A 56,241-nucleotide genomic window follows, 5' to 3' on the forward strand; every position below is an offset into this window, starting at 1 on the left:
CGCATACAGCGGCGCCGCGCGAGTCGCGCGTTGCGTTGGCGATACGGCAGCAGATTGAAGCCGCCCAGCCACGATACAGCGCCGCGCTGATCGGCACTCGCGGCGACACCAGACGAAAACGACAGAACGGCCCTCATTCCAGCACCCCGCGCAACGCGAGCCCAAACGCGACCGCGCCAGCCGGCTCGTGCAGCAAGGCGTCGTCGAGCGGCCGCGCGTGGCTGCCGAGCAGCGCGCATTCGAACGGCAGCGCCGAGCAGCCGAGCACGTCACCAATATCGGCGAGCGAAAAGCCGACGCCGTCGAGCAGATCGATTTCGCCGCCAATCAGCGCGCAGTCGAACTCCGGCCCGTGCGTGAGATCGCGCAACGCGTCGGCGAGATCGGCATGCTCGGGCGCCGGGTAGCGCATCTCGCCGACGCTCGCGCCATCGACGACGCTCCAGCCGTACACGCCGTCCGTACCGACCCACACCGCCGCGTACGGCTCGTTCGGGTCGAGCTCGCGACTGGCCGCGTGGCGCAGCGCGCGCAATGCCGCGTGCGGTTCGCCATCGATCGCGGACAGCGAAATCCCGGCGGTCGCGGCGCATTCGATTCGCGCTTCGAGATGCTGACGCGCGGTCGCGGCGATCTTCACCGAGCGCACCGGCGACGGCGTCTCGTCGACGTACCAGTCGACCGCGAGCGCATGACGCTCGAGGCCGGCGATGCGCTCCGCCTCTCCCATCACCGCGGGCGCAAGTCCGGCGAGCGCAACGCCGCCGTCCTCCGCCTCGCAGTCGCTCTGAGCGGCGAGCCGCGCGAGCGGCACTGTCGTCGTCAGCGTGGCCGACGAAGGCACGGCCATCGCGCAGCGCAGCGCGTGCGTCGCGCACACGCGCGGCAAACCGGCGAACGCATCGCGCAACGCCCGCGCGACGGCCTGCCGATCGACGATCTCGGCGCCCGCCATGGTGCCGGCCGCGAGCGGCACCGTGCTCATATGTTCGAGATGCAGCGCGCCCCGGGCGCGTTGACTTACCACGACGAGACGCACGTTTTGCGAACCGACATCGATGCCGGCGGCGAAACGCTGCCGGCCCTCCCGCACCGCCTGAAGCCACGAATTTTTATTGGCCATACCGCCCTCCCTCTGACTCACGCGACGAACCATTCGAACGCGAGTAACGAGGGATCATTGTCGGCAGACACACGTCCTAACGACATTCAGCCGAATGGCTAACGCGGATGCGAAGCCGCCCCGAGCGACATCCAAAGCGACTACAGTTGGGACTACAGCGAAGTCATTCCCGCGCCGCCTGGCGTGTGCCGATTGCACGTTATCCGTAAGCTTGTCGAAAGCAGAAAAACCCTGGCGGCTATAATCGCGGGACTGTTTTTCCGGTACTCCTATGCAAGCCACGTCTCCTACGTCCCCACCGCCCGCGCCGAAAAAGCGCAAACGTCCGTTATGGCTGAAGCTGATCCTCGGCTTTGTCGGGTTAATCGTGGCGGGCATCGTATGCGTGGCGCTGGTGCTCGGCTATGCGCTCGTCGTCGCGACGCCGAACCTGCCGTCACTCGATGCATTGACCGACTATCAGCCCAAAGTGCCGCTGCGAATCTATACGGCCGACCACGTGCTGATCGGCGAATTCGGCGAGGAGCGGCGCGACATCGTGCACATCCAGGACGTGCCCGACAGCCTGAAGAAAGCGATCCTCGCGATCGAGGACGCGCGCTTCTATGAGCACGGTGGCGTCGACCTCACCGGCATCGCGCGAGCCGGCTTCGTCGCGCTGACCAACGGTCATGCGACGCAAGGCGCGAGCACGATCACGATGCAGGTCGCGCGCAACTTCTTTCTGTCCAGCGAGAAGACGTACACGCGCAAGATCTACGAGATGCTGCTCGCGTACAAGATCGAGTCGAAGCTGAGCAAGGATCAGATTCTCGAGGTGTACATGAATCAGATCTATCTCGGTCAGCGCGCGTACGGTTTCGCGAGTGCCGCGCGCGTGTACTTCGGCAAGGATCTGAAGGACCTGACGCTCGCCGAATCGGCGATGCTCGCCGGTCTGCCGAAGGCGCCCTCCGCGTATAACCCGGTCGTCAATCCGAAGCGTGCGAAGGTGCGCCAGGAGTACATCCTCCAGCGCATGTACGAATTGCACTACATCACTCAGGAACAGTACGACGAGGCGAGCCGGCAACGGCTCGTCGTGAAGGGCATGGGCAAGGAGTACAGCGTGCACGCGGAATACGTCGCGGAAATGGTGCGGCAGATGATGTACGCGCAGTATCGCGAGGAAGCCTACACGCGCGGCCTGAACGTCGTGACCACGATCGACTCGGCCGATCAGGACGTCGCCTACCACGCGGTGCGCAAAGGCTTGATGGACTACGAGCGCCGTCACGGCTATCGCGGCCCGGAGGCGTTCATCGATCTGCCGGCCGACGCCGACGAGCGCGAGCAGGCCATCGACGACGCGCTGCTCGAACATCCCGACAATGGCGAAATCATCGCGGCCGTCGTCATGGCGGCGAGCCCGAAGCAGGTCCAGGCGGCGTTCATCGACGGCAATGTCGCGACCATTCAGGGCGACGGCCTGCGCTATGCGCAGTTCGCGCTCGGCCCGCGCGCGCAACCGACTCAGCGCATCCGGCCCGGCGCGATCGTGCGGCTCGTAAAGAACGACGAGGGCGACTGGTCGATCACGCAATTGCCCCAGGTGGAAGGCGCGTTCATCTCGGTGGTGCCGCAGGACGGTGCGATCCGCTCGCTGGTCGGCGGCTTCGACTTCAACAAGAACAAGTTCAATCACGTGACGCAGGCGTGGCGTCAGCCGGGCTCCAGCTTCAAGCCGTTCATCTATTCGGCGTCGCTCGAAAAGGGCCTCGGGCCCGCCACGATCATCAACGACGCGCCGCTCTTCTTCAGCGCCGCCGAAACCGGCGGCCAGGCGTGGGAGCCGAAAAACTACGGCGGCGGCTTCGACGGTCCGATGACGATGCGCACCGCGCTGCAGAAATCGAAGAACCTCGTGTCGATCCGCATCCTGAACCAGATCGGCCCGAAGTACGCGCAGCAATACATCACGCGCTTTGGCTTCGACGCGGACCGCCATCCCGCCTATCTGCCGATGGCGCTCGGCGCGGGCCTCGTGACGCCGCTGCAGATGGCGGGCGCGTTCTCGGTGTTCGCCAACGGCGGCTACCGGATCAATCCGTATCTGATCGCGGAGGTCACCGATCAGCGCGGCATCGTCGTCGCGCACGCGCAGCCGCTCGTCGCCGGGCAAAGCGCGCCGTTCGCGATCCAACCGCGCAACGCCTACGTGATGAACAGCCTGCTGCAAAGCGTCGCGCAGCGCGGCACCGGGGCGAAGAGCAACGTGCTCAAGCGCACCGATCTCGCCGGCAAGACCGGCACGACCAACGATTCCCGCGACGCGTGGTTCGCCGGCTATCAGCACACGCTCACCGCGATCGCGTGGATCGGCTACGACAATCCGCGCAGCCTCGGCGACAAGGAAACCGGCGGCGGACTCGCGTTGCCGGTGTGGATCGAGTACATGGGACGCGCGCTGAAGGGCGTGCCCGAGTACAAGATGGCACGTCCCGACGACGTCAGTGAAATCGGCTCGGAGCTTTATTTCGACGAGTTCACGCCGGGCCACGGTTTCATCGCGACGGTCGGCGTCAGTCAGGCGACGCTCGATGCGGAGGCGAGCGCGGCAGCCGCCGCGCCGGAACAGGTCGGCGAACAGGAAAAGCAGGACATCATGAATCTGTTCCGCGGGCACTGAGGCTGCGTCGATGTCCCGCTAGAAAAGAAAAACCGCCGCGTTCGATACGCGGCGGTTCTGTTTTGAGCGTGCTTCGCGCTTATTGCGCGGCGAAATGCACCGGCTCGCCAGCCTGCTGCGTCGCATACTGCGACAGCGCCGCGAAAAACTCCGCGCCGCTGCGCATGTCGCGCCATTCACCGTCGACGAAACGGAAGTGGAAACCGCCGGCCTTCGCCGCGATCCAGATCTCGCTCATCGGCGGCTGAAGGTTGACGATGATCTTCGTGCGGTTCTCGAATTCGAGCGTCAAAACGTTGCCGCTGCGCTCGAGCTCGATGTCGGCGTCGATGTCGTCGAGCGCGCTCTCGATGGCGGCCAGCACGGCTTCCGCACGGGTCAGGTAATCACTATCGGACATGCTAAACTCCATCGATTATTCATTCAGGGACAGTCATGCGAGTCGTAACTCGGATGCGCGCGGCAGCGCCCGGCCGCGCGATTGTAGCGGTTTTAGTCATTCTCGCAGGTTGTGCGCTTACCGGCTGCGGCCAACGCGGCTCACTCTATCTGCCGACCGTACCGCCGATGCCTGCCCCGCCGGCTCACCGCACGCAAACGCCATCGACCGATCGAACGCAACCGGCTAGCGGCAGCGCGGCCGACACGGGTTCGATCCCGGACACCTCGGGCACGCCGCTCACGCTCGCCCCCGAAGACCAGCTCGCGGCGCCGCCCGCTTCGGCGGCATCGGCTCCCGCAGTGCCGCTGCCCGCCTCTGCCGTCCCTTCCGTTCAATAAGACTTTCGCATGACTCGATCCGCATTTGACTACGTCGACGGCGTATTGCACGCCGAAGGCGTGTCCGCCGTTTCCCTCGCCGAGCAGTTCGGCACGCCGCTCTACGTCTATTCACGCGCCGCGCTCACCGCTGCGTGGAACGCCTATGCGGGCGCCTGCGCGGGGCGTCGCGCGAGCGTGCACGTTGCCGTCAAGGCCAACAGCAATCTCGCGGTGCTGAACGTGTTCGCGCGCCTCGGCGCGGGCTTCGACATCGTGTCGGGCGGCGAGCTCGCGCGCGTGCTCGCGGCTGGCGGCAAGGCGGAAAACACCGTGTTTTCGGGCGTTGGCAAGCAGGCAAGCGAAATGCGCGACGCGCTCGCGGCGGGCGTCAAATGCTTCAACGTCGAATCCATTCCCGAACTCGACCGCCTCAACGCGGTGGCGGGCAAGATGGGCAAGAAAGCGCCGGTGTCGCTGCGCGTGAATCCCGATGTCGATGCGAAAACGCATCCGTACATTTCCACCGGACTCAAGACCAACAAGTTCGGCGTCGCGTTCGAAGATGCGCGTGCCACCTACCAGGCGGCCGCGGCGATGTCGAATCTCGAGGTGATCGGCATCGACTGCCATATTGGCTCGCAGATCACCGAAGTCGCGCCCTATCTCGACGCGATCGACAAGGTGCTGGAACTCGTCGAGCAGATCGAGCAGGACGGCGTGTCGATTCGCCATATCGACGTCGGCGGCGGTCTCGGCATCACCTATGACGACGAAACGCCGCCGGAAATCGGCGAATTCGTGCGCACGGTGCTCGATCGCATCGAAGCGCGCGGCCACGGTCACCGCGAAGTCTATTTCGAGCCGGGCCGCTCGCTGGTCGGCAATGCGGGCGTGCTGCTCACACGTCTCGAGTTTCTGAAGCCGGGCGAGGACAAGAACTTCGCGATCGTCGACGCGGCGATGACCGATCTCGCGCGCCCCGCGATGTACGACGCGTATCACGCCATCGAGCCGGTCGTGAAGCGCGACGTCCCCGCGCATGTGTACGACGTGGTCGGCCCGGTCTGCGAAAGCGGCGACTGGCTCGGCCGCGAGCGGCTGCTCGCGGTCGAACCCGGCGATCTGCTCGCGATCCGCTCGGCCGGCGCGTACGGCTTCGTGATGAGTTCGAACTACAACACCCGGGCGCGCGCCGCCGAGGTGATGGTGGATGGTACACAGGCGCATGTGGTTCGCGCGCGCGAAGAGGTCAAGCAGCTGTTTGCGGATGAAACGATACTACCGGCGTAAACGTCAGTACCTGCGGCAGAGCGCGAAGGTCGAGCGCAGCAACGAAAATGGCGATGCCACGGTGGCATCGCCATTTTTATTTGAAACAGCGTGACGCCAATAAACTCGCCATCATCGTCGGCGCGTTCCCATCCGCCGCTCACGTATCCACACCACCAGCCGCCATCCCAGCAACGCGATCATCAGCGCGCCGTAGATCTTCGGTAGCAGCAGATCGTGCTTGCCCGCCTTCATCCACCAGAAATGCAGGATCGCGAGCGCGCCGATCGCATAGATCGCGCGATGCAGCGTCTGCCAGCGACGTCCGAGCTTGCGCACCATCGCGCGCGGCGACGTGACCGCAAGCGCGATCAGCAGCACGAACGCGGTGAAGCCCACCGTGATGAACGGCCGCTTGCCGATGTCCTTCAGAATCTCCGCAACATCGAACCACTTGTCGAACCACAGGTACGTGGTGAAATGCAGCGTCGCGTAGAAGAACGTGTAGAGCCCGAGCATGCGGCGGAAACGCACGAACGCGGCGACGCCGGTCAGACGGCGTAGCGGCGTCACCGCGAGTGTGATGCACAGGAACACGAGCGTCCACAGGCCGGTCGAGCGTGTGATGAATTCAATCGGATTCGCGCCGAGCCGGTCGGTCAGGCCGAACAGCACGAGGCGCGCGAGAGGATAGAGCGCCGCGATGAAGACTGCGACTTTGGTGGGCACGACCCAGCGCGCGCCGCCGGTGGAACGCGGCTTCGCCGCCGACGCCAACGACGTCCGCCGCGTCGCAGGCTCGGTGCGGGTGACAGTTTGCGTATCGGAAACCATCGCGCTCGCCCTAGAAGTTCTTCTTCAGGTCCATGCCCTGATAGAGCGACGCGACCTGATCGCCGTAACCGTTGAGCATCAGCGTCTTGCGTTTCGGCGTGAAAAAACCGTCTTCGCCGATGCGCCGTTCAGTGGCTTGACTCCAGCGCGGATGATCGACATTCGGATTCACGTTCGAATAAAACCCATATTCGTTCGACGCGTACGTGTTCCAGCTCGTCGGCGGCTGCTTCTCGACGAAGCGGATTTTCACGAGCGACTTCGCGCTCTTGAAGCCGTACTTCCACGGCACCACGACGCGCACCGGCGCGCCGTTCTGATTCGGCAGCACCTGGCCGTAGAGGCCCATCGTCAGTAGCGTCAGCGGATGCATCGCCTCGTCCATCCGCAGGCCTTCGGAGTACGGCCAATCGAGTATGGGTGCCGACAACCCTGACATCTGCGACGGATCGGCGAGCGTGATGAACTGCACGTACTTTGCATTGCCGGTCGGCTCGACGCGTTTGATCAGCTCCGACAGCGAGACGCCGATCCACGGCACCACGATCGACCAACCTTCGACGCAGCGATGCCGGTACACACGCTCCTCGAGCGGCGCGAGCTTCAGCAGATCGTCGATGTCGTACACCTTCGGATTCTTGATCTCGCCCTCGACGCTCACCTTCCACGGATGCGGCCGCAACGTGCCCGCGTGCTGCGAGGGGTCGGATTTATCGGTGCCGAACTCGTAGAAATTGTTGTAGGTTGTGATGTCCTTGTACGGCGTGATCTTGTCGAGCGCGACGAACCTGGTGTTGGTTTTCGCCGCGAGCTTCTGCGCCTTCGGATCGGGCGACGAGTAGGTCGCGAGCGCCTCGCCGCTCACGCCGATCAGGCCGCCGAGCGCCATCGCGCCCGCCGCCTGCAGGATGCGTCGCCGGTTTTCGAACACGTGCCGCGGCGCGATTTCGCTGCGCGCGATGTCATCGCCGGTCAGTTGAATTCTGTCGCTTCGCTTGATCCACATCGTGCTGCTCCTTGCCGGCCCGCCGCGTCGCGCGCGTTGCGGAGCCTTATTGATGATCGCCCCTTTGGGAGCGTCTGTCATCCACGGGTAGTTGCTCAGGTGCTCGACTGGCGAACACCGGGGCGCAACGAATATTCCATCGGCCATAAAAAAACCGCCGGTGCGAAAGCACGCGGCGGTTCTTAGTCGGTTCAGCGCGGCGGATCTTACAGCTTGCCGTAGCTATGCAAGCCCGACAGGAACATGTTCACGCCGAGGAACGCGAAGCTCGTGACCAGCAGCCCGGTCAGCGCCCACCACGCGGCGATCGCGCCGCGCAGGCCCTTGATCATACGCATGTGCAGCCAGGCCGCGTAGTTCAGCCACACGATCAGCGCCCACGTCTCCTTCGGGTCCCAGCTCCAGTAGCCGCCCCAGGCTTCGGCGGCCCACAGCGCGCCGAGAATCGTCGCGATCGTGAAGAACGCGAAGCCGACCGCGATCGACTTGTACATCACGTCGTCGAGCACGTCGAGCGCCGGCAGACGATCCGCGAGCACGCCGCGTTCCTTCGCCAGATATGCGACGCCGACCATCGCCGACAGCGCGAAGCTGCCATAGCCGATGAAGTTCGCCGGCACGTGAATCTTCATCCACCAGCTTTGCAGCGCCGGCACGAGCGGCTGGATCTGCTGCGCGTCGCGCGCGACCGAGTACCACATCAGGAAGCCGACGGCTGCGCTGATCACGAGCAACACGAACGCGCCGAGCGCGCGCGTGTTGTAGTGCTGCTCGTAGTACAGATAGAACAGCGCGGTGATCAGGCTGAACAGCACGAACACTTCATAGAGGTTCGAAATCGGAATATGGCCGACGTCCGCGCCGATCAGATACGACTCGTACCAGCGCACCATCATGCCGACGAAGCCCATCAGCACCGCCGCCCACGTCATCTTCGAGCCGATCGCGGCGCCGGTCGGCGAGCGCGACAGCAGCGCGATCCAGTAGAACCCGGTCGCGAATACGAAGAGCGCGCTCATCCACAGGATCGCGGACTGGCTCGACAGGAAATACTTGAGGAAGAAAGCGTTGTCGGCGCGGCTCAGATCGCCGTGGTAGATCTGGATTGCGAGCAGCGACAGCGCGGCGATTCCCACCATCAGCGGACGCACCGGCTTCCAGCGCCAGCCGAGCACGACGAAAACCGGCACCGAGCACATCAGCACCAGTTTGTCGTAGTAGTTCATGAACGGGTAATAGCGCGACAGCGCGAACCCGGCGCCCCCGACGAGCGCGAGCGCGAACAGCCAGTCGACGATACCCAGGCGTTTCAGGAACGGCCGTTCGTCGAAGTTCGGGAGTTCGGGCGTGCTGCTCGCAAACGCCTTGTCGGCGCGTGAAGCAGAAGAAGAGGAGGAGGAGGAAACCTGAGTCAAGTCCATGATCTTACCGGGTCGAATCCTGTGAGCTTGCCGACGCAGCGGCGGCCTGACCGGCCGGGCTGGCATCGGCTCCTTCGATGAGTTTCGCGCCCAGTGCGGCGCTCACGGCGGCCCGCGTCTGGACGAACTCTTTCTCGAAGTCTAGCGTCTTACGCGCGCTCGACATCGCCATTACGACGCTCGTGCCGTGGTCCGTGTCCTTGAGCCAGAACCACAGACGCCGTTCGCGAACGTAGAACATCGAGAAGATGCCCAATACGAGAAGCAGGCTGCCAAGATACACGACTTTTTTGCCCGGCGCGCGCGTCAACTGAAATACCGAAGCTTGCACCTGCTTGAATGAGTCAAGCTGCAAATAGACCGGCGATCCATACAGAAAGCTGTCGGAAATCGCATTAAGCGAACTCTGGATGAAGCGGCTCGTGTCCGCATCGGCCGGCGCGGCGGGCTCGCCGAGCCGCTGGCGCGACAGTTGCCACAAGTCCCACGTCACACCTTCGAGCATGCGAAGCAGCAGGCCCGCCGCCTTTTCCTGCTCGCCCTTCGGTACCGAGCGGTCGATAAACCCAGCGACCGCCTGGAAGCCGCCGAGCGTTTCGCCATTCGGCATCTTCATGCTGCTGTCGGCGCCCGCAAAAAGGGTCAGCACCCGCAAGGCGCTTTCCTCCAGATGTTGCTGCAACTCCGCATTTGAACCCGGCACCGAACGCTGCGCGAATTGATGAGCGGCGATGGCCCGTTGGTTCGGGTCTTCCAGCGTGGCGCGCAGACTCATCCATTCCTTGAGCGTGCCGCCGCTGTCGGCGGGAATGCGCAGGTAGCGGAACGGGTCGTCGGGATTCAAGCGCATGCCGGCGAGGAACATTTTCTCGCCGTTCACGTCGACGGGTAGCATGTAATTGTTGTACTCGCGCGCCTGGCCATCCTTGCCGCGAATCTTGTACTGCACCGACGGGCCGACGTTGTGCAGATCGAGCGGCTTCGACGTTTTCGCGCCGGAGCCGAGGCGCTCGTCGAACGCTTCCTTCAGCGAGCGCTGCGCGACAACCCCGCGCGCATCGTTCTGCCCGTTGCCGTTCGAGATGTTTTCGACGTTGATCGCGCGGAAGTCGGTGAACTCGACGGTCTGGCCATCGGCCAGCGGCGTGGCCGAGCTCAACGGCGCGCTGCCGCCGATCGTGCCGCCAAACGGCGCGGGCTTTGCACTCGGGCCGGACATCGGGAAGGCAGTCATCTGCATCTGCGAGCCGCCGTCCTGGAAGCTCGATTGATAAATCGACACGCCGTCGTATTCGAACGGCTTGTTGACCTCGACGCGCGCCGGCACGCGCGCGCCGGTCTTGTGATCGATCACGACGATGTCGCTCGCGAACAGCTTCGGCATGCCGGTCGAGTAGTAATCGACGATGAACTTGTTGAGCTCGATCGAAAACGGCAGGTCCTGGATCAGGGAACCATTGGGCTGATTCAGGATCGCGGTCGACACGTGCTGCCCTTCGGGTACCCACGCGTAGCCGCGGAACGTCGGGTTCGATTGCGACAGCCGATGCTCGGGCGAAATCTCGTTGATCACCGTGTTCGAGTTGATCGGCGACTTGTCGAACAGCCACATTTGCAGCTTGATCGGCAGATTGCTGTCGAGCAGGCCGCCGAGGCAGATCACGACGATCGCGAGGTGCGCGGAGATGTAGCCGAACTTCGTCAGCGCGCCACGCTTCGCGGCGATCAACGTCGCGCCGTCCGACTCGCGCGTGACGAACTTGTAGCCGAGCTTCGCCGACAACCTTGCGAGCACCGCCGCCGACTGCGCGCGCGTGCCGTGCACCGCGAACTCACCCTTGTGATGGAACGCGCGCAGGCTTCCTTCTCGAACCTTGTCCTTCCAGCTCTTCGCGTCGGCGACCATCTTCGGCGCATTTCGGATCACGCAGAGCGACACAGACACCATCAGGAAACCGAGAATCAGCATGAACCACCACGAGCTGTACACCGTGTAGAGGCTCAGCGCGCGGAAGATGTCCGCCCAGAACGGACCGAACTGGTTGACGTAGTTGGGATACGGATCGTCCTGCGTGAGGACGGTACCGATGATGCTGGCGATCGACAGAATGACGAGCAGCGCAATGGCGAAACGCATCGAGCTCAGGAGCTCGATGGTGCTACGCATGACGCGATTGCCCGACTTCGACTGCAGACCCGACGTGGTGACGCTCATTCAAACTCCGACTGAACAGCAAAAAAGGGTGAAGGGCTGTCGTAGCGACGACACCCTCACCCTTTTCTTGTTTTTCACCGGCCTCGCCGGGCCGGTTGGATTTGCGCGGACGAAGCGCTTAATGCAGGCCCGCGATGTAGTCGGCAACCGCTTTGATTTCGTTGTCCGACAGGCGCGATGCTATCGCATGCATCGCGTCGTTGTTATTACGAGCGCCCGGACCTTGCGTGAACGCGGTCAATTGCGTCACCGAGTACTCGGCCCACTGCCCCGACAGGCGTGGATACTGGATCGGAATACCCTGCCCCGTGGGCCCGTGACAGGCCGCGCAGGCCGGCACGCCGCGGTCGGCAATCCCACCGCGATAGATCTGCTGGCCCACCGCGACAGTGTTCTTGTTGTGCGCATAGCCTGGCTTGGGCGTCTGCGTCGAGAAGTAAGCCGCGACGTTGATCATGTCCTGATCGGAAAGCGCGGCGGCCATGCCCGCCATGATGGCATTGTTGCGCGCGGCCTGTTTGGCGCCCGGCTGCGCCTTGAAATCTCTGAGCTGCTTGACGAGATACTCAGGATGCTGGCCCGCCAGTTTCGGGTATGCGCCGCCGGCACTGTTGCCGTCTGCGCCGTGGCATGACGCGCATACCTGTACAGCGATTGCCTGCCCCCGATTGATGTCCGGCTTTGCCGGATCTGCTGCTCGTGCCTGAATTGCCAAACCTGAAAGACCTGCCGTTACATGAAGCACCATCAGAGTCTTGCACAGTCGATTCATTCGCACACCCTGTCTCGTCTTGTGGGATTTTAGATGTTCTGCAAAGTACGACGGCGACGACCGAGTGACCGCCAGGAGCCGCCAAGGCACGTGGGGCGGCCTCCTAAGGTTTTCAGTAAACCATCGTATTGTACAATAACTCGCTAATCGCTTAGACGCCAGTCGGGCTTGACCCCGTTCCCGCTGCGGGCTCCGCAGCTTCTCCAATCTGGCTTCCACCATGCCCTTCCTGCTCCACGAATCCCGCTTCTATACCACCGTCAATCATCTGCGCGACCTGCCGGCCACCGCGCAGCCCGAGATCGCTTTCGCGGGACGCTCGAACGCGGGCAAATCGACCGCGATCAACGTGCTCTGCAATCAGAAGCGACTTGCATTCGCAAGTAAGACGCCTGGCCGCACGCAGCACATCAATTATTTTTCGGTTGGCAAGGCGGATGAGCCGACCGCCTATCTGGTCGACCTGCCGGGCTACGGTTATGCGGAAGTGCCGGGTGCGGCGAAGGCGCACTGGGAAGCGCTGCTGTCCACGTATCTGCAATCGCGCTCGCAACTGCGCGGCATGATCCTCATGATGGATTCGCGCCGCCCTCTGACGGATCTCGATCGGCGCATGATCGAGTGGTTCGCGCCGACCGGCAAGCCGATCCACACGCTGCTCACCAAATGCGACAAATTGACGCGTCAGGAAAGCACGAACGCGTTGCGCACCGCGCAGAAGGGACTGGCCGAATATCGGGCTGCGGGCTATCGCGGCGAACTCACCGCGCAACTGTTTTCGGCGCTCAAGCGAACGGGGCTCGATGAAGCGCATGAGCTGATCGAGAGCTGGCTGATCCCGGAGGCAGCGGGCGAAACTGGCGAAACGCCGGCCGCGGGCTGAACGCATATCAATGCAGGAATCCCGCGGCACGCGTGATATGCCTGTAAAACCCGCGTCAGAGCGCGTTTGCGGCCGCGCATAAAAAAACCCGCCGCTTGAACGGCGGGTCAAACAGCCTAATCGAAAAACGACAGGCACCCGCTCAGGGAGGAGAAGCGGGGAGGTCAGCGCTAGGCGCCTTGCTCGATCGGTATGATATACCATTGTCTCGAAAAGTTTCCGGGAGCGGAGCCAGGTGCTATTTGTCCACTCCACCTATCCACGATCTTCGATTCGATATGAGCTTCTACCCTCACTACCGTCCGCGCCGCATGCGCCGTGACGACTTCTCGCGTCGCATGATGCGCGAAAACATCCTCACGACCAACGATCTGATTTACCCCGTGTTCATCGTCGAGGGAACCAACGTGCGGCAAGCCGTGCCGTCGATGCCGGGCGTCGAGCGTGTGTCGGTCGATCTGCTGATGGGCGTCGCCGGGCAGTGCGTCGAACTGGGCGTGCCGGTGTTGTCTCTGTTTCCCGCGATCGAGCCCTCGCTGAAAACACCCGAAGGCCGTGAAGCGGCCAACCCGGCGGGCCTGATCCCGCGCGCGGTGCGTGAGTTGAAGAAGAATTTTCCGGGGCTCGGCGTGCTCACCGACGTGGCGCTCGATCCGTATACGAGCCATGGTCAGGACGGCGTGCTCGACGAAACCGGCTACGTGATCAACGACGAAACCGTCGAGATCCTCGTCGAGCAGGCTCGTGCGCAGGCGGAAGCCGGCGTCGACATCGTCGCGCCGTCGGACATGATGGACGGACGCATTGGTGCGATCCGCGAAATGCTCGAGAGCGAGGACCACATCCACACGCGCATCATGGCGTACGCGGCGAAGTACGCTTCAGCGTTCTACGGCCCGTTCCGCGATGCCGTCGGTTCCGCGACGAACCTCGGCAAGAGCAACAAGATGACCTACCAGATGGACCCGGCAAATTCCAACGAGGCGCTGCGCGAAGTGCAGGCCGACATCAACGAAGGCGCGGACATGGTGATGGTCAAGCCGGGCATGCCGTATCTGGACATCGTGCGTCGCGTGAAGGACGAGTTCCAGTTCCCCACCTACGTGTACCAGGTAAGCGGCGAATACGCCATGCTGAAAGCCGCCGCGCAGAATGGCTGGCTCGATCACGACAAGGTGATGATGGAATCGCTGCTCGCGTTCAAGCGTGCAGGCGCGGACGGCGTGCTGACGTACTTCGCGCTGGATGCCGCGAAGATCCTGCGTTCGCAGAAGTAAGCCAGGCGCGTTTTAGCGCGCGGCTGTCGAGAAAAAAACGGAGGCGAACCTTAGGGTTTCGCCTCCGTTTTTTTGTGCTGCCGTTTGCGAAGCGGCGGCCTTGCAACGCCCTGCGGCCTTTGATTACACCCCCGACGCACTCGCCCGATCCAGTGTACGCAGGAATTTATCCGCCGATTCGTAGCCGACCACGCGCAGCACTTCCTTGCCACCCTTATCGAAAATAATAATCCCCGGCGGCCCGAACAGATTGAAGCGCTTGAGCAGCGCCTGGTCGTCGGTATTGTTCGCAGTGACGTCGGCGCGCAGCAGATTCATCTGCTTCAGCTTCGCCTGAACGCGCGGGTCGCTGAAGGTGAATTTCTCCATCTCCTTGCAGCTCACGCACCAGTCCGCGTAAAAATCGAGCATGGCTGGCTGCGCCGCCGTTTTGACGGCCTGGTCGAGCTGATCCGATGAACGTACCGGCGCGAACGTCAAATCGCTTTGCGGCGCCGATGCGGCCGCGCTGGAGCGATCCTTCGCGATGCTCGCCTGATTGCCGACGCGAGCCGCGAGCACCGCCAGCGGTCGCAGCGGATCCAACGATCCCGCCGCGAGGCCAACTAGAAGCGCGGCTGCCCAAACCGCCATCACGACGCCGACCGCACGCCCAAGCCGGTGCCATATCGAGGCGCCCGCAACCGACTTGGAAAACAGGCCGAGCGCAACCGCGGCGATCAGCAGCCAGAGGGCGCTCAACAGCATCGACGCCGCCCTGCCGAGCACCGGCCAAACGATCCACAGCGCCGCGGCCAGCAGAACGACGCCAAAGAACACTTTTACACTGTCCATCCACTTGCCCGCGCGCGGCAGCAGTGTACCCGCGCCGAGGCCAATGATCAGCAGCGGCAGCCCGAGCCCGATGCCCATCGAGAACAGTGCCGCGCCACCGAGCACGGCGTTGCCGGTATGCGCGATGAACGCGAGCACCGCAAAAAGCGGCGCGGTCATGCAAGCGCCGACCACCAGCGCCGATAGCGCGCCCATGACGGCGACCGCGGTAAATTTGCCACCCGAGCGTCCCGCTGACGCGCTCGACATGCGATCGCGCCAGCGCGGCGGCAGTTCGAGATCCACACCGGCGATCAGCAGCAGCGCGAAAATCGTCAGAAGGCCGCCAAACGCGCCGAGCACCCACGGGTTCTGCAGCCATGCGCCGAGACTCTGCCCGACGAGTGCCGCCACAACACCCAGCACGGTGTACACGAGCGCCATCCCGACTACATACGCGAGCGACAGCGCGAAGCCACGCCTGCGCGTGACGCGCGCTCCCTCACCGATGATGATCGCCGACAGAATCGGAATCATCGGATACGAGCACGGCAACAAGCTCAGAATGGCGCCGGCAACGAAATAAAGCCCGACGATCGCAAAAAAACCGCCACGCTGCAGCAGCGACTGCGCGTAATCGGCGCTGGTGGCGCGTTGGTACCAAGGTTCGTCATCAGTGGCGGCGGATTGTTGCGCGGTTGGGGTCGCCGCCCCGCTGCCAGCCAGCTGCAGCGCCTCGCTGCTCACGTGGTACACGCGCTCCATCGGGGGGTAGCAGATGCCCGCGTCGGCGCAGCCCTGCGACGTCACCGCAAGATCGAACGGTCCGGCAGCCTGCTTGACCGGAATACGAATCGTCAGCTCGTTGCGATACGTCTCGACATTCTTGTTGAACGTCTGATCGAACTTCACATGACCGCCTGGCAGTTCAGGCTCGCCAAGCGTCGCCGTGCCGTTGCGGGGCGCGAACGCGAAGCGCTCGCGGTACATGTAGTAGCCGTCCGCAATCTTGTAGGTGACGACGACTTGGCCGGGGGCCTCGGTCGCGCTGAACCGGAACGCGACGGACGGGTCGAGGAAGTCGTCCGCGGCGCGTGCGAGCGTGGCGACTTGCGCGAGGAACACGCAGCCGAGCAGAAAGAATGCGGTGCGCAGCGCAGCGCGCGCGCGCCGGTTGAGACCGTTAAACATGAATAGGGCGTTGGGTTTCAGCAGTGATCCACTGGCCGTAGGCGGCGGAGGCCGTCGCTTGCCATGAGAGGATTTCCGGCGTGCCGTAGGGATGGTGAGCCTGAATGTATTGCTCCAGTTCGAGCGCGCGAGCGGCGCTGGTCTTGAACAGCAGCTGGATTTCCTGCACGGTTTCGATCGCGCCCTGCCAGTGATAGCTCGACTGCACGCTGCCTAGCTGGGTGACGCACGCACAAAGGTGAGCGGCGAGCGCGTCGGCTGCGAGCTTTTGAGCGACGGCCGCATCCGGCATCGTTGTCAGCACCAAGGTCACATTCACACTCACACCAAGCTCCGACGGCGCAGGATTTCGATGCCGATATCGTATCACCTAGCCCTGTCGCCCTGCAGGGCGCCACGCGGTGCGGCCGCGACATTTGGTCACTGCGAAGCGGCTTTCGCTATCAATGAGAAATCCGCCGCGGAAAACAAAAAAGCCAGGCGATGCGCCTGGCTTTTTGTCGAAGCAGAAAGCTTACTCAGCTTCTTGCACTTCCGTTTCTTCAACTTCCGGACGGTCGAGCAGTTCGACCAGTGCCATCGGCGCATTGTCACCAACGCGGAAGCCGAACTTCAGCACGCGCAGGTAGCCGCCCGGACGGTTTGCGTAGCGCGGGCCGAGCACGTCGAACAGCTTCGTGACCGAGTCACGATCGCGTAGGCGATTGAACGCCAGACGACGGTTTGCGAGCGACGGCTTCTTGCCGAGCGTGATCAGCGGCTCGACGACTTTACGAAGTTCCTTGGCCTTCGGCAGCGTGGTCTTGATGACTTCGTGCTCGATCAGCGAGTTGGACATGTTACGGAGCATTGCCAAACGGTGGCTGCTCGTGCGGTTCAGTTTCCGCAGACCATGACGGTGACGCATGTTAATTCCTTCAGTTCAAAGTTTTGGTCCAGCTCTTCTATCGCACTCGTTCTGCAGCATCGACAACAAACAGTGAGCGCACGGGCCGGTAGTGACAAAAGACAAGACGCGGATTTTAAAGGAAAATCCGCGTCTTTGCCAGTACAGTACAGCGGTGCAATTCGCGGGTCACACCCGACCGAGTTGTCCGCTTACTTGTCGAGACCAGCCGGCGGCCAGTTTTCGAGCTTCATGCCGAGCGTCAGACCACGCGATGCCAGAACTTCCTTGATCTCGTTCAGCGACTTGCGACCCAGATTGGGAGTCTTGAGCAGTTCGTTCTCGGTACGCTGGATCAGGTCGCCGATGTAGTAGATGTTCTCGGCCTTCAGGCAGTTCGCGGAACGAACCGTCAGTTCGAGATCGTCGACCGGACGCAGCAGGATCGGATCGATCTGCGGTGCGCGCGACGGCGCTTCCGCCGCTGCTTCGGTACCTTCCAGCGCTGCGAACACCGACAACTGATCGACCAGAATGCGCGCCGATTGTCGGATCGCTTCTTCCGGCGAAATCACACCGTTGGTCTCGATGTTCATCACGAGCTTGTCGAGGTCGGTGCGCTGCTCGACCCGAGCGCTTTCGACCGCGTAGCTCACGCGACGAACCGGCGAAAACGAGGCGTCCAGTACGATCCGGCCGATGACCTTGGCCGACTCTTCACCGTAACGACGCACATTGCCCGGCACATAGCCGCGGCCCTTTTCGACCTTGATCTGCACGTCGAGCTTGCCGCCCTTCGACAGATGCGCGATCACATGATCGGGATTGATGACTTCGCAATCGTGTGCGAGTTCGATATCGCCGGCCGTGACCACGCCTTCTCCTTCCTTCCGCAGCGTAACCGTCACTTCGTCACGATTATGCAGCTTGAAGACGACGCCCTTCAGGTTCAACAACAGGTTGACCACATCCTCTTGCACACCGTCGAGCGTCGAATACTCGTGCACGACGCCTGCAATCGTCACCTCGGTCGGGGCGTAGCCCACCATCGACGACAGCAGCACGCGCCGAAGCGCGTTACCCAAGGTGTGGCCATAACCGCGTTCAAACGGCTCCATGACCACTTTCGCGTGGCTTTCGCCAAGCGATTCAACTGCAATAATCTTGGGCTTCAACAAACTGGTTTGCATAGGTTTTCCTTTTCAATACCCTCGGCTCGTTACACCGATAAGGCTGACCGGTAACAACCTGAAAATAAACAGCCGAGACGCCCCCTTGCGCAACGCAATCAGGGCGCCCCGGCCGTCAATCCGATTACCGCGAATACAATTCGACGATCAGGCTTTCGTTGATGTCGCCAGCGATGTCGCTGCGTTCCGGCTTCTGCTTGAAGGTACCTTCGAACTTCTTCCCGTCGACCGCGACCCAGCTCGGCATGCCGCCTTGCTCAGCGAGCGACAGCGCCTCAATGATGCGAGCCTGCTTGCGCTTCTGTTCGCGCACGGCGACGATGTCCCCAGCCTTCACTTGCATCGACGGGATGTTCGTCACGACGCCGTTCACCGTGATTGCCTTGTGGCCAACGAGCTGACGTGCTTCAGCGCGCGTCGAGCCAAAGCCCATGCGATACACGACGTTGTCCAGACGCGATTCGAGCAGTTGCAGCAGGTTCTCACCCGTGTTGCCCTTCAGGCGGTCTGCTTCAGCGAAGTAGCGACGGAACTGGCGCTCGAGGACTCCGTAGATACGCTTTACTTTTTGCTTCTCGCGCAGCTGAGTGCCATAGTCGGACGTACGTGCGCCCGAGGTACGGCCGTGCTGGCCGGGCTTGCTGTCAAGCTTGCACTTGTCAGCGAGCGAACGGCGCGCGCTCTTCAGGAAGAGGTCAGTGCCTTCACGGCGGGACAGCTTGGCCTTGGGGCCGATATAACGTGCCACGTTGATTCCTTCTGTGATTTATCACGCGAATGCTTCCACTCGCGCTAGTCCGAACCCTTTGAGTCGAACGGTGGACTTAGTCAATTCAATAACGCGCGCAGCCCGCCACCGCGCAAGGCGGCAACAGGCGCTCGCAATGCCAGCGTCTTAGATACGACGACGCTTCGGCGGACGGCAGCCGTTGTGCGGGACCGGCGTCACGTCGGAGATCGCGGTGATCTTGATGCCAAGACCATGCAGCGCGCGCACCGCCGATTCACGGCCAGGACCGGGGCCCTTGATCCGCACTTCGAGGTTCTTCACGCCGTATTCCATCGCCACGCGGCCAGCTGATTCAGCTGCGACCTGAGCTGCAAACGGGGTCGACTTACGCGAACCTTTGAAGCCCTGACCGCCCGACGTTGCCCAAGCAAGCGCGTTGCCTTGACGGTCGGTGATCGTGATGATGGTGTTGTTGAACGACGCGTGAACGTGAACCACGCCCTCGGCGACGTTCTTCTTGACCTTCTTGCGAACGCGTTGCGCCGCGGAGTTGTTCGAAGCCTTAGCCATTACGTTTTCCTGTAACTGTCAGTTCCGCTTACTTCTTCAGCGATTGCGCTGCACGACGCGGACCCTTGCGCGTACGGGCATTCGTACGCGTACGCTGGCCGCGCAGGGGAAGACCCTTACGATGCCGCACGCCACGATAGCAGCCGAGATCCATCAGGCGCTTGATGTTCATCGTCGTTTCACGGCGCAGATCGCCTTCAACGATGAACTTGCCGACTTCTTCACGCAGCTTTTCGAGGTCTGCGTCAGTCAGGTCTTTGACCTTCTTCGAAAATGCCACACCAGCAGCGACGCAAATGTCGCGCGAGCGCGTGCGACCGATACCGTAAATTGCCGTCAGGCCGATTTCAGTATGCTGGTGATTCGGGATATTAACCCCTGCGATACGAGCCATTGTTTTTCCTCAAACAAAAAGCGCAAGCAAAAGCGCGGCGTTCAGCCTTGACGCTGTTTGTGGCGCGGATCAGAGCTGCAAATCACGCGCACAACGCCTTTGCGCTTGATGATCTTGCAATTGCGGCAAATGCGCTTAACCGATGCCATCACTTTCATGATATTACCCTTTTTTCAAATCACTTCGCCCGGAACACGATCCGCGCACGCGACAGATCGTAAGGCGTCAATTCAACCGTCACCTTGTCGCCCGGCAAGATCCGGATGTAGTGCATCCGCATTTTGCCGGATATGTGTCCCAACACGACATGGCCGTTTTCCAGCTTCACCCTGAAGGTAGCGTTAGGCAGGTTCTCGATTACTTCGCCCTGCATCTGGATAACATCGTCTTTGGCCATAAGTCCTTTCAACGCATCGGGACGCCGCCGCCTTTGAAATTAGCCTTCTTCAGCAGCGATTCATACTGTTGCGACATAACGTACGACTGCACCTGCGCCATGAAATCCATTGTGACGACGACAATGATCAGCAGCGACGTTCCACCAAAATAAAACGGCACGTTCCAGCGCAGCACCAGAAATTCGGGCAGCAGGCAAACGAACACGATGTAGATCGCACCGGCCAGCGTCAGACGCGTTAGGATGCGGTCGATATATCGCGCCGTCTGATCGCCCGGGCGGATGCCAGGGACGAAAGCGCCGCTCTTTTTCAGGTTGTCGGCCGTTTCCCTGCTGTTAAACACCAGTGCGGTGTAGAAGAAGCAGAAGAAGACGATCGCCAACGCGTACAGCAACACGTACACGGGTTGACCGGGCTTCAGGGCTTCGGCCACGTTGTGCAACGTGTCTGCGAACCAGCTGGTACGCGAACCCGAACTGAACCAGTTCAGGATAGTTGCCGGGAAGAGAATGATCGACGATGCGAAGATCGGCGGAATCACGCCCGACATATTCAGCTTCAGCGGCAAATGCGAAGACTGGCCGCCGTAAATCTTGTTGCCCACCTGCCGCTTCGCATAATTCACAAGTATCTTGCGCTGGCCGCGTTCGATGAACACCACCAGATAGGTCACAGCAGCAATCAGCGCGACGACGATGATGGCCGAGATGATGCTCATCGAGCCGGTTCGCACCAGTTCAAAGAGACCACCGATTGCGTTCGGGAAACCCGCCGCAATACCGCCGAATATGATGATCGAGATACCGTTGCCAAGCCCGCGCTCCGTGATCTGCTCACCCAGCCACATCAGGAACATCGTGCCCGTCACCAGCGTCACGACCGTCGTCAAGCGGAAAACCATCCCCGGATCGATCACGAGGCCCGGCTGATTTTCCAGCGCGACAGCAATACCGAACGCCTGGAACGTCGCCAGCACAACCGTGAAGACCCGCGTGTACTGCGTAATCTTTCGCTGACCTGCCTGCCCTTCCTTTTTCAGCGCTTCGAGCTGCGGCGAAACAATCGCCAGCAACTGCATGATGATCGACGCCGAAATGTACGGCATGATCCCCAGCGCGAAAATTGTGAACCGCGAAAGTGCGCCACCCGAGAACATGTTAAACATGCCAAGGATGCCGCCCGACTGGCTTTGGAACAGTTTCGCCAGTTGGTCCGGGTCGATACCCGGCACCGGAATATGCGCGCCGATACGGTAGACGACTAGCGCCAGCAGCAGGAACACTGCTCGCCGGCGCAGATCGCCAAACTTCGCCGCGCCGCGACCGGGTTTTGCGAGACTCGGGCTGTTAGCCAAGTACCTTCTCCGATGCAAGTGCTAGTGACGGCAATTAACTTGCGCGTTACTCGGCAAAAGAGCCACCGGCTGCCTCGATAGCAGCGCGTGCGCTCTTCGTCGCACCCAGACCCTTCACAACGACCTTGCGCTTGAGCTCGCCCGTTGCGATGATCTTGGCGCTACGGATCAGCTCGCCGACCAGGCCGGCTTGCTTGAGAGCCAGCAGATCGATTTCGTCGACTGGCAGCTTCTCCAGATCCGAGAGACGTACCTCACCGACGAACTCCTTCGTCAGCGAGGTGAAGCCACGCTTCGGCAGGCGACGTTGCAGCGGCATTTGACCGCCTTCGAAGCCAACCTTGTGAAAGCCGCCCGAACGCGACTTCTGACCCTTGTGACCACGGCCAGCGGTCTTGCCGAGGCCGGAGCCGATGCCGCGACCAACGCGGCGCTTTGCGTGCTTCGCACCTTCGGCCGGCTTCAGGTTATTCAATTCCATTATCAACTCCTTGAGTCCTGGTCAGCCGCTTAGCTGATGACCTTAACGAGGTACGAAACCTTGTTGATCATGCCGCGCACAGCCGGCGTATCCTGCAACTCGCTAACCGAGTTGAGTCGGCGCAGGCCCAACCCACGCACCGTTGCACGGTGCGATTCACGGGTGCCGATCAAGCTCTTGACGAGCTGGACCTTGACAGTTTTATCAGACATGGTGTCCACCTTTAGCCCAGAATTTCTTCGACGGACTTGCCACGCTTCGCAGCGATGTCGGCCGGCGTGGACTGCTTGCGCAGACCATCAAGCGTCGCACGAACGAGGTTGTACGGGTTCGTCGACCCGTGGCTCTTGGCCACAACGTTCTGCACACCCATCACGTCGAACACGGCGCGCATCGGTCCGCCCGCGATCACGCCGGTACCGTCCTTCGCCGGAGCGAGGAGGACCGTCGATGCGCCGTGCTTACCGTGCACTTCGTGTTGCAAGGTACCGTTCTTCAACGGCACCTTGAACATGTTGCGGCGAGCCTGTTCCATCGCCTTCTGGACAGCGACCGGCACTTCCTTCGCCTTGCCCTTGCCCATACCGACGCGGCCATCACCGTCGCCAACTACGGTCAGTGCAGCGAAGCCGAGAATACGGCCACCCTTCACGACCTTGGTCACGCGGTTAACCGCGATCATTTTTTCACGAAGGCCGTCGTCGCGTTCGTCAGCCTGAACTTTAGCTTGCATCTTTGCCATGACGAATTCTTCCCTTAGAACTTGAGTCCGGCTTCGCGCGCCGCGTCAGCCAGCGCTTTCACGCGGCCGTGGTAACGGAAACCCGAACGGTCGAAGGCGACGGATTCGATGCCGGCAGCCTTAGCCTTTTCTGCAATGCGCTTGCCGATCAGGGTTGCAGCAGCAACGTTGCCGCCCTGTCCCGATTGATCGGCCAGTTGCGCACGCACTTCGGCTTCGAGCGTCGACGCGCTAGCGAGCACCTTGGTGCCGCACGGCGAGAACACTTGCGCATAGATGTGCGTGTTCGTGCGATGCACGGCGAGACGCGCGACCTGCAGATCAGCGATCTTGATACGCGTCTGACGAGCGCGGCGCAGGCGAGATTGAGTCTTATCCATGATTGCGCACCCTTACTTCTTCTTCGTTTCTTTGAGGATCACAACCTCATCGGCGTAACGCACGCCCTTGCCCTTGTAGGGCTCCGGCGGACGGTAGCCGCGCACTTCTGCAGCGACTTGACCGACTTGTTGCTTGTTGATCCCCTTGATCACGATTTCGGTTTGCGACGGGGTTTCTGCCTTGACGCCAGCCGGCATCTGGTGCACCACCGGGTGCGAGAAACCCAGCGACAGGTTCAGCTTGTCGCCTTGCGCTTGTGCGCGATAACCGACGCCAACCAGCGTCAGCTTGCGCTCGAAACCCTTCGTCACGCCGTGTACCATGTTCGCAACCAGCGCGCGCATCGTGCCCGACATCGCATTCGCCTCGCGGCTCTCATCGACCGGCTCGAACTTCAGCGTGCCGCTGTCGTTCACTACCTTCACGAGGCTGTTGGCAGCCTGCGAAATCGTACCCAGCGGACCCTTGACAGTAATGCTGTCGGCGCTCAGGGCCACTTCCGCGCCTTGCAGCGCGATTGGGCTCTTACCTACTCGAGACATGTTTCTCTCCTTTCGGCCTTAAGCGACATAGCAGATGACTTCGCCGCCAACGCCCGTTGCACGTGCCTTGCGGTCCGTCATCACGCCCTTCGGCGTCGACACGATTGCCACGCCCAGGCCATTCATGACCACGGGGATGTCGTTACGGCCGCGGTACACACGCAGACCAGGCTTCGAGACGCGTTCAATGCGCTCGATGACCGGACGGCCAGCGTAATACTTCAACACGATGTTCAATTCCGACTTCGCACCTTCGGACTTCACTGCGAAATCGTCGATATAACCTTCGTCCTTCAGGACCTGCGCAATCGCAACCTTGACTTTCGACGAGGGCATAGTCACCGAAACCTTCTCGACCATCTGCGCATTGCGGATGCGAGTCAGCATATCGGCGATAGGATCACTCATGCTCATTTATGTTTCTCCTATTACCAGCTCGCCTTGGTCAGGCCAGGGATCTCGCCGCGGAACGCGATTTCGCGAATCTTGTTACGCGCCAGCCCGAATTTACGGAACGTGCCGCGCGGACGACCAGTAATTGCGCAACGGTTGCGCTTACGGGTGGGGTTAGAGTTTCGCGGCAGTTGCTGCAGTTCCAGGCGTGCTGCGTAATGCTCTTCTTCCGACTTGCTCGTATCGCCAATGATTGCCTTCAATGCTGCACGCTTCGGAGCGTACTTGGCGGCGAGGCGAGCACGCTTCTTTTCACGTTCGATCAGTGCCAGTTTAGCCACGGTAACCTCAGTTTCTGAACGGGAACTTGAAGCTGGCGAGCAGAGCCTTTGCTTCGTCGTCAGTCTTCGCAGTCGTCGTGATGCTGATGTTCAGCCCACGCAGTGCGTCGATCTTGTCGTAGTCGATTTCGGGGAAAATGATCTGCTCTTTCACACCGATGTTGTAGTTGCCGCGACCATCGAACGCCTTGCCCGACACGCCACGGAAGTCGCGCACACGGGGGAGCGCAACCGTCACGAAACGGTCCAGGAATTCGTACATTGCCTGGCCACGCAGCGTGACCATTGAACCGATCGGATAACCCTGACGGATCTTGAAGCCAGCGATTGCCTTGCGCGCCTTCGTGATCACGGGCTTCTGGCCCGCGATCTTCGTCAGATCGCCAACGGCGTTTTCGATGATCTTCTTGTCAGCGACGGCTTCGCCAAGGCCCATGTTCAGGGTGATCTTGGTGATGCGCGGCACTTCCATCACGGACTTGTAACCGAACTTCTCGATGAGGCCGGGTACAACCTTCTCTTTGTAAAACTCTTGCAAACGAGCCATTTTTTTACTCCGCAGCGTCAGGCGCTCAGTACGGCACCGGTCGTCTTCAGGAAACGGACCTTCTTGTCCCCTTCGACCTTGATGCCTACACGCGATGGCTTGCCATTCGCGTCCACCAATGCGACGTTCGAAATTTGCAGCGGCATCGTCTTGGCTTCCACGCCGCCCGTCGTACCCTTCATCGGGTTCGGCTTGACGTGCTTCTTGACGAGGTTGATGCCCTCGACAGTCACGGTCTCGCCGTGAACGGCCAGCACTACGCCACGCTTGCCCTTATCTTTGCCGGTGATGACGATAACTTCGTCACCCTTGCGAATCTTGTTCATCGCGACTCCTTACAGCACTTCAGGCGCCAGCGAAACGATCTTCATGAATCGTTCGCTACGCAACTCGCGCGTGACAGGCCCAAAAATACGGGTACCGATCGGTTCGAGCTTGGTGTTGAGCAACACAGCCGCGTTGCCGTCGAACTTGATCAGCGAGCCGTCCTGACGGCGCACGCCCTTGGCGGTGCGAACCACCACGGCGTTGTAGATTTCGCCTTTCTTCACGCGCCCGCGCGGCGTTGCCTCTTTGACAGTCACCTTGATGATGTCGCCAATGCTGGCATAACGACGCTTCGAGCCGCCGAGCACCTTGATGCACATGACTTCACGTGCACCCGTGTTGTCGGCCACTTCAAGCCGAGTTTCGGTCTGGATCATGGTTTATCTTTCCCAACTTAATCCGGTCACACCACCATGGCGCTTCCCGGTCAGTCTTGGTCCCGTCAGCCGATCGGCTGCTTGGGTTAGAACAGCAGCGACGGCAAACGAAACCCGCCATCGCAATCCGGTGAATCCTTCGGTCTGGGCTGGCGCCCGAACCGCTTCCCCCACCAACTTCGCCCGCGACGGGGCTCCCAAAGAGGGAAGACCGAAATTATATCAAATAATTTCGGTCTTGCAAGCGAAACTTACTGCGATTTCAACTACTTCTACGGCTTTGCGACATTAGATGACACGAGCAGCCTCGACCAAGCGAGCCACAACCCAAGCCTTCGTCTTCGAAATCGGACGAGTTTCCTGGATTTCAACGAGGTCGCCCTCGTTGTACGTGTTCGCGTCGTCATGCGCGTGGTACTTCTTCGACCGCACGACGTACTTGCCGTAGATCGGGTGCTTCACGCGGTGCTCGACCAGCACGGTAACCGTCTTGTCCATCTTGTTGCTGACGACCTTGCCGACCAGCGTCCGCTTAAGCGAGGTTTTTACGCTATCGTTCATTTCTGGTTCGCCTTCTCAGTCAGGACGGTCCGCACACGTGCGATGTCGCGACGGACCTTCTTCAGCTGGCTCGTGTTCGTGAGCTGCTGGGTCGCGAGTTGCATGCGCAGGCCGAATTGCGCCTTCAACAGGTCCGACAGCTCCTTGTTGAGCGCGGCCTGATCTTTCTGGTGAAGTTCGGAAGCCTTCATCATTTGCTCCTTAGGCGCCGAGCTGACGCACGATAAACGTCGTCTTCAGCGGCAGCTTCGCTGCAGCCAGACGGAACGCTTCGCGCGCCAGTTCTTCGGTTACGCCGTCCATTTCGTACAGCATCTTGCCCGGTTGAATCTCAGCGACGTAGTACTCTGGGTTACCCTTACCGTTACCCATACGCACTTCCGCTGGCTTGGTCGAGATCGGCTTGTCCGGGAATATCCGGATCCAGATGCGGCCACCGCGCTTGATGTGACGCGTCATTGCACGACGCGCCGCTTCAATCTGGCGCGCGGTCAGACGGCCACGACCGACAGCCTTCAGGCCGAACTCACCGAACGACACCGCGTTGCCGCGGGTAGCAACGCCGGTGTTACGACCTTTCTGCTCTTTGCGATACTTTCTGCGTTTCGGTTGCAGCATCGTTATTCTCCAGTCTTCCCGTCGCCGCCGGCACCGCCAGCACGACGGGGAGCGCCACGGCGTGCACCTGCCGGGCCACCACCTTCACCATCACGACGCGGACGGCGATCGCCACCCGGACGTGCGTTGCGGCGCGGACGCTTTTCTTCGGCGACTTCTTCGACCACCGGCGCATCGTTGCGGCCGAGCGTGTCGCCCTTGTAGACCCACACCTTCACGCCGATGATGCCGTACGTCGTCTTTGCTTCCGACGTTGCGTAGTCGATATCCGCACGCAGCGTATGAAGCGGCACCCGACCTTCGCGATACCATTCCGTACGGGCGATTTCGATACCGTTCAGACGGCCAGCGCTCATGATCTTGATGCCTTGAGCACCCAGACGCATCGCGTTCTGCATCGCACGCTTCATCGCGCGGCGGAACATGATCCGGCGCTCGAGCTGTTGCGTGATCGAATCAGCGATCAGTTGCGCGTCCGTTTCCGGCTTGCGGATTTCTTCGATGTTGACGTGAACCGGAACGCCCATGCGCTTTTGCAGCTCGGACTTCAGCAGTTCGATGTCTTCACCCTTCTTGCCGATCACGACACCCGGACGCGAGCTGAAAATCGTGATACGCGCGTTCTTTGCAGGACGCTCGATCACAACGCGGCCGACGGACGCGTTCTTCAGCTTCTTCTTCAGGTATTCACGAACACCGATGTCTTCCTGCAACATCGCCGCGAAATTGTTGTTGTTCGCGTACCAACGCGAAGCCCAGTTGCGGCTGACGGCCAAACGGAAGCCAGTCGGATGAATTTTCTGTCCCATCGTATGACCCCTTAATTCCCGACCGTCACAGTGATGTGACAGGATTGCTTCTCGATGCGGTTACCGCGGCCTTTAGCGCGCGCGGTGAAACGCTTCAGCGATGCTGCCTTGTCGACGTAGATGCTCTTGATCTTGAGCTCGTCGATATCGGCGCCTTCGTTGTGCTCCGCATTCGCGATCGCCGACAGCACGACCTTTTTCACGATCCCCGCAGCCTTCTTCGGCGAGAACGTCAGAACGTTCAGCGCCTTGTCGACCGGCAAACCGCGGATCTGGTCAGCCACAAGGCGCGTTTTCTGCGCCGAGATGCGGGCACCGCGATGAATTGCTTTCACTTCCATCTTGATTGCCCCTTATTTCTTGGCCTTCTTGTCGGCCGCGTGTCCCTTGAACGTACGGGTCAGTGCGAACTCGCCAAGCTTGTGGCCGACCATGTTTTCCGTGACATACACCGGAACGTGTTGACGGCCGTTGTGAACGGCGATCGTCAGGCCGATGAAGTCCGGCAGGATCGTCGAGCGACGCGACCAGGTCTTGATCGGTTTCTTGTCACGCGATGCTGCAGCCGCCTCAACCTTCTTCAGCAAATGGGCGTCGCAGAACGGACCTTTCTTAATAGAACGTGCCATTGCCTACTCCTTAACGCTTGTGACGGCGCTGGACGATCATGCTCGTCGTGCGCTTGTTGCTGCGGGTGCGATAGCCCTTCGTCGGCGTGCCCCACGGGCTCACCGGATCGCGGCCTGCCGCAGTCTTGCCCTCGCCACCACCGTGCGGGTGGTCGACCGGGTTCATTGCAACGCCACGCACCGTCGGGCGGATACCGCGCCAGCGGTTCGCACCAGCCTTACCGATTTGACGGAGGCTATGCTCTTCGTTGCCTACTTCACCGATCGTTGCGCGGCATTCAACGTGAACGCGGCGGATTTCGCCCGAACGCAGACGAACCTGCGCGTAGATGCCTTCGCGAGCCAGCAGCATCGCCGACGTACCCGCCGAACGCGCCATTTGCGCGCCCTTGCCCGGCAGCATTTCGATGCAGTGAATCGTCGTACCGACCGGGATGTTGCGGATCGGCAGCGTGTTACCTGCGCGGATCGGCGCCTCCGAACCCGACATCAGCTGTTGACCGACGGCAATACCCTTCGGAGCGATGATGTAGCGGCGCTCGCCGTCTGCGTACAGAACCAGCGCGATGTTCGCGCTACGGTTCGGGTCGTACTCGAGACGCTCGACCTTTGCGGGAATACCATCCTTCGTGCGACGGAAGTCGACGACACGATAGTGATGCTTGTGACCACCACCCTTGTGACGCGTGGTGATGTGACCGTTGTTGTTACGGCCGGCGGTCGACGACTGCGTGTCGAGCAGCGCTGCGAACGGCTTGCCCTTGTGCAGTTCCTTGTTGACCACCTTGACCATCGCGCGGCGACCCGGCGAAGTCGGCTTAACTTTCACGATTGCCATGATTACTTGGCCTCCGCTTCAAAGTTGATTTCCTGGCCCGGCTTCAGGCAGACGTACGCCTTCTTCACGTCCTTGCGCTTGCCCATGAAGCGACCAAAGCGCTTGGCTTTGCCCTTCGCGACCAGCACGTTGACGGAGTCGACTTCCACCTTGAACAGCAGTTCGACTGCAGCTTTCACTTCCTGCTTCGTGGCATCCGGCGCGACTTCGAACACAACCTGCTCGTTCTTGTCGGCCACCAGCGTCGCCTTTTCGGAGACCACCGGCGCGAGCAGGACCTGCATCAAACGATGATCGTTCTTGCGAATCTCGCTCATGACAGCAACTCCTCGATCTGGGCGACCGCAGCCTTCGTGATCAGGATCTTCTTGAAGTAGATCAGCGACAGCGGGTCGGCGTAACGCGGCTCCACAACCGCCACGTGGGCGAGGTTGCGCGACGCGAGGTACAGGTTTTCGTCAACCGTGTCGGTAATCACGAGCACGGAATCGAGACCCATCGCCTTGAATTTTTCGGCCAGCAGCTTCGTCTTCGGCGCTTCGAGCGTCAACTCGTCGACCACCGAGATGCGGCCTTCGCGGGCCAGCTGCGAGAAGATCGAGCAGAGACCTGCACGATGCATCTTCTTGTTGACCTTGTGCGAAAAGTTTTCTTCCGGCGAATTCGGGAAAATACGGCCACCGCCGCGCCACAGCGGGCTCGACGACATACCGGCACGGGCGCGGCCCGTACCCTTCTGGCGCCACGGCTTCTTGGTCGTGTGTTTGACCTGCTCACGATCCTTCTGCGCGCGGTTGCCGCTACGGGCATTCGCCTGGTACGCCACCACCACCTGGTGAATCAGGGCTTCGTTGTAGTCACGGCCGAACACGACGTCCGACGCGCTAACGCCTGCACTTTCCTGACCATTGGCATTCAGGAGCTTAAGTTCCATTATTTCGCTCCTTTCACGGCACGCGTCTTCACGGCCGGCGTAACGAATACCTTGCCACCCTTCGCACCCGGAACGGCGCCCTTGACCAACAGCAGCTTGCGGTCAGCGTCGATACGAGCGATTTCGAGGTTTTGCACCGTTACCTTCTCATCACCCATGTGACCGGTCATGCGCTTACCCGGGAAAACACGACCCGGATCCTGCGCCATACCGATCGAGCCCGGCACATTGTGCGAGCGCGAGTTACCGTGGGATGCACGGCCAGACGAGAAGTTATAACGCTTGATGGTCCCGGCGTAGCCTTTACCGATCGACACACCTTGCACGTCGACCTTCTGACCCACTTCGAACAGCTCGGGACCAACCACGGCGCCGCTCGACAGTTCGGCAGCCTTAGCGGCATCGATCTGGAATTCTTTGAGGATTTCACCGGCTTGAACACCGGCTTTGGCAAGATGGCCCGCCAACGGCTTCGTCACGCGGGATGCACGGCGCGTACCGAAGGCAACCTGCACGGCCGTGTAGCCGTCGGTTTCAACAGTCTTGATCTGCGTCACGCGGTTGTCGGACACGTCCAGCACGGTGACGGGAATCGAATCCCCTTCAGCCGTGAAGATACGGGTCATGCCAACCTTGCGACCTACGAGTCCAAGGCTCATCGTTTTCTCCATTCCCGACTGCGATTGGTCGGGGCTAATTTACAAAATGCCGGCACCGCCTCGGGCATGAAACCATGCTGCAGGACGCCGACTTTTTTACGCAAATGCGCGAAAAGCTCAATAGTATAGCGAGCCTTTTCGTTTTCCGCAAGCAATCAATGACTTAGCGTTGCCTAGGTGGCCGGGCAAGGGCTGGAAGCCTTACTGCAGCTTGATTTCAACGTCCACGCCAGCCGGGAGATCCAGCTTCATGAGCGCGTCGACGGTCTTGTCCGTCGGGTCAACGATGTCCATTAGGCGCTGGTGGGTGCGGATTTCGAGCTGGTCACGCGACGTCTTGTTGACGTGCGGCGAACGCAGGATGTCAAAGCGTTGAATGCGGGTCGGCAAGGGTACGGGACCACGAACAATCGCGCCAGTCCGCTTTGCCGTATCGACGATTTCAGCTGCCGATTGGTCGATCAGGCGATAGTCGAAAGCCTTCAGGCGAATGCGGATTTTCTGGTTCTGCATGACAAATTCCTTGAAAAGAGCGAGGCGATATTGCATCGCCGATTAGAAAAAGAACGTAGGCTCGGACGCTCGCGCAGAGCGAGTGCCCGAGCCCAGGCGCTACAGACTGCTACAGCAATCGTCGATTTTACTCGATGATCTTGGCGACGACACCAGCGCCGACCGTACGGCCGCCTTCGCGAATTGCGAAGCGCAGACCTTCTTCCATCGCGATCGGGTTGATCAGTTTCACCGTGATCGACACGTTGTCGCCCGGCATCACCATTTCCTTGTCCTTCGGCAGCTCGATCGAGCCCGTCACGTCCGTCGTACGGAAGTAGAACTGCGGACGGTAGTTGTTGAAGAACGGCGTGTGACGGCCGCCTTCGTCCTTGCTCAGCACGTACACTTCAGCCGTGAAGTGCGTGTGCGGGTTGATCGAACCCGGCTTGGCCAGAACCTGACCACGCTCCACGTCTTCACGCTTCGTGCCGCGCAGCAGGATACCAACGTTGTCGCCTGCCTGACCCTGGTCGAGCAGCTTGCGGAACATTTCCACGCCCGTGCAGGTCGTCTTGGCCGTTGCGCGGATACCGACGATCTCGATTTCCTCGCCAACCTTGATCACGCCGCGCTCGACGCGACCCGTCACCACCGTGCCGCGACCCGAGATCGAGAACACGTCTTCCACCGGCATCAGGAACGCACCGTCAACCGCGCGCTCCGGCGTCGGGATGTACGTGTCCAGCGCATCGGCCAGGTTCATGATCGCTACCTCGCCCAGCTCGCCCTTGTCGCCTTCCAGCGCCAGCTTGGCCGAACCCTTGATGATCGGCGTGTCGTCGCCCGGGAAGTCGTACTTCGACAGAAGTTCGCGAACTTCCATCTCGACGAGTTCCAGCAGCTCGGCGTCGTCCACCATGTCGCACTTGTTCAGGAACACGATGATGTACGGAACGCCAACCTGACGCGCCAGCAGGATGTGCTCACGCGTTTGCGGCATCGGGCCGTCGGCAGCCGAGCACACCAGGATTGCGCCGTCCATCTGCGCCGCGCCCGTGATCATGTTCTTCACGTAGTCTGCGTGGCCTGGGCAGTCGACGTGTGCGTAGTGGCGGTTAGCCGTTTCGTACTCGACGTGCGCGGTGTTGATGGTAATGCCACGCGCCTTTTCTTCCGGCGCCGCGTCGATCTGGTCGTACGCCTTCGCTTCGCCGCCAAACTTCTGCGTCAGGACCGTCGTGATCGCTGCCGTCAGCGTGGTCTTGCCGTGGTCAACGTGACCGATCGTGCCCACGTTCACGTGCGGCTTGGTCCGTTCGAATTTACCTTTAGCCATGTTTCTCTTCTTTCAGAAAGTTAATCGTTGAATGACTTTGCCACGCAATTACTTCGACTTCGCGTTAATGATCGCTTCCGACACGTTACGCGGAGCTTCAGCGTAGTGCTTGAACTCCATCGTGTACGTTGCACGGCCTTGCGTCAGCGAACGCAGCGACGTCGAGTAGCCGAACATTTCCGACAGCGGCACTTCGGCGCGAACGATCTTACCGCCGCCAACCATGTCATCCATGCCCTGAACAATACCGCGACGGCCAGAGAGGTCGCCCATCACGTTGCCCATGTAGTCTTCTGGCGTTTCGACTTCGACAGCCATCATCGGTTCGAGGATGACCGGCTGTGCCTTGCGCATCGCTTCCTTGAACGCCATCGAACCGGCCATGCGGAACGCGTTTTCGTTCGAGTCGACGTCGTGGTAGGAACCGAACGTCAGGTGAACCTTCACGTCCACGACCGGGAAGCCCGCCAGCACGCCGGCCTTCAGCGTTTCCTGGATACCCTTGTCGACTGCCGGGATGTATTCACGCGGAATCACACCGCCCTTGATCTCGTCCAGGAACTCGTAGCCCTTGCCTTGCTCGTTCGGCTCGAGCGTGATGACCGCGTGACCGTACTGGCCGCGGCCACCCGACTGCTTGACGAACTTGCCGTCAACGTCTTCCGCCTTGCCGCGAATCGTTTCGCGGTAAGCCACCTGCGGCTTGCCAACCGTTGCTTCAACGCCGAACTCACGCTTCATCCGGTCGACCAGAATTTCCAAGTGGAGCTCGCCCATGCCCGAAATAATGGTTTGACCCGATTCTTCGTCCGTTTGAACTCGGAACGACGGATCTTCCTGCGCCAGACGGTTCAGAGCCAGACCCATCTTTTCCTGGTCCGGCTTGGTCTTCGGCTCAACAGCCTGCGAAATCACGGGTTCCGGGAAAACCATGCGCTCGAGCACGATCGGGCTCGTCGGATCGCACAGCGTGTCTCCCGTGGTCGCGTCCTTCAGGCCGACCGCAGCAGCGATGTCGCCTGCGCGCACTTCCTTGATTTCTTCGCGCTGGTTCGCGTGCATCTGCAGAATACGGCCCAGACGTTCCTTCTTGTCCTTGGTCGCGTTCAGCAGGGTGTCGCCCGAATTCACAACGCCAGAGTACACACGGAAGAAGATCAGTTGGCCGACGAACGGGTCAGTCATGATCTTGAATGCCAGTGCCGAAAATTTTTCGTCGTCAGCAGCGCGGCGCTCACCCTTTTCACCGTTTTCCAGCTCGCCGGTAACCGGCGGGATGTCGATCGGCGACGGCAGGAAGTCGAGCACGGCGTCCAGCATGCGCTGCACACCCTTGTTCTTGAACGCGGTGCCGCACAGCATCGGCTGGATTTCGCAAGCGATCGTACGGTCGCGCAGACCCTTGATGATTTCCTCTTCGGTCAGCTCTCCCGACTCGAGGTACTTGTTCATCATGTCTTCGTTCGCTTCAGCCGCGGCTTCGACCATCTTTTCACGCCATTCGTTGCATGTGTCGACGAGCTCTGCCGGGATGTCTTCGTACGAGAACTTGGTGCCTTGGGACGCGTCGTCCCAAATGATCGCCTTCATCTTCATCAGATCGACGACGCCTGTGAAGTTCTCTTCCGCGCCGATAGGCACGACGACCGGAACCGGGTTCGCCTTCAGACGCAGCTTGAGCTGGTCGTAGACCTTGAAGAAGTTCGCGCCGGTACGGTCCATCTTGTTGATGAACGCAAGACGGGGAACCTTGTACTTGTTAGCCTGACGCCACACGGTTTCCGACTGGGGCTGCACGCCGCCCACAGCGCAGTACACCATGCACGCGCCGTCGAGCACGCGCATCGAGCGCTCGACTTCAATCGTGAAGTCGACGTGACCCGGGGTGTCGATGATGTTGATGCGGTGTTCGGCGCGGTCGCCCGCCATGCCCTTCCAGAATGCCGTGGTAGCAGCGGAAGTAATCGTGATGCCGCGCTCCTGTTCCTGCTCCATCCAGTCCATGGTGGCAGCACCGTCGTGAACTTCACCAATCTTGTGGTTCACGCCCGTGTAGAACAGAATGCGCTCGGTCGTCGTCGTTTTGCCGGCGTCGATGTGAGCGCTAATACCGATGTTGCGGTAGCGCTCGATAGGAGTCTTGCGAGCCACTTTGATCCTCTATTGGGATGACGCGATGCGAGAGATGCCCATCGCGCTGTAACACAAACGGGCGAGGCGCCTTTGAAGCGCACCCGCCCGGAATTTCTTTCCGTTTTCCGCTAAACCCGGGGTCGGGAAGCTTAGAAACGGAAGTGCGAGAACGCCTTGTTGGCTTCTGCCATCCGGTGAACTTCGTCGCGCTTCTTCATCGCGCCGCCACGGCCTTCGGCCGCTTCGGAGAGCTCACCTGCCAGACGCAGGGCCATCGACTTCTCGCTGCGCTTCTTCGCGGCTTCACGCAGCCAACGCATCGCCAATGCCATACGACGCGACGGGCGCACTTCGACCGGGACCTGATAGTTCGCACCACCAACGCGGCGGCTCTTCACTTCGACCACCGGCTTGACGTTGTTGAGCGCCACCGTGAACACTTCCAGCGGGTCCTTGCCACCCTTGGTCTGGATCTGTTCGAAAGCGCCGTACACGATACGCTCGGCAACCGACTTCTTGCCGGAGAGCATCAGCACGTTCATGAATTTTGCTACATCAACGTTGCCAAACTTCGGATCCGGCAACACTTCCCGCTTGGGGACTTCGCGACGACGCGGCATGTTTCTTCCTTTACTTTTCAGTTGGAGCTGTTTACAGCCCCGCGGCCACCAACTAACCCGATTCATCTGCAAGACTAACCAGCCTGGTCGGGTGACCACTTACTCGATAGCACCGGCGATTCCGGCACCATCGCTATTACCGCCTTTGCAGGCGACCTGAAACTACGATGACCGGCTAATTACTTGCCAGCCTTGGCACGCTTCGCACCGTACTTCGAGCGAGCCTGCTTACGATCCTTGACGCCCTGGGTATCCAGCGAGCCGCGAACCATGTGGTAACGCACACCCGGCAAGTCCTTCACACGGCCGCCGCGAATCAGCACGACCGAGTGTTCCTGCAGGTTGTGGCCTTCACCACCGATGTACGAAATGACTTCGAAGCCGTTCGTCAGACGAACCTTGGCGACCTTACGGAGTGCCGAGTTCGGCTTCTTCGGCGTCGTGGTGTACACACGGGTGCACACGCCGCGACGCTGGGGGCAGTCCTGCAAAGCCGGGCTCTTGCTCTTCGTCGTTTCCGACGTGCGGCCTTTGCGAACCAGTTGATTGATGGTTGGCATTGATTATTCCTGAAATTGAACAAAATCGACGCATCGGTTTCCGGGCAAAGCGGAAACGCCCGCGCATCGAACTTCCGGCTGGCCCGCTCACGCACGAACTGAAGTTGCGCGTAGGCATTCCAAGAACCGGAACCTAACATAATATTCCGAAAATACTCAGAGAGTCAACAGGTTGCGGTGTTTCGCCCCTGTCAATCCGGCTAAACAGCCAGACGACGTCAGTCTGCCGCTACGACGTGCAGCAATTCGTAGCCGAAACGGTCCAGTTTACGCGCCCCCATGCCCGGAATCCCGCGCAGATCGTCGATCGAATCGGGGCCGAGGCGGGCGATTTCCGCGAGCGTCGCGTCATGGAAAATCACATAAGCCGGCACCCCGTCGCTCTTTGCGGTTTCTGTGCGCCACATGCGTAGACGCTCCCAGCGGGCCCGCTCGCGAGGGCCCATGCCGATGGTCGGATCCGCGCGCTCGCTCGTACGACCCGACGATTGACGCGTGCGTGTCGGCTTGACGTAGCGGCGCATCGTCACCTTCTGCTCGCCCTTGAGCACCGGCTTGCTCGCCGCCGTCAGCACGAGCGAACCGAAGCCCTCGTGGTCGACCGTCAGGTAACCGAATGTGACGAGTTGGCGGAAGATCGCACGCCACTCCGGCTCACCGAGCGCCGCGCCGATACCGAACGTGGTCAGCTTCTCGTGGCCGCGCTGCAGGATTTTTTCGCTGCGGTTGCCACACAAAATATCTATCAGGTGTCCGGCTCCGAAATGAAAGCCGCTCGCACGCTGCGCGCGAAACACGCACGACAGCGCCATCTGAGCCTCGCGCGTTGCATCCCAGGTCGGCGGCGGCTCAAGGCAGTTGTCGCAGTTGCCGCACGGCTGGCTCGTTTCGCCGAAGTACGCGAGCAGGCGCACCCGCCGGCAAGTCGCCGTTTCGCACAAACCGAGCAGCGCGTCGAGCTTGCCGGTCTGGACGCGTTTGTGCGCGTCGTCTGCTTCGGATTCGTCGATCATCTTGCGCTGCTGCACGACGTCGCCGAGCCCGTAGGCCATCCACGCGTTCGACGGCAGTCCGTCGCGGCCCGCGCGGCCGGTCTCCTGGTAGTACCCTTCCACGCTCTTGGGCAAATCCAGATGCGCGACGAACCGCACGTCGGGTTTGTCGATGCCCATGCCGAACGCAATCGTCGCGCACATCACGATGCCTTCCTCGCGCTGGAACATCTCCTGATGTTTCTGGCGCACCTCGAACTCCATGCCGGCGTGGTACGGCAGCGCGCGCATGCCCTTTTCCTTCAGCCACTCCGCGGTTTCCTCGACCTTGCGGCGCGACAAGCAATAAACGACGCCCGCGTCGGTCGTACCGTCGGCTTTCGTATGCTCGGCGCGGATGAAGTCGAGCAGTTGCGTGCGCGCGTTGTCTTTTTCGGCGATGCGATAGCGGATGTTCGGCCGATCGAAACTCGACACGAACACGCGCGCATCGTCGAGCGCGAGACGGTGGATGATTTCGTCGCGCGTGATCGCGTCGGCGGTCGCCGTCAGCGCGATGCGCGGGACATTCGGAAAGCGCTCGTGCAGCACCGACAGCTGAATATATTCGGGCCGGAGAATCGTGTCCCCATTGCGACACGCAGTGCGCTTCGTCGATCGCGAAAAGACCGATGCGCGTGCGTTCGAGCAGTTCCTGGAAGCGCGGCGTCATCAGCCGCTCCGGTGCGACGTAGAGCAGATCGATGTCGCCGTCGCGGAGCGCCCGCTCGGTGGCCACCGCCTCCGCGCTCGACAACGTTGAGTTCAGGTACGCGGCCCGCACGCCGACTTCGGTCAGCGCGGCCACCTGATCCTGCATCAGCGCGATCAGTGGCGACACCACGATGCCGGTGCCAAAGCCGCATTCGCGCCGCACCAGCGACGGGATCTGATAGCACAGCGATTTGCCGCCGCCCGTCGGCATCAGCACGAGGCAATCGCCACCGTCGGCGACGTGCTCGACAATTTCGCCCTGCTGCCCTCTGAACGCGGGATAACCAAAGACTTCATTGAGGATTTCGAGCGGTCGGGACATGTATTTGAGAGAGACGGCGAAAGGAACGGCACGCAGGCGGTGAGACGAATTTTACCAACCCATTCGTGCCGCGCCCGCGCTTTGCGACAACGTTAGCCATCGGGCCTAGGACTGCTCCGGCACGTGGCACCCATGCACGCGCAAAAAGAGCAAAAAAAAAACCGCTCAGTCGAAACTGAGCGGCCTTCGTGGCTCGTGAGGCAAGGCGGCTTGCGCCGCCAGCACTTACTCGCCCGAGTGTTGCTGTTCGGCAGCCGGCGTTTCCGGCGTGCCGAATTCGAACGACTCTTCCGCTGCGATCTGATCGAAACGCTCGCGGTCGGCCAGTTCCTTGCTCTTGCGCGCCTTGTGGAACGCGAGACCCGTACCGGCCGGTATCAGGCGGCCGACGATCACGTTTTCCTTCAGGCCACGCAGGTCGTCGCGCTTGCCCATGATCGCCGCTTCGGTCAGCACGCGGGTCGTTTCCTGGAACGACGCCGCGGAGATGAACGAATCGGTCGACAGCGACGCCTTCGTGATACCGAGCAGCACGTTTTCGTACGTTGCCGGACGCTTGTCTTCCGCGATCATACGGTCGTTCTCGTCGAGCATGTCCGACCGCTCGACCTGTTCGCCCGGGATGAAACGCGTGTCGCCGTTGTCCGAAATCTGCACGCGGCGCAGCATCTGACGCACGATCACTTCGATGTGCTTGTCGTTGATCTTCACGCCTTGCAGACGGTACACGTCCTGCACTTCGTCCACGATGTAGCGCGACAGCGCCTCGACGCCCTGCAGACGCAGGATGTCGTGCGGATCCGCCGGTCCGTCGACGATCATTTCGCCCTTGTTGACGACCTGACCATCGTGCACCAGAACCTGCTTTTCCTTCGCGATCAGGAACTCGTGCTGATTGCCCTCGAGGTCCGTGATAACGAGACGCTGCTTGCCCTTCGTGTCCTTACCGAACGACGTCGTACCCGTGACTTCCGCCAGGATACCCGCGTCCTTCGGCGAACGTGCTTCGAACAGTTCCGCCACCCGCGGCAAACCACCGGTAATGTCACGCGTCTTCTGCGATTCGGTCGGGATACGTGCGAGCACTTCGCCGACCTGCACCTGCTGACCGTCCTTCACGGTGATCAGCGCGCCGACCTGGAAGCCGATCTGCACCGAGTGCTCGGTGTTCGGGATCTTCACTTCCTCGCCGTTCGCATCGAGCAGCTTGACCTGCGGACGCACCGTCTTCGACGCCTGCGAACCACGACGCTTCACGTCGATCACGACGAGCGTGGACAGACCCGTCACGTCGTCGATCTGTTTCGCGACCGTCACGCCTTCCTCGACGTTCTCGAACTTCACCGTACCACCGTACTCGGTGATGATCGGACGCGTCATCGGATCCCACGTGGCCAGTTGCGTGCCAGCCTTGATCTGCGCACCGTCGAGCTGCAGCAGCGTGGCGCCGTACGGCACCTTGTGACGCTCGCGCTCGCGGCCGTGATCGTCGGTGATCATCGCTTCACCCGAACGCGAGATGACGATCTGCTCGCCCTTCGCATTCGTGACGTAACGCATCGTCGACGTGAAACGCACCGTACCGTTCGACTTCGCTTCGACCGACGATGCCACCGCCGCACGCGACGCCGCGCCACCGATGTGGAACGTACGCATCGTGAGCTGCGTGCCCGGTTCACCGATTGACTGCGCCGCGATCACGCCGACCGCTTCGCCGACGTTCACCAGCGAGCCGCGGCCGAGGTCGCGACCGTAGCAGGCCGCGCACAGACCGTAGCGCGTTTCGCAGGTCAGCGGCGTGCGCACGCGCACTTCGTCGATGCCGAGGCGTTCGATGTCTTCGACCGCGTCCTCATCGAGCAGCGTGCCCGCTTCGAACAGCGTTTCCTGCGATTCCGGGTTGACGATATCAGCCACGGCCACGCGACCCAGGATACGGTCACGCAGCGCTTCGACCACTTCACCGCCTTCCACGAGCGCCTTCATCGCCACGCCGTTCGACGTGCCGCAATCTTCCTCGACGACGACCAGATCCTGCGTCACGTCGACGAGACGACGCGTCAGGTAACCGGAGTTCGCGGTCTTCAGTGCCGTATCAGCCAGACCCTTACGTGCACCGTGGGTCGAGATGAAGTACTGCAACACGTTCAGACCTTCGCGGAAGTTCGCCGTAATCGGCGTCTCGATGATCGAGCCGTCCGGCTTCGCCATCAGACCGCGCATACCGGCCAGCTGACGGATCTGAACCGCGGAACCACGAGCGCCTGAGTCCGCCATCATGTAGATGGAGTTGAACGACTCCTGACGCGTCTGGTTGCCGTCGCGGTCCGTGACCGGTTCCGTCGACAGCTGCTCCATCATTGCCTTGCCAACCGCTTCCGACGTCGCCGACCAGATGTCGACCACGTTGTTGTAGCGCTCCTGCGCAGTGACGAGACCCGACATGTACTGACGGTCGTATTCCTTCACCTTCTTCGCGGCGTCGCCAACGATGGTTTCCTTCTGCGGCGGTACGAGCATGTCGTCGACGCAGATCGAAATACCAGCGCGCGTTGCCAGACGGAAGCCTGACTGCATCAGTTGGTCGGCGAAAATCACCGTCTCACGCAGACCGCACTTGCGGAACGCGGTGTTGATCAGACGCGAGATTTCCTTCTTCTTCAGCGGCTTGTTCAGCACAGAGAACGGCAGACCCGGCGGCAGGATTTCCGACAGGATCGAGCGGCCAACCGTGGTCGCATACAGCGTGATCTTCGGCACGAACGCCGGCGCGCCTTCCGACTTGTCTTCGTTGTGGACCATTTCGGTGATCCGCACGTTGACGCGCGAGGCCAGTTCGACTTCCTTGTTCTCGTACGCGCGCAGCACTTCCGACACGCCCGTGAACGTCAGGCCTTCGCCCTTGCCGTTCACCGCTTCACGCGTCGCGTAGTACAGGCCGAGCACGATATCCTGCGACGGCACGATCGACGGATCGCCGTTAGCCGGGAACAGTACGTTGTTCGACGCGAGCATCAGCGTGCGCGCTTCCATCTGCGCTTCGAGCGACAGCGGCACGTGAACGGCCATCTGGTCACCGTCGAAGTCGGCGTTGAACGCCGCGCAAACGAGCGGGTGCAGCTGGATTGCCTTACCTTCGATCAGCACCGGCTCGAAAGCCTGGATGCCGAGACGGTGCAGCGTCGGCGCACGGTTCAGCATGACCGGATGTTCGCGGATCACCTCTTCGAGGATGTCCCACACCACCGGTGTCTGGTTCTCGACTTCCTTCTTCGCAGCCTTGATGGTGGTAGCGACACCCATCACTTCGAGCTTGTTGAAGATGAACGGCTTGAACAGTTCGAGCGCCATCAGCTTCGGCAGACCGCACTGATGCAGCTTCAGCGTCGGGCCGACCACGATCACGGAACGGCCCGAGTAGTCGACGCGCTTACCGAGCAGGTTCTGACGGAAGCGACCGCCCTTACCCTTGATCATGTCCGCGAGCGACTTCAGCGGACGCTTGTTCGCACCGGTCATCGCCTTGCCGCGACGGCCGTTGTCGAGCAGCGAGTCGACGGCTTCCTGCAGCATCCGCTTTTCGTTGCGGACGATGATTTCAGGCGCCTTCAGCTCGAGCAAACGCTTCAACCGGTTGTTACGGTTGATCACGCGGCGATACAGGTCGTTCAGGTCCGACGTCGCGAAACGGCCGCCGTCGAGCGGGACGAGCGGACGCAGTTCCGGCGGCAGCACCGGTAGCACTTCGAGGACCATCCAGTCCGGCTTGATGCCCGAACGCTGAAACGCCTCGAGCACTTTCAGGCGCTTCGCGTACTTCTTGATCTTCGCTTCCGAGCCGGTGTTCTTGAGCTCCGTGCGCAGCAGCTCGACCTGCTCGTCGATGTTGATCGCGCGCAGCAGTTCGCGAATACCTTCCGCGCCCATCTCGGCACGGAATTCGTCGCCGTATTCCTCGACCTTGTTGTAGTAATCCTCCTCGGTCATGATCTGCCGCGCTTTGAGCGGCGTCATGCCCGGATCGATCACCACGTATGCTTCGAAGTACAGCACGCGCTCGATGTCGCGCAGCGTCATGTCGAGCACCATGCCCAGACGCGACGGCAGCGACTTCAGGAACCAGATGTGCGCGACCGGCGAGGCCAGCTCAATGTGGCCCATTCTCTCACGACGCACCTTCGCGAGCGTCACTTCGACGCCGCACTTCTCGCAGATCACGCCGCGGTGCTTCAGGCGCTTGTACTTGCCGCAAAGGCATTCGTAGTCCTTGATCGGACCGAAAATCTTCGCGCAGAACAGACCATCGCGCTCCGGCTTGAACGTGCGGTAGTTGATGGTTTCCGGCTTCTTGACTTCACCGAACGACCACGAACGGATCTTGTCCGGCGAGGCCAGACCGATCTTGATCGCGTCGAAAACTTCAGGTTGTTGGACTTGCTTGAATAGATCGAGCAAAGCTTTCATCGCTTCTCTCCAGTAGTCCGATTAGTTCCGGTCCAGGTCGATGTCGATACCCAGCGACCGGATTTCCTTCACCAACACGTTGAACGACTCAGGCATGCCGGCATCGATCACGTGATCGCCCTTGACCAGGTTCTCGTAAACCTTGGTCCGGCCCGTCACATCGTCCGACTTCACCGTCAGCATTTCCTGCAGCACGTACGATGCACCGTACGCTTCGAGCGCCCAAACTTCCATTTCACCGAAACGCTGGCCACCGAACTGCGCCTTACCGCCCAACGGCTGCTGCGTGACGAGCGAGTACGGGCCCGTGGAACGCGCGTGCATCTTGTCGTCGACCAGGTGGTGCAGCTTCAGGTAGTGCATGTAGCCGACCGTCACCGTACGTTCGAACATCTCGCCCGTGCGACCGTCGAACAGACGCACCTGGTTCTTCGACGGCGTCATGCCGAGGTTTTCAGCGATGTCATCCGGGAACGCCAGATCCAGCGCGCGGGACATTTCTTCTTCCGTCGCACCGTCGAACACCGGCGTTGCGAACGGCACGCCTTCACGCAGGTTCTTCGCCAGTTCGAGGATTTCGTCGTCGCTGAAGCTGTCCAGCTCTTCGGCGCGGCCCGATTCGTTGTAGATCTTGATCAGGAATTCGCGCAGTTCAGCGATCTTCGCCTGACGCTGCAGCATTTCGCCGATACGCCAGCCGAGACCCTTCGCGGCCCACCCCAGATGCACTTCGAGAACCTGACCCACGTTCATCCGCGACGGCACGCCGAGCGGGTTCAGAACGACGTCAGCCGGACGGCCGTCGGCCATGTACGGCATGTCTTCGATCGGCACGATCTTCGACACGACACCCTTGTTACCGTGACGGCCTGCCATCTTGTCGCCAGGCTGCAGACGGCGCTTCACCGCCAGATACACCTTGACCATCTTCAGCACGCCCGGCGGCAGTTCGTCGCCTTGCGTGAGCTTCTTGCGCTTCTCTTCGAACGCGAGGTCGAACTGGTGACGCTTCTCTTCGATCGAGTTCTTGATCGCTTCGAGCTGGGCCGCTGCTTCTTCATCCGCGAGCCGGATGTCGAACCAGTGGTAGTGGTCCAGATCTTCGAGGTAAGCGCGCTCGATCTTCGTGCCCTTCGCGAGCTTCTTCGGACCGCCGTTCGCGACCTTGCCTTCGAGCATGCGCGCGAGACGCTGGAACGCATCACCTTCCACGATACGCAGCTGGTCGTTCAGGTCGAGACGATAGCGCTTCAGTTCATCGTCGATGATCTGTTGCGCGCGCTTGTCGCGCTGGATGCCTTCACGCGTGAATACCTGCACGTCGATCACGGTGCCGCTCATGCCCGACGGCACGCGCAGCGACGTGTCCTTCACGTCCGACGCCTTCTCACCGAAGATCGCGCGCAGCAGCTTTTCTTCCGGCGTCAGCTGCGTTTCGCCCTTCGGCGTGACCTTGCCGACCAGCACGTCGCCCGCTTCGACTTCCGCGCCGATGTACACGATGCCCGACTCGTCGAGACGGCCAAGCTGCACTTCGGCGAGATTCGAGATGTCGCGCGTGATTTCTTCCGGTCCGAGCTTCGTGTCGCGTGCAACGACGTTCAGTTCTTCGATGTGAATCGACGTGTAACGGTCGTCCGCAACGACCTTCTCCGAAATCAGGATCGAGTCTTCGAAGTTGTAGCCGTTCCATGGCATGAACGCGATCAGCATGTTCTGGCCGAGCGCGAGCTCGCCCAGATCGGTCGATGCGCCGTCAGCCAGCACGTCGCCGCGCGCAACCTTGTCGCCCATCTTCACGATCGGACGCTGGTTGATGTTCGTGTTCTGGTTCGAACGCGTGTACTTGATCAGATTGTAGATGTCGACGCCGACTTCACCCGCGACCGCTTCGTCGTCGTTCACGCGAATCACGATACGGCCCGCGTCGACGTAATCGACCACCCCGCCACGCAGTGCCTGAACCGTCGTGCCCGAGTCGACCGCCACGGTGCGTTCGATGCCCGTACCGACGACCGGCTTTTCCGGACGCAGACACGGGACGGCCTGACGCTGCATGTTCGAGCCCATCAATGCGCGGTTCGCGTCGTCGTGCTCGAGGAACGGAATCAGCGAAGCTGCGACCGACACGATCTGCGACGGCGCCACGTCCATGTACTGAATGCGGTCCGGCGTGACCATCAGCGTTTCGCCCGCTTCACGCGACGACACGAGTTCGTCGGTCAGCGTGCGGTCGTCGGCCACCGCCGCGTTCGCCTGAGCGATCACGTACCGGCCTTCTTCGATCGCCGACAGATAGTCAATCTGGTCGGTCACCTTGCCGTCCGCCACCTTGCGATACGGCGTTTCGAGGAAGCCGTATTCGTTCAGGTGCGCGTACAGAGCGAGCGAGTTGATCAGACCGATGTTCGGACCTTCCGGTGTTTCAATCGGGCACACACGGCCGTAGTGAGTTGGGTGCACGTCGCGGACTTCGAAGCCTGCGCGCTCACGAGTCAGACCGCCCGGGCCTAGTGCAGAAACACGACGCTTGTGCGTGATTTCCGACAGCGGATTGGTCTGGTCCATGAACTGCGACAGCTGCGACGACCCGAAGAACTCGCGAATCGCCGACGAGATCGGCTTCGAGTTGATCAGGTCGTGCGGCATCAAGTTTTCGCTTTCGGCCTGGCCGAGGCGTTCCTTCACAGCACGTTCGACACGCACGAGGCCCGCGCGGAACTGGTTCTCAGCGAGTTCGCCGACGCAGCGCACACGACGGTTGCCGAGGTGGTCGATGTCGTCCACTTCGCCCTTGCCGTTGCGCAGCTCGACGAGGATCTTGATCGTCGCGAGAATGTCGTCGTCCTGCAGCGTCATCGGACCGACGATTTCATCACGGCCGACGCGCCGGTTGAACTTCATACGACCCACCTTCGACAGGTCGTACGCTTCTTCGCTGTAGAACAGACGGTTGAACAGTGCCTCGACCGCCTCTTCGGTTGGCGGCTCGCCCGGACGCATCATGCGGTAGATCGCGATACGTGCGGCCATCTTGTCGGCCGTTTCGTCGATACGCAGCGTCGACGAGATGTACGGACCCTGGTCCAGATCGTTCGTGTAGAGCGTCTGGATGTCCTTGATCTTCGCTTCGCGCAGCTTCTCGAGCACGGATTCGGTAATTTCGTCGTTGGCGTTCGCGATGACTTCACCCGTATCGCCGTCGATCACGTTCTTCGCGAGCACGCGGCCGAGCAGATAATCTTCCGGCACCGAGATGAACTTGGTCTTCGCGTTATCGAGGTCGCGAATGTGCTTGGCGTTGATCCGCTTGTCCTTCTGGACGATCACGTTGCCATCGCGGTCCGTGATATCGAAGCGCGCGACTTCACCGCGCAAACGCTCCGGCACGAATTCCATCTGCGCGCCTTCCGGCATCAGCGTGAAATTGTCGAACACGAAGAAGTTTGCGAGGATCTGTTCCGGCGTCAGGCCGATTGCCTTTAGCAGGATCGTAACCGGCATCTTACGACGACGGTCGACGCGGAAGTACAGCACGTCCTTCGGGTCGAACTCGAAGTCGAGCCACGAGCCACGGTAGGGAATGATACGTGCCGAAAACAGCAGCTTGCCCGAGCTGTGCGTCTTGCCCTTGTCGTGTTCGAAGAAAACACCCGGCGAACGGTGCAGCTGCGAAACGATCACACGTTCCGTGCCGTTGATGACGAACGAACCGGTCGGCGTCATGAGCGGGATTTCGCCCATGTACACTTCCTGTTCCTTCACTTCTTTGACGACCGGCTTGCTCGGTGATTCTTTGTCGAGCAGCACCAGACGCACCTTGGCGCGCAGCGCCGAGCAGTACGTCAGACCGCGCTGCTGGCATTCCTTGATGTTGAATGCGGGCGGCGACAGCATGTAGCTGACGAACTCAAGACGCGCGAAGCCGTTGTGCGAAACGATCGGAAAAACGGAAGTAAACGCGGCCTGCAAGCCTTCCGGCTTGCGTTGCGTAGATGACGTATCTGCTTGCAGAAACGTGCTGAATGATTCAAGCTGGGTAGCCAGCAGGAAAGGTACTTGGTGAACGATGGGGCGCTTCGCAAAACTCTTGCGAATACGCTTCTTCTCGGTGAAGGAATATTGCATACGATCTCCGAATCACGGCGGGCATAGTTGTCGAGGCAGGATACCTTGATGAGACAACCCGAGTGTTCACCGACTGAGACCCGATGGCCGTCCGATGGCTTGAACGAGCCTAGAAGCTTGGTGGTTGGCCGCTACCAACCGCTGGCTGACGGCAGCGGATGCCTGTGTTGCCCGCTACCCGACCAAACTTGCCTTCTGCAGTCGCTTCAGAAGACAAAGAGAAATGCCGGTCAAAATTACCGTGGGCATTTTTCTTTGGCCTCTGGGAGTCACATTCCTGCCGGCATACGCCCGCAAAAACGCGTCCTCCACAAAGCACAAAAAGGCCGGCGGTGAAAAACCGCCAGCCTTCGCACAGCGCGTTGAATCTTACTTGATTTCAACCTTCGCGCCGGCTTCTTCCAGCTTCTTCTTGGCTTCTTCAGCAGCAGCCTTGGGCACCGCTTCCTTAACGGGCTTCGGTGCACCGTCGACCAGATCCTTCGCTTCCTTCAGGCCGAGACCTGTCAGTTCGCGAACAGCCTTAATGACCGAAACCTTGTTTGCACCGGTTTCAGCCAAGATGACCGTGAATTCGGTCTGCTCTTCTGCAGCAGCAGCGCCGCCGGCTGCACCTGCCGGGCCAGCCACTGCAACAGCAGCTGCCGAGACGCCAAACTTTTCTTCGAACGCCTTGACCAGCTCGTTCAGTTCCAGAACCGACATCGAGCCTACGGCTTCGAGGATGTCTTCTTTTGCGATTGCCATTTGAAATACTCCTAAATTGAATTCGGATACAGCCAGCGATCAATCACGCTCGACTGAAGTGCATTACGCGGCGGCTTCTTCGCCTTGCTTCTTTTCTGCCAGCGCGGCCAGAGCGCGCGCGAAGCCAGAAACAGGTGCCTGCATAACGTACAACAGCTTGGAGAGCAGTTCTTCGCGGCTCGGGATGTTTGCCAGCGCTTGCACGCCAGCCTTGTCCATCACCTTGCCTTCGTAGGAACCAGCCTTGATGACCAACTTGTCATTGCTCTTGCTGAAGTCATTGACGACCTTAGCAGCAGCAATCGCATCTTCCGAGATGCCGTAGATCAGGGGGCCAGTCATCTGCTCTGCCAGCGGAGCAAACGGGGTACCCTCGACGGCGCGACGCGCCAGCGTGTTCTTCAACACGCGAAGGTAAACCTGTTGCTCACGCGCTTTCGCGCGCAGCTTGGTCAGATCGCCAACCGCGATTCCACGATACTCAGCCAGAACCACGGTCTGAGCTTTCGCGACTTGCGCGGCAACCTCAGCGACGACGGCCTGCTTGCTTTCTTTGTTGAGTGGCACGGTTAACCTCCAGATTCGATACACGCAGCGTGCGCCTTGTGTACCGCATTCAATAACGGCGTCCGACCAGTCAGGAGTATTTCGACCGTCAAAAATCCGTATCGCTACAGACATCCAACGGCTTCATCACTACACAACCTTTTCGGGTTCGCCATCTGCGTTGGCATTACATTAAGGACCAGCCTACTTGCTGCGTGCCCACCAACGGTCTTTGATAACCGGTCGCGCGATGCAGACTGCCACCTCGCAACCGCCCAAAGCCCTTAAAAGCCGCCCCAACTCGCGTCGGAGCGGCGAAATTCATTACTGGGCAGCGATCGACGTCTGGTCGACACGAACACCAACACCCATCGTGCTCGACAGAGCGACCTTGCGCAGATACACGCCCTTGCTCGTTGCCGGCTTCGCCTTCTGCAGCGCTTCGATCAGCGCATTCAGGTTGTTGCGCAGTTCCGCCGGTTCAAACGAAGCGCGGCCGATCGTTGCGTGGATAATGCCGGCCTTGTCGACACGGAATTGCACCTGACCAGCCTTGGCGTTCTTGACCGCGGTCGCGACGTCCGGCGTGACCGTGCCAACCTTCGGGTTCGGCATCAGGCCACGCGGGCCGAGAATCTGCCCGAGCGTACCTACGATACGCATCGTGTCCGGCGAAGCGATCACGATGTCGAAGTTCAGGTTCCCGGCCTTGACCTGTTCGGCCAGGTCTTCCATACCGACGACGTCAGCACCAGCGGCACGAGCCTGCTCAGCCTTTTCGCCCTGCGCGAACACAGCGACGCGGACCGACTTACCGGTACCAGCGGGCAGCACGACCGAGCCGCGAACCACTTGATCCGACTTCTTTGCGTCAATGCCGAGTTGCACGGCGACGTCGATCGACTCGTCGAACTTCGCGCTTGCGCATTCCTTCACGAGCGACAGAGCGGCTTCGATCGGGTACAGCTTCTGACGATCCACTTTGGCTGCAAATGCTTGCAGACGCTTCGAAAGCTTAGCCATTTACACGCCCTCCACGGTGATGCCCATCGAGCGGGCGCTACCAGCGATCGTGCGAACCGCTGCGTCCAGATCAGCAGCCGTCAGATCGGGCATCTTGGTCCTGGCGATATCTTCAGCTTGAGCGCGGGTGATCTTGCCGACCTTGTCGGTATGCGGCCTGCTCGAACCCTTCTCGAGCTTCGCTGCCTTCTTGATCAGAACCGTAGCCGGCGGCGTCTTCAGAACGAACGTGAAGCTCTTGTCCGCGAATGCCGTGATCACGACAGGAATCGGCAGACCCGGTTCCATCGCTTGAGTCTGCGCGTTGAACGCCTTGCAGAACTCCATGATGTTCAGGCCGCGCTGACCCAGTGCCGGACCAACCGGCGGCGACGGGTTGGCTTTACCTGCAGGAATCTGCAGCTTGATAAAGCCGATAATTTTCTTTGCCATTTCGAGAACCTCTGTGGAACGCCGCCTTACGGGCGGACGCTCAGTGAGTAGTAGCGCGTGTTCGCCGACAAACTGGCTAGTTACGCTCCTCAACGGCCATTACGCGGACCGTAAGCGCGAAATACGGAACGCACCTAGCGGTGCGTTCCGTAAAATCTAGACTACAACTTTTCGACTTGGCCGAATTCCAACTCGACCGGCGTTGCGCGGCCGAAGATTGTAACGGAAACACGGACTCGCGACTTTTCGTAGTTCACTTCTTCGACGCTGCCGTTGAAATCTGTGAAGGGGCCTTCTTTCACGCGCACCATCTCGCCTACCTCAAACAGGGTCTTCGGACGCGGCTTCTCCACGCCCTCCTGCATCTGCGACATGATCTTTTCAACTTCCCGAGGGGAGATCGGGCTCGGCCGATTACGCGCCCCGCCGACGAAGCCGGTCACCTTCGCCGTATTTTTCACGAGGTGCCACGTTTCGTCTGTCATTTCCATTTCGACTAAAACATAGCCCGGGAAGAAACGACGTTCGGTTACTGATTTGTGACCGCCCTTTACCTCAACAACCTCTTCCGTTGGAACGAGGATCTGGCCGAACTGATCCTGCATACCAGCCCGCTCGATGCGCTCCTGAAGCGCTCGTTGCACGCTCTTCTCCATACCGGAATATGCGTGCACTACGTACCAACGTTTGCCGCTCGGGGATGCCGGAGTATCACTCATATCATTTCCAACCCAGAATCGCCGAGAAAATCGCCCACTCAATGGATTTATCACAAACCCAAAGAAAGATAGCCATCACGACTACGAAGCCGAAGACCACGAGTGTTGTTTGGGTCGCCTCTTTGCGACTCGGCCAAACTACCTTGCGGACCTCTTTGTATGAGTCATTGGCGAAAGCGATGAAACCCTTGCCAGGCGCCGAGAGAAGACCGACTGCGACACCCGCGATCGCACCAACAGCCAAGGCGGCTCCGCGGATGTACCATTCCTGGCCGCTAAGCCAGAAGAACCCCACGAACCCGGCCAAGACCAGCAACACACCTGCGATCAACATCAACTTGTCGCCGGATGTATTTACAGTTTCGACGGAAGGATTCGCCATAACACCTTAACAAGCGCCACTACGGCGCGATAATTGGCAGGGGCAGAGGGAATCGAACCCCCAACCTTCGGTTTTGGAGACCGACGCTCTGCCAGTTGAGCTATACCCCTAAACCATTTGGAGTTGACGACACCGCCAACCCCGATACAACCGATTATCGAGAACTCTCTGGCGTTACTCGATGATCTTGGCGACGACACCAGCGCCGACCGTACGGCCGCCTTCGCGAATTGCGAAGCGCAGACCTTCTTCCATCGCGATCGGGTTGATCAGTTTCACCGTGATCGACACGTTGTCGCCCGGCATCACCATTTCCTTGTCCTTCGGCAGCTCGATCGAGCCCGTCACGTCCGTCGTACGGAAGTAGAACTGCGGACGGTAGTTGTTGAAGAACGGCGTGTGACGGCCGCCTTCGTCCTTGCTCAGCACGTACACTTCAGCCGTGAAGTGCGTGTGCGGGTTGATCGAACCCGGCTTGGCCAGAACCTGACCACGCTCCACGTCTTCACGCTTCGTGCCGCGCAGCAGGATACCAACGTTGTCGCCTGCCTGACCCTGGTCGAGCAGCTTGCGGAACATTTCCACGCCCGTGCAGGTCGTCTTGGCCGTTGCGCGGATACCGACGATCTCGATTTCCTCGCCAACCTTGATCACGCCGCGCTCGACGCGACCCGTCACCACCGTGCCGCGACCCGAGATCGAGAACACGTCTTCCACCGGCATCAGGAACGCACCGTCAACCGCGCGCTCCGGCGTCGGGATGTACGTGTCCAGCGCATCGGCCAGGTTCATGATCGCTACCTCGCCCAGCTCGCCCTTGTCGCCTTCCAGCGCCAGCTTGGCCGAACCCTTGATGATCGGCGTGTCGTCGCCCGGGAAGTCGTACTTCGACAGAAGTTCGCGAACTTCCATCTCGACGAGTTCCAGCAGCTCGGCGTCGTCCACCATGTCGCACTTGTTCAGGAACACGATGATGTACGGAACGCCAACCTGACGCGCCAGCAGGATGTGCTCACGCGTTTGCGGCATCGGGCCGTCGGCAGCCGAGCACACCAGGATTGCGCCGTCCATCTGCGCCGCGCCCGTGATCATGTTCTTCACGTAGTCTGCGTGGCCTGGGCAGTCGACGTGTGCGTAGTGGCGGTTAGCCGTTTCGTACTCGACGTGCGCGGTGTTGATGGTAATGCCACGCGCCTTTTCTTCCGGCGCCGCGTCGATCTGGTCGTACGCCTTCGCTTCGCCGCCAAACTTCTGCGTCAGGACCGTCGTGATCGCTGCCGTCAGCGTGGTCTTGCCGTGGTCAACGTGACCGATCGTGCCCACGTTCACGTGCGGCTTGGTCCGTTCAAACTTACCCTTGGCCATTTTCGACTCCTAAGAGGATTTTCCGTACGTTGCGCCGGGCGCAAACAATCACCGATTACTTCTGGTGCCCATGGGCAGGATCGAACTGCCGACCTCTCCCTTACCAAGGGAGTGCTCTACCACTGAGCCACATGGGCGCTACCTCTGTGTTGCTGGAGCGGGTGAAGGGAATCGAACCCTCGTCGTAAGCTTGGAAGGCTTCTGCTCTACCATTGAGCTACACCCGCAAGGATCATGGATTCCCAACAACTGCTGCATCTTGCATTCTGGTGGAGGAGGTTGGATTCGAACCAACGTAGGCGTAAGCCAACAGATTTACAGTCTGCCCCCTTTAGCCACTCGGGCACCCCTCCGAAGAGAACTGACAATTGTGGGGGAACAATGTCTCTTTGTCAAGGGCTGCTTGACCGTTCCGATCCCAACGCTCTCACTTATATAGTGATATAGTGATTGGCTGTTAGCCGTCCGTAAACGCAAAAACCCCACCGCGGCGGGTGGGGTTTCTGACTGGGGAGGAGCCTGACGATTACCTACTTTCACACGGGCAATCCGCACTATCATCGGCGTGGAGTCGTTTCACGGTCCTGTTCGGGATGGGAAGGGGTGGGACCGACTCGCTATGGTCATCAGGCATGACGGGTTGCTGCGTCGCAGGGTTGGAGTCAACCGGTTGCGCCACAGCCAATCGGGAAGAAGCGTAAAGGATTCGGGTGGGGGTTGTGTTGTTTCTGGCACAACACCGATCTCAACCGTGTGCGTGTTCCTGCCCCCTTCGGGGGTGGGGTCCGGGTAAGCGCTTTGCATGGGCCCGGAGTAAGTGCTGAAGCACTAACTCCGGCCGACAGCTGAAGCGCCAACGCTGACCGCAAAACACACCGGTTATAGGATCAAGCCTTACGGGCAATTAGTATCAGTTAGCTCAGTACATTACTGTACGTGCACACCTGACCTATCAACGTCCTGGTCTTGAACGACCCTTCAAGGGGCTCGAAGCCCCGGGGATATCTCATCTTAAGGCGAGTTTCCCGCTTAGATGCTTTCAGCGGTTATCTCTTCCGAACATAGCTACCCGGCGATGCCACTGGCGTGACAACCGGTACACCAGAGGTTCGTCCACTCCGGTCCTCTCGTACTAGGAGCAGCCCCCTTCAAATATCCAGCGCCCACGGCAGATAGGGACCAAACTGTCTCACGACGTTTTAAACCCAGCTCACGTACCTCTTTAAATGGCGAACAGCCATACCCTTGGGACCGGCTACAGCCCCAGGATGAGATGAGCCGACATCGAGGTGCCAAACACCGCCGTCGATATGAACTCTTGGGCGGTATCAGCCTGTTATCCCCAGAGTACCTTTTATCCGTTGAGCGATGGCCCTTCCATACAGAACCACCGGATCACTATGACCTGCTTTCGCACCTGTTCGACTTGTCAGTCTCACAGTCAAGCACGCTTATGCCATTGCACTATCAGCACGATTTCCGACCGTACCTAGCGTACCTTCGTACTCCTCCGTTACACTTTGGGAGGAGACCGCCCCAGTCAAACTGCCTACCATGCACTGTCCCCGACCCGGATCACGGGCCAAGGTTAGAACCTCAAACAGATCAGGGTGGTATTTCAAGGACGGCTCCACGCAGACTGGCGTCCACGCTTCATAGCCTCCCACCTATCCTACACAGACCGGTTCAAAGTCCAATGCAAAGCTACAGTAAAGGTTCATGGGGTCTTTCCGTCTAGCCGCGGGGAGATTGCATCATCACAAACACTTCAACTTCGCTGAGTCTCGGGAGGAGACAGTGTGGCCATCGTTACGCCATTCGTGCAGGTCGGAACTTACCCGACAAGGAATTTCGCTACCTTAGGACCGTTATAGTTACGGCCGCCGTTTACCGGGACTTCAATCAGGAGCTTGCACCCCATCATTTAATCTTCCGGCACCGGGCAGGCGTCACACCCTATACGTCCACTTTCGTGTTTGCAGAGTGCTGTGTTTTTATTAAACAGTCGCAGCCACCAGTTTATTGCAACCCTTTCACCCTTCTGGCGCAGGCCAGTCAGGCTATGAGGGCGTACCTTATCCCGAAGTTACGGTACCAATTTGCCGAGTTCCTTCTCCCGAGTTCTCTCAAGCGCCTTAGAATACTCATCTCGCCCACCTGTGTCGGTTTGCGGTACGGTCACTGTGAAACTGAAGCTTAGAGGCTTTTCCTGGAACCCCTTCCAGTTGCTTCGTCGCCTGAGCGACTCGCCTCGCACCCTTGAATTCCGCGCCCGGATTTGCCAAAGCGCCTTCTCCAATGCAAGGACCGGGACTTCCAACACCCGGACAACCTTCCGCGATCCGTCCCCCCATCGCATTTCACAATGGTGCAGAAATATTAATCTGCTTCCCATCAGCTACGCATTTCTGCCTCGCCTTAGGGGCCGACTCACCCTACGCCGATGAACGTTGCGTAGGAAACCTTGGGCTTACGGCGAGGGGGCCTTTCACCCCCTTTATCGCTACTCATGTCAGCATTCGCACTTCCGATACCTCCAGCACACTTTCCAGTGCACCTTCGCAGGCTTACGGAACGCTCTCCTACCATGCACATTACTGTGCATCCGCAGCTTCGGTATATGGCTTAGCCCCGTTACATCTTCCGCGCAGGACGACTCGATCAGTGAGCTATTACGCTTTCTTTAAAGGGTGGCTGCTTCTAAGCCAACCTCCTGACTGTTTTAGCCTTCCCACTTCGTTTCCCACTTAGCCATATTTGGGGACCTTAGCTGGCGGTCTGGGTTGTTTCCCTCTTGACACCGGACGTTAGCACCCGATGTCTGTCTCCCGTGATTGCACTCTTCGGTATTCGGAGTTTGCTATGGCGTAGTAATCCGCAATGGACCCCACAACCATGACAGTGCTCTACCCCCGAAGGTGATACACGAGGCACTACCTAAATAGTTTTCGGAGAGAACCAGCTATTTCCAGGTTTGTTTAGCCTTTCACCCCTATCCACAGCTCATCCCCTAACTTTTCAACGTTAGTGGGTTCGGTCCTCCAGCACGTGTTACCGTGCCTTCAACCTGGCCATGGATAGATCACCTGGTTTCGGGTCTACACCCAGCGACTGGACGCCCTGTTCGGACTCGCTTTCGCTACGCCTGCCCTAATCGGTTAAGCTCGCCACTGAATGTAAGTCGCTGACCCATTATACAAAAGGTACGCCGTCACCCCTTCGCAGAGGCTCCGACTGTTTGTATGCATGCGGTTTCAGGATCTGTTTCACTCCCCTCCCGGGGTTCTTTTCGCCTTTCCCTCACGGTACTGGTTCACTATCGGTCGATCACGAGTATTTAGCCTTGGAGGATGGTCCCCCCATCTTCAGACAGGATTTCACGTGTCCCGCCCTACTTCTCGTACACCCAGTTCTTCCATGCTGTTTTCGTCTACAGGGCTATCACCTGCTATGGCCGCACTTTCCAGAGCGTTCGACTAACAATACAGATAACGTGTACAGGCTGATCCCATTTCGCTCGCCACTACTCTGGGAATCTCGGTTGATTTCTTTTCCTGCGGTTACTTAGATGTTTCAGTTCACCGCGTTCGCCTCACGCAGCCTATGGATTCAGCTACGGATACTCCATTAGGAGTGGGTTTCCCCATTCGGACATCTCCGGATCAATGCTCGTTTGCCAGCTCCCCGGAGCTTTTCGCAGGCTACCGCGTCCTTCATCGCCTGTGATCGCCAAGGCATCCACCACATGCACTTGTTCGCTTGACCCTATAACGGGTGTGTCTCTGTCGACCAGTGTTAGCGCTTTAGCGCTTACACTGGTCCCATCCCCGGAGGGGACAGGTTCCCGAAGGAGTCGACCATTCACGTTCCGTTACAGGTTGAGTATTCGTGTTGCGCCGTATTCCAAGGCAATCTTTCGATCACCTTTAAAATACATCGATACAATCACAACCCTGATTCACCTACTCACACACCCATCTCCAGGTATGCTTTCGTGAATCTCTTTACTACTTCTTCCTGATTGTTAAAGAACGGCAGCCGGTATGAAGCCTGTGCCTCATACCGCTCTGACTGGCTCAATCGCCAATGCGCAACGCTCTGCCTTCAGGCAGAACCCTGCGCATTGAGGATTGGTGGAGGATGACGGGATCGAACCGACGACCCCCTGCTTGCAAAGCAGGTGCTCTCCCAGCTGAGCTAATCCCCCAGTCCCACAGATATTCCAGCGGCCCCAGCCCTTCAGCTCACCAGACAAGACCGTGGTGGGTCTGGATGGATTCGAACCATCG

At 60.2% G+C, this 56,241-nt stretch carries 57 protein-coding genes, 6 tRNA genes, 2 rRNA genes and 1 pseudogene (2 of these 66 cut by a window edge); 5 read left to right on the plus strand and 61 right to left on the minus strand.

The window, feature by feature from the left end; genetic code table 11:
- A protein-coding gene (locus OKW28_RS33990; RefSeq protein WP_429451988.1) for a fimbrial assembly protein crosses the window boundary here: on the minus strand, positions 1 to 137 show its beginning. Its footprint begins 550 nt before the window's first position; the window shows 137 of its 687 coding nt (coding positions 1-137); it begins with the start codon at positions 135 to 137; the stop codon falls past the left edge of the window.
- Positions 134 to 1,123: a pilus assembly protein PilM gene (gene pilM / locus OKW28_RS33995; protein WP_429451990.1), complete on the minus strand. Its 990-nt coding sequence runs from the start codon at positions 1,121 to 1,123 to the stop codon at positions 134 to 136. The genes OKW28_RS33990 and pilM overlap by 4 nt, the downstream gene beginning before the upstream one ends.
- A gap of 271 nt (positions 1,124 to 1,394) precedes the next feature.
- On the opposite strand from pilM, the gene OKW28_RS34000 reads away from it, so the two are divergent.
- On the plus strand, positions 1,395 to 3,791 hold the full coding sequence (locus OKW28_RS34000) for a penicillin-binding protein 1A (RefSeq protein ID WP_429451992.1): 2,397 nt from the start codon (positions 1,395 to 1,397) through the stop codon (positions 3,789 to 3,791).
- Positions 3,792 to 3,870: 79 nt separating this feature from the next.
- Here the strand turns inward: OKW28_RS34000 and cyaY are convergent, their stop codons facing one another.
- A complete protein-coding gene (gene cyaY, locus OKW28_RS34005; protein WP_429451994.1) occupies positions 3,871 to 4,191 on the minus strand; it encodes an iron donor protein CyaY in 321 nt (106 codons plus the stop codon).
- Positions 4,192 to 4,226: 35 nt separating this feature from the next.
- Here cyaY and lptM point away from each other — a divergent pair, with 35 nt between their 5' ends.
- Both lptM and lysA read left to right on the plus strand, forming a co-directional pair.
- Positions 4,227 to 4,571, plus strand: coding sequence for an LPS translocon maturation chaperone LptM (gene lptM / locus OKW28_RS34010; protein WP_090802141.1), 345 nt, complete (start codon positions 4,227 to 4,229; stop codon positions 4,569 to 4,571).
- A 9-nt stretch (positions 4,572 to 4,580) separates the two neighbouring features.
- Positions 4,581 to 5,843 (plus strand): diaminopimelate decarboxylase, encoded by a 1,263-nt coding sequence (gene lysA / locus OKW28_RS34015; protein ID WP_429451996.1) that lies wholly within the window; start codon positions 4,581 to 4,583, stop codon positions 5,841 to 5,843.
- 111 nt (positions 5,844 to 5,954) lie between these two features.
- On the opposite strand, the gene msrQ is transcribed toward lysA, so the two are convergent.
- The 5 genes from msrQ to OKW28_RS34040 all read right to left on the minus strand — a co-directional run bounded on the left by msrQ (position 5,955) and on the right by OKW28_RS34040 (position 12,070).
- Positions 5,955 to 6,656 carry a protein-methionine-sulfoxide reductase heme-binding subunit MsrQ gene (msrQ, locus tag OKW28_RS34020; RefSeq protein WP_429451998.1) on the minus strand — a complete coding sequence of 234 codons (702 nt, stop codon included), beginning with the start codon at positions 6,654 to 6,656 and terminating at the stop codon, positions 5,955 to 5,957.
- 10 nt (positions 6,657 to 6,666) lie between these two features.
- Complete coding sequence (gene msrP, locus OKW28_RS34025; RefSeq protein ID WP_429452000.1) at positions 6,667 to 7,662, minus strand: protein-methionine-sulfoxide reductase catalytic subunit MsrP; 996 nt, start codon at positions 7,660 to 7,662, stop codon at positions 6,667 to 6,669.
- A gap of 206 nt (positions 7,663 to 7,868) precedes the next feature.
- On the minus strand, positions 7,869 to 9,083 hold the full coding sequence (ccsB, locus tag OKW28_RS34030; protein WP_429452002.1) for a c-type cytochrome biogenesis protein CcsB: 1,215 nt from the start codon (positions 9,081 to 9,083) through the stop codon (positions 7,869 to 7,871).
- A gap of 4 nt (positions 9,084 to 9,087) precedes the next feature.
- On the minus strand, positions 9,088 to 11,298 hold the full coding sequence (locus OKW28_RS34035; protein ID WP_429452004.1) for a cytochrome c biogenesis protein ResB: 2,211 nt from the start codon (positions 11,296 to 11,298) through the stop codon (positions 9,088 to 9,090).
- Positions 11,299 to 11,416: 118 nt separating this feature from the next.
- A complete protein-coding gene (locus OKW28_RS34040; RefSeq protein WP_429452006.1) occupies positions 11,417 to 12,070 on the minus strand; it encodes a c-type cytochrome in 654 nt (217 codons plus the stop codon).
- Between the two features lie 220 nt (positions 12,071 to 12,290).
- On the opposite strand from OKW28_RS34040, the gene yihA reads away from it, so the two are divergent.
- The gene (yihA, locus tag OKW28_RS34045; RefSeq protein ID WP_018420165.1) at positions 12,291 to 12,953 is read left to right on the plus strand and encodes a ribosome biogenesis GTP-binding protein YihA/YsxC; all 663 of its coding nucleotides are present in this window, start codon (positions 12,291 to 12,293) and stop codon (positions 12,951 to 12,953) included.
- Between the two features lie 278 nt (positions 12,954 to 13,231).
- The gene (hemB, locus tag OKW28_RS34050) at positions 13,232 to 14,230 is read left to right on the plus strand and encodes a porphobilinogen synthase (protein WP_429452008.1); all 999 of its coding nucleotides are present in this window, start codon (positions 13,232 to 13,234) and stop codon (positions 14,228 to 14,230) included.
- Between the two features lie 123 nt (positions 14,231 to 14,353).
- Here hemB and dsbD read toward each other — a convergent pair whose 3' ends face one another.
- The 53 genes and pseudogenes from dsbD to OKW28_RS34315 form a co-directional block, all read right to left on the minus strand.
- Complete coding sequence (dsbD, locus tag OKW28_RS34055) at positions 14,354 to 16,234, minus strand: protein-disulfide reductase DsbD (RefSeq protein WP_429452010.1); 1,881 nt, start codon at positions 16,232 to 16,234, stop codon at positions 14,354 to 14,356.
- Positions 16,227 to 16,559, minus strand: coding sequence for a divalent-cation tolerance protein CutA (cutA, locus tag OKW28_RS34060; protein WP_429452012.1), 333 nt, complete (start codon positions 16,557 to 16,559; stop codon positions 16,227 to 16,229). The genes dsbD and cutA overlap by 8 nt, the downstream gene beginning before the upstream one ends.
- 189 nt (positions 16,560 to 16,748) lie before the next feature.
- Positions 16,749 to 17,141: a 50S ribosomal protein L17 gene (gene rplQ, locus OKW28_RS34065; protein WP_013090750.1), complete on the minus strand. Its 393-nt coding sequence runs from the start codon at positions 17,139 to 17,141 to the stop codon at positions 16,749 to 16,751.
- A gap of 191 nt (positions 17,142 to 17,332) precedes the next feature.
- On the minus strand, positions 17,333 to 18,310 hold the full coding sequence (locus OKW28_RS34070; RefSeq protein ID WP_429452014.1) for a DNA-directed RNA polymerase subunit alpha: 978 nt from the start codon (positions 18,308 to 18,310) through the stop codon (positions 17,333 to 17,335).
- Between the two features lie 124 nt (positions 18,311 to 18,434).
- Positions 18,435 to 19,058 carry a 30S ribosomal protein S4 gene (rpsD, locus tag OKW28_RS34075; RefSeq protein ID WP_429452016.1) on the minus strand — a complete coding sequence of 208 codons (624 nt, stop codon included), beginning with the start codon at positions 19,056 to 19,058 and terminating at the stop codon, positions 18,435 to 18,437.
- Between the two features lie 147 nt (positions 19,059 to 19,205).
- Positions 19,206 to 19,610 carry a 30S ribosomal protein S11 gene (gene rpsK, locus OKW28_RS34080; RefSeq protein WP_006052224.1) on the minus strand — a complete coding sequence of 135 codons (405 nt, stop codon included), beginning with the start codon at positions 19,608 to 19,610 and terminating at the stop codon, positions 19,206 to 19,208.
- A 28-nt stretch (positions 19,611 to 19,638) separates the two neighbouring features.
- Positions 19,639 to 20,004: a 30S ribosomal protein S13 gene (gene rpsM, locus OKW28_RS34085; protein WP_008923332.1), complete on the minus strand. Its 366-nt coding sequence runs from the start codon at positions 20,002 to 20,004 to the stop codon at positions 19,639 to 19,641.
- Between the two features lie 41 nt (positions 20,005 to 20,045).
- Positions 20,046 to 20,162: a 50S ribosomal protein L36 gene (rpmJ, locus tag OKW28_RS34090; RefSeq protein ID WP_004199844.1), complete on the minus strand. Its 117-nt coding sequence runs from the start codon at positions 20,160 to 20,162 to the stop codon at positions 20,046 to 20,048.
- Positions 20,163 to 20,182: 20 nt separating this feature from the next.
- On the minus strand, positions 20,183 to 20,401 hold the full coding sequence (infA, locus tag OKW28_RS34095) for a translation initiation factor IF-1 (RefSeq protein ID WP_004521905.1): 219 nt from the start codon (positions 20,399 to 20,401) through the stop codon (positions 20,183 to 20,185).
- Between the two features lie 8 nt (positions 20,402 to 20,409).
- A complete protein-coding gene (secY, locus tag OKW28_RS34100) occupies positions 20,410 to 21,756 on the minus strand; it encodes a preprotein translocase subunit SecY (protein WP_429452018.1) in 1,347 nt (448 codons plus the stop codon).
- Between the two features lie 46 nt (positions 21,757 to 21,802).
- Positions 21,803 to 22,237: a 50S ribosomal protein L15 gene (rplO, locus tag OKW28_RS34105; protein WP_018420156.1), complete on the minus strand. Its 435-nt coding sequence runs from the start codon at positions 22,235 to 22,237 to the stop codon at positions 21,803 to 21,805.
- Positions 22,238 to 22,266: 29 nt separating this feature from the next.
- Positions 22,267 to 22,449, minus strand: a complete 183-nt coding sequence (gene rpmD / locus OKW28_RS34110) for a 50S ribosomal protein L30 (RefSeq protein ID WP_008923335.1) — start codon at positions 22,447 to 22,449, stop codon at positions 22,267 to 22,269.
- 11 nt (positions 22,450 to 22,460) lie between these two features.
- Positions 22,461 to 22,979 carry a 30S ribosomal protein S5 gene (gene rpsE / locus OKW28_RS34115; RefSeq protein ID WP_075303262.1) on the minus strand — a complete coding sequence of 173 codons (519 nt, stop codon included), beginning with the start codon at positions 22,977 to 22,979 and terminating at the stop codon, positions 22,461 to 22,463.
- 14 nt (positions 22,980 to 22,993) lie between these two features.
- The gene (gene rplR, locus OKW28_RS34120; RefSeq protein ID WP_429452020.1) at positions 22,994 to 23,359 is read right to left on the minus strand and encodes a 50S ribosomal protein L18; all 366 of its coding nucleotides are present in this window, start codon (positions 23,357 to 23,359) and stop codon (positions 22,994 to 22,996) included.
- A gap of 12 nt (positions 23,360 to 23,371) precedes the next feature.
- The gene (gene rplF, locus OKW28_RS34125) at positions 23,372 to 23,902 is read right to left on the minus strand and encodes a 50S ribosomal protein L6 (RefSeq protein WP_018420154.1); all 531 of its coding nucleotides are present in this window, start codon (positions 23,900 to 23,902) and stop codon (positions 23,372 to 23,374) included.
- Between the two features lie 18 nt (positions 23,903 to 23,920).
- Positions 23,921 to 24,316, minus strand: a complete 396-nt coding sequence (gene rpsH, locus OKW28_RS34130) for a 30S ribosomal protein S8 (RefSeq protein ID WP_006052216.1) — start codon at positions 24,314 to 24,316, stop codon at positions 23,921 to 23,923.
- Positions 24,317 to 24,330: 14 nt separating this feature from the next.
- On the minus strand, positions 24,331 to 24,636 hold the full coding sequence (rpsN, locus tag OKW28_RS34135) for a 30S ribosomal protein S14 (protein WP_090802162.1): 306 nt from the start codon (positions 24,634 to 24,636) through the stop codon (positions 24,331 to 24,333).
- A 7-nt stretch (positions 24,637 to 24,643) separates the two neighbouring features.
- Complete coding sequence (gene rplE / locus OKW28_RS34140; protein WP_429452022.1) at positions 24,644 to 25,183, minus strand: 50S ribosomal protein L5; 540 nt, start codon at positions 25,181 to 25,183, stop codon at positions 24,644 to 24,646.
- A 17-nt stretch (positions 25,184 to 25,200) separates the two neighbouring features.
- Positions 25,201 to 25,509: a 50S ribosomal protein L24 gene (gene rplX, locus OKW28_RS34145; RefSeq protein ID WP_008923340.1), complete on the minus strand. Its 309-nt coding sequence runs from the start codon at positions 25,507 to 25,509 to the stop codon at positions 25,201 to 25,203.
- A 9-nt stretch (positions 25,510 to 25,518) separates the two neighbouring features.
- Positions 25,519 to 25,887 carry a 50S ribosomal protein L14 gene (rplN, locus tag OKW28_RS34150; RefSeq protein WP_006998478.1) on the minus strand — a complete coding sequence of 123 codons (369 nt, stop codon included), beginning with the start codon at positions 25,885 to 25,887 and terminating at the stop codon, positions 25,519 to 25,521.
- 288 nt (positions 25,888 to 26,175) lie between these two features.
- Positions 26,176 to 26,448, minus strand: coding sequence for a 30S ribosomal protein S17 (gene rpsQ, locus OKW28_RS34155; RefSeq protein WP_007180129.1), 273 nt, complete (start codon positions 26,446 to 26,448; stop codon positions 26,176 to 26,178).
- A complete protein-coding gene (gene rpmC, locus OKW28_RS34160; protein WP_007180130.1) occupies positions 26,445 to 26,639 on the minus strand; it encodes a 50S ribosomal protein L29 in 195 nt (64 codons plus the stop codon). Before rpmC ends, rpsQ begins: the two co-directional genes overlap by 4 nt.
- Before the next feature lie 10 nt (positions 26,640 to 26,649).
- Positions 26,650 to 27,066: a 50S ribosomal protein L16 gene (gene rplP, locus OKW28_RS34165; RefSeq protein ID WP_008923342.1), complete on the minus strand. Its 417-nt coding sequence runs from the start codon at positions 27,064 to 27,066 to the stop codon at positions 26,650 to 26,652.
- Positions 27,067 to 27,068: 2 nt separating this feature from the next.
- Positions 27,069 to 27,875, minus strand: coding sequence for a 30S ribosomal protein S3 (rpsC, locus tag OKW28_RS34170; protein WP_012434570.1), 807 nt, complete (start codon positions 27,873 to 27,875; stop codon positions 27,069 to 27,071).
- An 11-nt stretch (positions 27,876 to 27,886) separates the two neighbouring features.
- Positions 27,887 to 28,216, minus strand: a complete 330-nt coding sequence (rplV, locus tag OKW28_RS34175; RefSeq protein WP_004199272.1) for a 50S ribosomal protein L22 — start codon at positions 28,214 to 28,216, stop codon at positions 27,887 to 27,889.
- A 12-nt stretch (positions 28,217 to 28,228) separates the two neighbouring features.
- Entirely contained in the window at positions 28,229 to 28,504 is a 276-nt protein-coding gene (rpsS, locus tag OKW28_RS34180; RefSeq protein WP_006998484.1) for a 30S ribosomal protein S19, read from the minus strand.
- Positions 28,505 to 28,514: 10 nt separating this feature from the next.
- The gene (rplB, locus tag OKW28_RS34185) at positions 28,515 to 29,342 is read right to left on the minus strand and encodes a 50S ribosomal protein L2 (RefSeq protein WP_184065465.1); all 828 of its coding nucleotides are present in this window, start codon (positions 29,340 to 29,342) and stop codon (positions 28,515 to 28,517) included.
- A 2-nt stretch (positions 29,343 to 29,344) separates the two neighbouring features.
- Entirely contained in the window at positions 29,345 to 29,659 is a 315-nt protein-coding gene (rplW, locus tag OKW28_RS34190) for a 50S ribosomal protein L23 (protein WP_008923345.1), read from the minus strand.
- The gene (gene rplD / locus OKW28_RS34195) at positions 29,656 to 30,276 is read right to left on the minus strand and encodes a 50S ribosomal protein L4 (protein WP_090802165.1); all 621 of its coding nucleotides are present in this window, start codon (positions 30,274 to 30,276) and stop codon (positions 29,656 to 29,658) included. The genes rplW and rplD overlap by 4 nt, the downstream gene beginning before the upstream one ends.
- On the minus strand, positions 30,276 to 30,935 hold the full coding sequence (rplC, locus tag OKW28_RS34200; RefSeq protein WP_090805499.1) for a 50S ribosomal protein L3: 660 nt from the start codon (positions 30,933 to 30,935) through the stop codon (positions 30,276 to 30,278). The genes rplD and rplC overlap by 1 nt, the downstream gene beginning before the upstream one ends.
- Before the next feature lie 201 nt (positions 30,936 to 31,136).
- Positions 31,137 to 31,448 (minus strand): 30S ribosomal protein S10, encoded by a 312-nt coding sequence (gene rpsJ, locus OKW28_RS34205; RefSeq protein WP_006998489.1) that lies wholly within the window; start codon positions 31,446 to 31,448, stop codon positions 31,137 to 31,139.
- A 127-nt stretch (positions 31,449 to 31,575) separates the two neighbouring features.
- Positions 31,576 to 32,766 (minus strand): elongation factor Tu, encoded by a 1,191-nt coding sequence (gene tuf / locus OKW28_RS34210; RefSeq protein WP_129958904.1) that lies wholly within the window; start codon positions 32,764 to 32,766, stop codon positions 31,576 to 31,578.
- A 48-nt stretch (positions 32,767 to 32,814) separates the two neighbouring features.
- Positions 32,815 to 34,917: an elongation factor G gene (gene fusA, locus OKW28_RS34215; RefSeq protein WP_090802169.1), complete on the minus strand. Its 2,103-nt coding sequence runs from the start codon at positions 34,915 to 34,917 to the stop codon at positions 32,815 to 32,817.
- 131 nt (positions 34,918 to 35,048) lie between these two features.
- The gene (rpsG, locus tag OKW28_RS34220) at positions 35,049 to 35,519 is read right to left on the minus strand and encodes a 30S ribosomal protein S7 (RefSeq protein ID WP_006053291.1); all 471 of its coding nucleotides are present in this window, start codon (positions 35,517 to 35,519) and stop codon (positions 35,049 to 35,051) included.
- A gap of 179 nt (positions 35,520 to 35,698) precedes the next feature.
- Positions 35,699 to 36,079: a 30S ribosomal protein S12 gene (gene rpsL / locus OKW28_RS34225; protein WP_006053290.1), complete on the minus strand. Its 381-nt coding sequence runs from the start codon at positions 36,077 to 36,079 to the stop codon at positions 35,699 to 35,701.
- 218 nt (positions 36,080 to 36,297) lie between these two features.
- Positions 36,298 to 38,146 (minus strand): annotated as a pseudogene (recQ, locus tag OKW28_RS34230) (DNA helicase RecQ).
- A gap of 225 nt (positions 38,147 to 38,371) precedes the next feature.
- Positions 38,372 to 42,610, minus strand: coding sequence for a DNA-directed RNA polymerase subunit beta' (gene rpoC / locus OKW28_RS34235; RefSeq protein ID WP_018420145.1), 4,239 nt, complete (start codon positions 42,608 to 42,610; stop codon positions 38,372 to 38,374).
- A gap of 21 nt (positions 42,611 to 42,631) precedes the next feature.
- On the minus strand, positions 42,632 to 46,738 hold the full coding sequence (gene rpoB / locus OKW28_RS34240; protein WP_184040838.1) for a DNA-directed RNA polymerase subunit beta: 4,107 nt from the start codon (positions 46,736 to 46,738) through the stop codon (positions 42,632 to 42,634).
- Positions 46,739 to 47,107: 369 nt separating this feature from the next.
- Positions 47,108 to 47,485, minus strand: coding sequence for a 50S ribosomal protein L7/L12 (gene rplL / locus OKW28_RS34245; RefSeq protein WP_018420143.1), 378 nt, complete (start codon positions 47,483 to 47,485; stop codon positions 47,108 to 47,110).
- A gap of 63 nt (positions 47,486 to 47,548) precedes the next feature.
- The gene (gene rplJ, locus OKW28_RS34250; RefSeq protein WP_184056644.1) at positions 47,549 to 48,052 is read right to left on the minus strand and encodes a 50S ribosomal protein L10; all 504 of its coding nucleotides are present in this window, start codon (positions 48,050 to 48,052) and stop codon (positions 47,549 to 47,551) included.
- Between the two features lie 303 nt (positions 48,053 to 48,355).
- Positions 48,356 to 49,054, minus strand: coding sequence for a 50S ribosomal protein L1 (gene rplA, locus OKW28_RS34255; protein ID WP_429452024.1), 699 nt, complete (start codon positions 49,052 to 49,054; stop codon positions 48,356 to 48,358).
- Entirely contained in the window at positions 49,055 to 49,486 is a 432-nt protein-coding gene (gene rplK, locus OKW28_RS34260) for a 50S ribosomal protein L11 (protein ID WP_429452026.1), read from the minus strand.
- A 161-nt stretch (positions 49,487 to 49,647) separates the two neighbouring features.
- On the minus strand, positions 49,648 to 50,205 hold the full coding sequence (gene nusG, locus OKW28_RS34265) for a transcription termination/antitermination protein NusG (protein ID WP_075303275.1): 558 nt from the start codon (positions 50,203 to 50,205) through the stop codon (positions 49,648 to 49,650).
- A 1-nt stretch (position 50,206) separates the two neighbouring features.
- A complete protein-coding gene (gene secE / locus OKW28_RS34270) occupies positions 50,207 to 50,587 on the minus strand; it encodes a preprotein translocase subunit SecE (protein ID WP_429452028.1) in 381 nt (126 codons plus the stop codon).
- 34 nt (positions 50,588 to 50,621) lie between these two features.
- Positions 50,622 to 50,697 (minus strand) — tRNA-Trp (locus OKW28_RS34275).
- Between the two features lie 64 nt (positions 50,698 to 50,761).
- Positions 50,762 to 51,952, minus strand: a complete 1,191-nt coding sequence (gene tuf / locus OKW28_RS34280) for an elongation factor Tu (RefSeq protein WP_129958904.1) — start codon at positions 51,950 to 51,952, stop codon at positions 50,762 to 50,764.
- 62 nt (positions 51,953 to 52,014) lie between these two features.
- A tRNA-Thr gene (locus OKW28_RS34285) sits at positions 52,015 to 52,089 on the minus strand.
- Positions 52,090 to 52,105: 16 nt separating this feature from the next.
- Positions 52,106 to 52,179 (minus strand) — tRNA-Gly (locus OKW28_RS34290).
- A 40-nt stretch (positions 52,180 to 52,219) separates the two neighbouring features.
- Positions 52,220 to 52,305 (minus strand) — tRNA-Tyr (locus tag OKW28_RS34295).
- Between the two features lie 164 nt (positions 52,306 to 52,469).
- A 5S ribosomal RNA gene (gene rrf, locus OKW28_RS34300) occupies positions 52,470 to 52,583 on the minus strand.
- A gap of 252 nt (positions 52,584 to 52,835) precedes the next feature.
- Positions 52,836 to 55,717 (minus strand): 23S ribosomal RNA (locus OKW28_RS34305).
- Between the two features lie 366 nt (positions 55,718 to 56,083).
- Positions 56,084 to 56,159: transfer RNA gene (locus tag OKW28_RS34310), tRNA-Ala, on the minus strand.
- Positions 56,160 to 56,212: 53 nt separating this feature from the next.
- Positions 56,213 to 56,241: transfer RNA gene (locus OKW28_RS34315), tRNA-Ile, on the minus strand; it runs 48 nt beyond the window's last position.

It is taken from the genome of Paraburkholderia sp. 40, assembly GCF_050434105.1.
Lineage (GTDB): Bacteria > Pseudomonadota > Gammaproteobacteria > Burkholderiales > Burkholderiaceae > Paraburkholderia > Paraburkholderia tuberum.

Excerpts from the sequence above, each read along its gene's own strand:
- ccsB (WP_429452002.1), bottom strand. The coding sequence starts at position 9,083 with ATGGACTTGACTCAGGTTTCCTCCTCCTCCTCTTCTTCTGCTTCACGC.
- rplV (WP_004199272.1), bottom strand. The coding sequence starts at position 28,216 with ATGGAAGTGAAAGCAATTCATCGCGGTGCCCGCATCTCGGCGCAGAAA.
- tuf (WP_129958904.1), bottom strand. The coding sequence starts at position 32,766 with ATGGCTAAAGGTAAATTCGAACGGACCAAGCCGCACGTGAACGTGGGC.
- rpsH (WP_006052216.1), bottom strand. The coding sequence starts at position 24,316 with ATGAGCATGAGTGATCCTATCGCCGATATGCTGACTCGCATCCGCAAT.
- rpsC (WP_012434570.1), bottom strand. The coding sequence starts at position 27,875 with ATGGGACAGAAAATTCATCCGACTGGCTTCCGTTTGGCCGTCAGCCGC.
- rplQ (WP_013090750.1), bottom strand. The coding sequence starts at position 17,141 with ATGCGTCACCGTCATGGTCTGCGGAAACTGAACCGCACGAGCAGCCAC.
- rplN (WP_006998478.1), bottom strand. The coding sequence starts at position 25,887 with ATGATCCAGACCGAAACTCGGCTTGAAGTGGCCGACAACACGGGTGCA.
- pilM (WP_429451990.1), bottom strand. The coding sequence starts at position 1,123 with ATGGCCAATAAAAATTCGTGGCTTCAGGCGGTGCGGGAGGGCCGGCAG.
- infA (WP_004521905.1), bottom strand. The coding sequence starts at position 20,401 with ATGGCCAAAGACGATGTTATCCAGATGCAGGGCGAAGTAATCGAGAAC.
- lptM (WP_090802141.1), top strand. The coding sequence starts at position 4,227 with ATGCGAGTCGTAACTCGGATGCGCGCGGCAGCGCCCGGCCGCGCGATT.
- OKW28_RS34000 (WP_429451992.1), top strand. The coding sequence starts at position 1,395 with ATGCAAGCCACGTCTCCTACGTCCCCACCGCCCGCGCCGAAAAAGCGC.
- rplP (WP_008923342.1), bottom strand. The coding sequence starts at position 27,066 with ATGCTGCAACCGAAACGCAGAAAGTATCGCAAAGAGCAGAAAGGTCGT.
- rplC (WP_090805499.1), bottom strand. The coding sequence starts at position 30,935 with ATGAGCCTTGGACTCGTAGGTCGCAAGGTTGGCATGACCCGTATCTTC.
- rplF (WP_018420154.1), bottom strand. The coding sequence starts at position 23,902 with ATGTCTCGAGTAGGTAAGAGCCCAATCGCGCTGCAAGGCGCGGAAGTG.
- msrP (WP_429452000.1), bottom strand. The coding sequence starts at position 7,662 with ATGTGGATCAAGCGAAGCGACAGAATTCAACTGACCGGCGATGACATC.
- rplL (WP_018420143.1), bottom strand. The coding sequence starts at position 47,485 with ATGGCAATCGCAAAAGAAGACATCCTCGAAGCCGTAGGCTCGATGTCG.
- lysA (WP_429451996.1), top strand. The coding sequence starts at position 4,581 with ATGACTCGATCCGCATTTGACTACGTCGACGGCGTATTGCACGCCGAA.
- tuf (WP_129958904.1), bottom strand. The coding sequence starts at position 51,952 with ATGGCCAAGGGTAAGTTTGAACGGACCAAGCCGCACGTGAACGTGGGC.
- rplW (WP_008923345.1), bottom strand. The coding sequence starts at position 29,659 with ATGAGCGAGATTCGCAAGAACGATCATCGTTTGATGCAGGTCCTGCTC.
- rplK (WP_429452026.1), bottom strand. The coding sequence starts at position 49,486 with ATGGCAAAGAAAATTATCGGCTTTATCAAGCTGCAGATTCCTGCAGGT.
- rpmD (WP_008923335.1), bottom strand. The coding sequence starts at position 22,449 with ATGTCTGATAAAACTGTCAAGGTCCAGCTCGTCAAGAGCTTGATCGGC.
- rpsM (WP_008923332.1), bottom strand. The coding sequence starts at position 20,004 with ATGGCTCGTATCGCAGGGGTTAATATCCCGAATCACCAGCATACTGAA.
- rpsJ (WP_006998489.1), bottom strand. The coding sequence starts at position 31,448 with ATGCAGAACCAGAAAATCCGCATTCGCCTGAAGGCTTTCGACTATCGC.
- rplB (WP_184065465.1), bottom strand. The coding sequence starts at position 29,342 with ATGGCAATCGTGAAAGTTAAGCCGACTTCGCCGGGTCGCCGCGCGATG.
- rplA (WP_429452024.1), bottom strand. The coding sequence starts at position 49,054 with ATGGCTAAGCTTTCGAAGCGTCTGCAAGCATTTGCAGCCAAAGTGGAT.
- rpoC (WP_018420145.1), bottom strand. The coding sequence starts at position 42,610 with ATGAAAGCTTTGCTCGATCTATTCAAGCAAGTCCAACAACCTGAAGTT.
- rpsG (WP_006053291.1), bottom strand. The coding sequence starts at position 35,519 with ATGCCGCGTCGTCGCGAAGTCCCCAAGCGGGAAGTGTTGCCGGATCCG.
- msrQ (WP_429451998.1), bottom strand. The coding sequence starts at position 6,656 with ATGGTTTCCGATACGCAAACTGTCACCCGCACCGAGCCTGCGACGCGG.
- nusG (WP_075303275.1), bottom strand. The coding sequence starts at position 50,205 with ATGAGTGATACTCCGGCATCCCCGAGCGGCAAACGTTGGTACGTAGTG.
- rpsE (WP_075303262.1), bottom strand. The coding sequence starts at position 22,979 with ATGGCAAAGATGCAAGCTAAAGTTCAGGCTGACGAACGCGACGACGGC.
- cyaY (WP_429451994.1), bottom strand. The coding sequence starts at position 4,191 with ATGTCCGATAGTGATTACCTGACCCGTGCGGAAGCCGTGCTGGCCGCC.
- rpmJ (WP_004199844.1), bottom strand. The coding sequence starts at position 20,162 with ATGAAAGTGATGGCATCGGTTAAGCGCATTTGCCGCAATTGCAAGATC.
- rplO (WP_018420156.1), bottom strand. The coding sequence starts at position 22,237 with ATGGAATTGAATAACCTGAAGCCGGCCGAAGGTGCGAAGCACGCAAAG.
- secE (WP_429452028.1), bottom strand. The coding sequence starts at position 50,587 with ATGGCGAATCCTTCCGTCGAAACTGTAAATACATCCGGCGACAAGTTG.
- rplX (WP_008923340.1), bottom strand. The coding sequence starts at position 25,509 with ATGAACAAGATTCGCAAGGGTGACGAAGTTATCGTCATCACCGGCAAA.
- rplR (WP_429452020.1), bottom strand. The coding sequence starts at position 23,359 with ATGGATAAGACTCAATCTCGCCTGCGCCGCGCTCGTCAGACGCGTATC.
- rplE (WP_429452022.1), bottom strand. The coding sequence starts at position 25,183 with ATGGCTCGTTTGCAAGAGTTTTACAAAGAGAAGGTTGTACCCGGCCTC.
- rpsQ (WP_007180129.1), bottom strand. The coding sequence starts at position 26,448 with ATGAACGATAGCGTAAAAACCTCGCTTAAGCGGACGCTGGTCGGCAAG.
- rpsL (WP_006053290.1), bottom strand. The coding sequence starts at position 36,079 with ATGCCAACCATCAATCAACTGGTTCGCAAAGGCCGCACGTCGGAAACG.
- dsbD (WP_429452010.1), bottom strand. The coding sequence starts at position 16,234 with ATGTTTAACGGTCTCAACCGGCGCGCGCGCGCTGCGCTGCGCACCGCA.
- rpoB (WP_184040838.1), bottom strand. The coding sequence starts at position 46,738 with ATGCAATATTCCTTCACCGAGAAGAAGCGTATTCGCAAGAGTTTTGCG.
- rpsK (WP_006052224.1), bottom strand. The coding sequence starts at position 19,610 with ATGGCTAAGGCTTCGAACAACTCCGCGGCGCAACGCGTTCGCAAGAAG.
- OKW28_RS34040 (WP_429452006.1), bottom strand. The coding sequence starts at position 12,070 with ATGAATCGACTGTGCAAGACTCTGATGGTGCTTCATGTAACGGCAGGT.
- OKW28_RS34070 (WP_429452014.1), bottom strand. The coding sequence starts at position 18,310 with ATGCAAACCAGTTTGTTGAAGCCCAAGATTATTGCAGTTGAATCGCTT.
- hemB (WP_429452008.1), top strand. The coding sequence starts at position 13,232 with ATGAGCTTCTACCCTCACTACCGTCCGCGCCGCATGCGCCGTGACGAC.
- yihA (WP_018420165.1), top strand. The coding sequence starts at position 12,291 with ATGCCCTTCCTGCTCCACGAATCCCGCTTCTATACCACCGTCAATCAT.
- rpsS (WP_006998484.1), bottom strand. The coding sequence starts at position 28,504 with ATGGCACGTTCTATTAAGAAAGGTCCGTTCTGCGACGCCCATTTGCTG.
- rpmC (WP_007180130.1), bottom strand. The coding sequence starts at position 26,639 with ATGAAGGCTTCCGAACTTCACCAGAAAGATCAGGCCGCGCTCAACAAG.
- OKW28_RS34035 (WP_429452004.1), bottom strand. The coding sequence starts at position 11,298 with ATGAGCGTCACCACGTCGGGTCTGCAGTCGAAGTCGGGCAATCGCGTC.
- rplD (WP_090802165.1), bottom strand. The coding sequence starts at position 30,276 with ATGGAACTTAAGCTCCTGAATGCCAATGGTCAGGAAAGTGCAGGCGTT.